The sequence below is a fragment of the Klebsiella sp. C360 genome (assembly GCF_048822415.1).
GTDB lineage: Bacteria > Pseudomonadota > Gammaproteobacteria > Enterobacterales > Enterobacteriaceae > Klebsiella > Klebsiella quasipneumoniae.
The window spans coordinates 57672-105557 of record NZ_JBMEZZ010000014.1 but is presented as its reverse complement, the minus strand read 5'-3'; the positions used below and the strand labels follow the sequence as shown (position 1 = coordinate 105557).

Sequence of the window (47886 nt, the reverse complement as noted above, 5' to 3'; positions counted from 1 at the left end):
GACAATAAATGTCGCAATCTGCGGAATATTATTTAAATCCAACAGCGGAAGTGAGGTCGCGATCGATACATCGCTGGCCACGGCGATCGTATGATCATCCATCGTTAACTCTTCCACACGATGGCCGCTGTTTTGCCGAAAAAGCAGGATCTTAGGCACTGCTTCATGCTTGAAACCCTCGACCAAAACAAGGTCCAGTCTGCTGGCATCCATTCGACTGACCAGCCATGTGAGATCTAATTCCGGCTTCTCGGGTGTTTCGGTCATCAGCGCCCACCGCTGTTCGCTGGCGACAATGGTTTGCGCAGCGCCCGCCTTGCGCAATTCATAGCTATCTTTGCCCGGCTTATCCACGTCCATATCATGATGGGTATGCTTGATCAGACCAGGGCGTAATCCTTGAGCGCACAGCTCAGGAATGAGGCGCTTTAATAATGTCGTTTTCCCTGTACCGCTCCAGGCGGCAATCGCTAATAGCGGGATCATGATGGCTCCTGCATACGTTGCAAATCCTCGAGCGTATTCACATTCATAAAAGCCGATTTTACCTCGCTGAAGCTAACCGGATGGCCGCCCATCTGGCGCATGAACACCATTACCCGGCGTTCGCCGCTGGCAAGATAGGCCTCCAGATGCGGAATAATTTGCCGATGCGCCAGCGCAACGGCGGGATGATCCCGTTCGCCGTCATGGGCCCAAACCACCGGCGCAGCGCTTTTTTGCTGGATAAAGCGCTCAACTAAAAATGACGGAATGAAGGGCGTGTCGCAGGGGCAAAAAACAAACCATGGACTCGCGACCTGCTGCATCACGGCAAGCATACCGGCTAAAGGACCCGGGTACCCCGCCTGCGTATCACGAAACACCGGATATCCACTGGCTTGCCACTGCGTAAGGTGACGGTTGGCGCTAATCACTAACTCATCTACCTGCGGAGCTAATGCCTCCGCGACGTGTCGCCAGAGAGGACGTCCATTGAGCAACTGTAATCCTTTATCAATGCCGCCCATTCGCGTGGCCCTGCCGCCCGCCAGCACGACGCCGGTTATCGCCTCGCTTTGCATATGAATATCGCCTCTTTCATTGTGGGATTGACCCTGTTAACTTGTCCCTATCAAGAGTAAGGAGCATGACCATGAAATGTAAACGTCTGAATGAAGTAATTGAACTCCTCCAGCCCGCCTGGCAGAAAGAGCCTGAACTGAACCTGATGCAATTTTTGCAGAAGCTGGCGAAAGAGGCCGGCTATGATGGCGAACTGAGCGATCTTTCCGACGATATTCTGATCTATCACCTGAAGATGCGTGACTCTTCAAAAGATGCTGTCATCCCGGGTATTCAGAAGGATTATGAAGAGGACTTTAAAACCGCGCTGTTGCGCGCCCGCGGCGTAATAAAAGAGTAAAAGGTTGTAAGCGCTGCCGCGTAAAGCGCAATGAGATGATATCCTGAACTATTCGTACGATTATCGGATGTCAGGATGCACGATAAGGCTTTTACTTTTCAGACGCTTCGCCCGGATACCATTATCGATGGATTATTCGATCTGGGTATGCGGGTGGACTCCGGTCTTACCCCGCTGAACAGCTATGAGAACCGCGTTTATCAGTTCCAGGACGAAGAGCGTCATCGCTATGTGGTGAAGTTCTATCGTCCTGAGCGCTGGTCGGCAGCGCAGATCCTTGAAGAACACCAGTTTGCGCTTCAGCTTGTAGAAGATGAAGTGCCCGTTGCTGCGCCGCTGTTATTTAACGACAGTACGCTTCATCAGCATCAGGGATTTTATTTTGCCGTTTTCCCAAGCCTTGGCGGCCGACAGTTCGAGGCGGATAACCTTGATCAGATGGAGTGGGTTGGCCGTTATCTTGGGCGCCTGCACCAGACCGGGCGCAAACAGCGCTTTTCTGCGCGTCCGGAGATTGGCGTGCAGGAGTATCTGCTGGAACCGCGCCAGGTATTTGAACAGTCGACGCTTATCCCGTCAGGCCTGAAGGCCGATTTCCTGAAGGCGACCGATAAACTTATCGCTGCCGTCATGACCCAATGGCACGGCGGCGGGACTACTTTGCGCCTGCATGGTGACTGCCATGCAGGCAATATCCTCTGGCGCGATGGGCCGCTGTTTGTTGACTTAGACGATGCGCGAACCGGCCCGGCGATTCAGGATCTGTGGATGCTGCTCAATGGCGATAAGGCTGAACAGCGTATGCAGCTGGAGACCATCGTCGAGGCCTATGAGGAATTCAGCCCCTTTAACAGCGATGAAATCGCGCTTATTGAACCTTTACGCGCCATGCGACTGGTTTATTATCTGGCGTGGTTGCTCAGACGCTGGGACGATCCGGCTTTCCCGGTTAATTTCCCCTGGTTAACCGGGGAGGATTACTGGCGAGGGCAGACGTCTACTTTTCTCGAGCAGGTGAAGGTTCTACAGGAACCCCCGCTTCAGTTAACGCCAATGTATTAATGTGATATATCCAGGAGAGAGTAAATCATGAAAAAAGTTTGGCTGGCGCTGGCTGGTATGATTCTGGCTTTTAGTGCATCCGCTGCCCAGATCACCGACGGCAAGCAGTACATCACCCTTGATAAGCCGGTTGCTGGCGAGCCACAGGTGCTTGAGTTCTTTTCATTCTACTGCCCGCACTGCTATCAGTTTGAAGAAGTGCTGCATGTCTCTGACAGCGTGCGCCAGAAACTGCCAGAAGGCACCAAAATGACCAAATACCACGTCGAGTTCCTGGGGCCGCTGGGCAAGGAGCTGACGCAGGCATGGGCTGTTGCCATCGCGCTGGGCGTTGAAGATAAAATTACGGCGCCGATGTTCGAAGCGGTGCAGAAAAACCAGACCGTGCAGAGCCTGGCTGACATTCGTAAAGTGTTCGTCGACGCTGGCGTGAAAGGGGAAGACTACGATGCCGCATGGAACAGCTTCGTGGTGAAATCTCTGGTCGCTCAGCAGGAGAAAGCGGCAGCCGATCTGCAGCTGCAGGGGGTACCGGCTATGTACGTCAATGGTAAGTACCAGCTGAACCCGCAGGGGATGGACACCAGCAATATGGATGTCTTCGTCGCTCAGTATGCGGATACCGTGAAGCAACTGGTTGAGAAGAAATAAAAAAAACGCCGGTCACTGACCGGCGTTACTCTATCTGCTTTACCGTGGCGCCCTTTCTTTGTCCCGCATGATGTCAGTTAACTGACGGTCTTTCTCTTCCCACAGCCCATTCAGCCAGCGCTGGAAGCCACGCTTAAAGTTCTTATCGTTGACGTAATCGCCGTGTAGCTCCTCGCCAATCGGTACCAGATTGATACGAACCACAATGCGCGTCAGTCGGCCGCTTAACATGTCGTAAAACGGCCTTGCATTATTTTCCGGGTAGCACAGCGTAACGTTCAGCAGTTTATCGAACTGCGAACCGAGAACATTGAGCGCCATGGCAATACCTGCCGCTTTTGGTGGTAAAAGATTGTGGTAAGGGGAGCGCGTCTCGCGCTTTTTTGCGTCGGTAAAACGCGAGCCTTCCACGAAATTGACGATAGTCGTCGGATGTGAGCGGAATTTCTCACATGAACGGCGGGTGGTTTCGACATCTTTACCACGGCGTTCCGGGTGACGAATAAGATAGCTACGCGAATAGCGGCGCATAAAAGGCATATCCAGCGCCCAGCAGGCGAGACCGATGAACGGTACCCACGCCAGCTGTTGTTTAAGGAAGTACTTATTCATCGGAATATGCTTGCGGAACAGTACGCACAGCACCACGATATCTGCCCAGCTGTGGTGGTTGCTGATCAGCAGATACCAGTTCTTTTTGTTCAGGCCTTCCAGACCCTGGACGTCCCATTTTAGCCAGGGATTGAGATGCAACAGCAGCGCCAGCCCTTCGCACCAGCAGTACATCATAAAATTGCAAAAAACGGATATAGAGCGCCATACCGCTGGAATGGGGACCAGCAGTTTAATCAGCCCGGCGACGATGATCGGTACAGAGCAGATAACGGTGACTAAGATGGTTAAGGCGATACTCAGCGGAAGTGTTATCGCAGCGAGTAATCTCGACATAGTTAGTTTATTCAGAAAGTTAGGCTGACAAAGAGCGCCTTTAAGCTGCGCAAGGGGCTGATTTTACCAGAAAACGCGGCAAATGACGGGTCTTACCAGAACAGAAAAAAACAAGGATCTTCTATCCACATGGAAGATTAGGTCATCAAATTAATGCCAGGATCGTTGATCTGTTTTTAAGTGATTGATAAATAGTAATTAATACTAATTATTCATTTATTTCCCGGGGCGGATAAGCTGACGTTGTAAAACTATGCACAAAGTTATCCACAAGCTAAGTTGTCGCGCGATCGCGACGATCGTTGAATCTTTTCCGCGAAATGCGGGAAAAATTCAGGATTTCATGCCCGTCTGTGGCATCCTTTATCCATAATCTGATAAACAGGCACGGAAATTATGGTTCAGATCCCAGAAAACCCTCTCATCCTCGTTGACGGCTCCTCCTATCTTTATCGGGCGTATCATGCGTTTCCGCCGCTGACTAACAGCGCAGGGGAGCCCACCGGGGCTATGTACGGCGTACTGAATATGCTGCGCAGTTTGATTCTGCAGTATCAACCGACTCATGCCGTCGTGGTCTTTGATGCGAAAGGGAAAACCTTCCGTGATGAATTGTTCGAACATTACAAATCTCATCGCCCGCCGATGCCGGACGATCTGCGCGCGCAGATTGAGCCGTTGCATAAGATGGTGAAAGCGATGGGGCTGCCGCTGATGGCGGTCCCGGGCGTCGAAGCTGACGATGTGATTGGCACCCTGGCGCGGGAAGCGGAAAGGGCCGGACGTCCGGTGCTGATCAGTACCGGCGATAAAGACATGGCCCAGCTGGTGACGCCGGGGATCACCCTGATCAATACCATGACCAACACTATCCTCGGGCCGGATGAGGTGGTTACCAAATACGGCGTCCCGCCGGAGCTGATTATTGATTTCCTGGCGCTGATGGGCGACTCCTCGGATAACATTCCTGGCGTGCCGGGCGTGGGCGAAAAGACAGCCCAGGCGCTGCTGCAAGGCCTTGGCGGCCTCGATACGCTGTATGCGGAACCGGAGAAAATCGCTGAACTGAGCTTTCGCGGCGCGAAAACGATGGCGGCGAAGCTGGAGCAGAACAAGGAGGTGGCTTATCTCTCTTATCAGCTGGCGACCATCAAAACCGACGTCGAGCTGGAGCTCACTTGTGAAGAGCTTGAGGTGCAGCCGCCGGCGGCAGACGATCTGCTGGCGCTGTTCAGACAGTATGAGTTTAAGCGCTGGACCACCGACGTTGAAGCCGGGAAATGGCTGCAGGCGAAGGGGGGCAAACCGGCTGCGAAACCTGCAGTGCATGCAGCAGCGGCAGAAGCCGAAGAAGAGGTTGAAGCCGCTACTGCACTTTCAGCAGAGCACTATGTCACTATCCTTGATGAGGCCACGCTGCTCACCTGGATCGATAAGCTGAAGCAGGCGCCGCTCTTTGCCTTTGATACGGAAACCGACAGCCTGGATAACATCTCCGCCAACATGGTCGGCCTTTCATTCGCTGTTGAGCCGGGCGTGGCCGCCTATGTCCCGGTAGCGCATGATTACCTTGATGCGCCGGACCAGATCCCGCGCGAGCGCGTGCTGGCGCTGCTTAAACCGCTGCTGGAGGATGAGAAGCTGCTCAAGGTTGGGCAAAATCTCAAATACGATCGCGGCATTTTGGCTAATTACGACATTGAGCTGCGCGGGATTGCGTTCGATACCATGCTGGAATCTTACATTCTCGACAGCGTGGCGGGCCGCCACGATATGGACAGTCTTTCCGACCGCTGGCTGAAGCATAAAACGATTACCTTCGAAGAGATCGCTGGCAAGGGTAAGAATCAGCTGACCTTTAACCAGATTGCGCTGGAAGAGGCTGGTCGCTACGCGGCGGAAGACGCCGACGTCACGCTTCAGTTGCATCTGAAAATGTGGCCGAAGCTGCAGCAGCATGAAGGTCCGCTGAATATCTTCCAGCACATTGAAATGCCGCTGGTGCCGGTGCTGTCTCGCGTTGAGCGCAATGGCGTTAAAATCGACCCCGCCGTGCTGCATGCGCACTCGCAGGAAATTGCCCAGCGCCTGGTTGAGCTGGAGCAGAGGGCGCATGAGATCGCCGGGGAAGCGTTTAATCTCTCCTCCACCAAACAGCTGCAAACGATCCTGTTTGAAAAACAGGGTATCAAACCGCTGAAGAAGACGCCGGGCGGCGCGCCGTCAACCTCTGAAGAGGTACTGGAAGAGCTGGCGCTCGATTACCCGTTGCCGAAGGTGATTCTGGAGTACCGTGGGCTGGCGAAGCTGAAGTCGACCTATACCGATAAGCTGCCGCTGATGATTAACCCCAAAACGGGCCGCGTGCATACCTCCTATCATCAGGCGGTTACCGCCACTGGCCGTTTGTCGTCTACCGATCCAAACCTGCAAAACATTCCGGTGCGTAACGAAGAAGGGCGCCGTATTCGCCAGGCGTTTATCGCGCCGGAAGATTACGTCATTGTCTCGGCGGACTACTCGCAAATCGAGCTGCGCATTATGGCGCACCTGTCGCGGGATAAAGGCCTGCTGACCGCCTTCGCGGAAGGGAAGGATATTCACCGGGCGACGGCGGCTGAAGTGTTTGGCTTACCGCTGGACAGCGTCAGCAGCGAACAGCGGCGCAGTGCGAAAGCTATCAACTTCGGTCTGATCTATGGCATGAGCGCCTTTGGCCTGGCCCGCCAGCTGAACATCCCGCGTAAAGAAGCGCAGAAGTACATGGATCTTTATTTCGAGCGTTATCCGGGCGTGCTGGAGTATATGGAGCGCACCCGCGCACAGGCGAAGGAGCAAGGTTATGTTGAAACGCTGGATGGCCGTCGACTCTATTTACCGGATATCAAGTCCAGCAATGGCGCTCGTCGCGCCGGTGCGGAACGTGCGGCGATTAACGCCCCGATGCAGGGGACGGCTGCGGATATCATCAAGCGGGCGATGATTGCCGTTGATGAATGGCTGCGCAGCGAGAAGCCTCGCGTGCGGATGATCATGCAGGTTCACGATGAACTGGTCTTTGAAGTGCATAAAGATGAGCTTGATGCCGTATCGAAAAAGATCCACGAACTGATGGAGAACAGCACTACGCTGGCGGTACCGTTGCTGGTGGAAGTGGGCAGCGGAGAAAACTGGGATCAAGCGCACTAAGTATACAAAGCGCAACGCGATTTTCTGTAAGTAAGCAACATAACTTATAGAGTTTTGTGAGGATCATTTGAATTTGCTATGTAAATAGTGAAAAAAAACTACAAAAAATGCTTTATCCGTGAGCGAAAGAAGAGTAGAGTTATTCGCGTAGGGTACAGAGGTAAGATGTTCTATCTTTCAGACCTTTTACTTCACGTAATCGGATTTGGCTGAATATTTTAGCCGCCCCGGTCATTTATGACCGGGGCGTTTTTTATTGCGCGAAAGAAAAGTGGCAAAGGAACAGGACACGCTTGTGCTTGATTCTGGAGAGGAACTCGGATAAGGCGCGGTACGCTCTTATCCGGCTGTTCGTGACGATTACTCGTCTGCGGCGCGCTCTTCTTCCTGCGGCGGGATTTCGTTAAACCAGCTATCCAGCTTCTGTCGCAGCTTATCCACGCCAGATTTTTTCAGCGAGGAGAAGGGTTCAACCTGGACATCGCCATTGAAGGCCAGTACCGCTTCACGCACCATATTCACTTGCGCTTTACGCGCGCCGCTGGCGAGCTTATCGGCTTTGGTCAGCAGCACCAGCACCTGAATATCGCTTTCTACCGCCCATTGGATCATCTGCTGATCGAGATCTTTAAGCGGGTGGCGAATGTCCATCAGAACCACCAGGCCCTTCAGGCACAGACGTTTTTCCAGGTATTCTCCCAGCGCGCGCTGCCACTTGATCTTCATCTCTTCCGGGACTTGCGCATAACCATAGCCGGGCAGGTCGACCAGGCGTTTGCCTTCGGCAACTTCGAACAGGTTAATCAGCTGTGTACGTCCGGGCGTTTTGGAGGTCCGCGCCAGGCTTTTCTGGTTGGTCAGCGTATTCAGTGCGCTGGATTTTCCCGCATTGGAGCGGCCGGCGAATGCCACTTCAATACCAGTATCGGCAGGAAGATGGCGGATATCTGGCGCGCTGGTGACAAAGTGCGTCAGTTGATAATTCCAGTTGGTCAAGACGGTCGTCTCCGTTAAAACAGGCTATGGCAGGGATTATACCTGAACAGCAGAAAAAGGCTGTTTTTACCGCACGCCGGTTCTGTAAGTAAAAACCCTGCACTTTGTGAGACATTGGCTATTCTTCGTATAGGACATGCCTGAGAAAAATAAGGCCAATAAATCATAACCATATGAAACTAAATAAATTATAAAAATAGAGAAATCTGAAAGTAGATTTTTAACGGCCAGACTGGTTGTCGATTTTTGTCAACACGGTAAAGTAATACACAACGGCGAGGATGCTGAAAAGGATGAGGACTCAGGACGAGGGGTCAGGAAGCGCCAGGAGGCGAAGACCACAGGATTGTCAGGATGACACGCGTTTTGGAAACGTTTCAAAGGGAAAAGGAAGAAACAGGGACCGTTGGACGCTAAGGGAAAGACAGGGTAAGTCGTTAGCGAACAGGGAAAGAAGAGCCCGTTAAGGGTGGTCAGTGAGGAAAAAGGCGACAGAGTAATCTGTCGCCTTTTTTCTTTGCTTGCTTTCTGCTAGATTCCGCCTCAATTCTATACTGAATAATACTGTCTGAAGATTACACACCATGAAAAAACCGACATCCGCCACCCGTGGCAAATCCGGCCGCAAGTCGCGTGAAGAGTTAAATCAGGAAGCTCGCGATCGCAAACGGCAGAAGAAACATCGTGGCCACGCGGCAGGAAGTCGCGCGAACGGCGGCGATGCGGCTTCAGCGGGTAAAAAACAGCGCCAGGCGCAAGATCCGCGCGTGGGCAGCAAAAAACCAATCCCGCTGGGCGTGAGCGAAAGCAGCGCTCCAGCTCCCAAGCAGCATAAACCAAAGAGCGAGAAACCTATGCTTTCACCGCAGGCTGAGCTGGAGTTGCTGGAGAATGATGAGCGCCTGGACGCGCTGCTGGAACGTCTGGAAGAGGGCGGTACCCTGAATGCTGAAGAGCAGAGCTGGGTGGATGCCAAACTGGATCGTATTGATGAGCTGATGCAGCAGCTCGGCCTCTCTTACGATGACGAAGATGAAGAAGAGGAAGAGCGTCAGGAAGATATGATGCGTCTGCTGAAGGGTGGAAACTAACATTTGCATCCCATCGGATCCCCGGTACTGCTTATAACCCTTCTGGTTATATGTTATCTGCTGTGGTTATTCGTTAAACTACGACGGTTGTCGCGGCGTCAGAAATGGCTGCGCAACCGGCTCATGACCCGCGGTGCGGTGGGGCCGGGACGGCGTACCCGTCGGCGGCACCATCGGAAGGAGTGAGCATGTCTGAGCAGATAATCGACTGGGATCTGGCCCTGATCCAGAAATATAACTATTCCGGGCCGCGTTATACCTCGTATCCCACCGCGCTGGAGTTTTCACCACAATTCGGCGCGGCGGAATTCGATGCCGCTGTGGCCCGTTACCCACAGCGCCCCCTGTCGCTGTATGTGCATATCCCGTTTTGCCATAAGCTGTGTTATTTCTGCGGATGCAATAAGATCGTCACCCGCCAGCAGCATAAGGCCGATCAGTATCTCGATCTCCTTGAACAGGAGATCATCCACCGCGCGCCGCTGTTTGCCAACCGTCAGGTTAAGCAACTGCACTGGGGAGGCGGCACGCCGACCTATCTCAATAAGGCGCAAATCAGTCGCCTGATGGATCTGTTGCGTACCCATTTTCATTTCAGCGCCGAAGCCGAGATCTCTATCGAGGTCGATCCGCGTGAAATCGAGCTGGATGTCCTCGATCATTTACGCGCTGAGGGTTTCAACCGCCTGAGTATGGGCGTGCAGGATTTCAATAAAGAGGTTCAGCGTCTGGTTAACCGCGAGCAGGACGAAGCGTTCATCTTTGACTTGCTTCGCCATGCGCGGGAGATTGGATTTACTTCGACCAATATCGACCTCATCTACGGCCTGCCGAAGCAAACGCCGGAGAGCTTTGCCTTCACCCTGCAAAAGGTCGCCGAGCTCAACCCTGACCGCCTGAGCGTGTTTAACTACGCGCATCTGCCCACGCTCTTTGCCGCACAGCGCAAAATTAAAGATGCCGATCTGCCCTCTGCTGAACAGAAGCTGGAGATCCTCCAGGAGACCATCGGCTCGCTGACGGCGGCGGGCTATCAGTTTATCGGCATGGACCACTTCGCGCGTCCTGATGATGAATTAGCGGTCGCGCAACGTCACGGCGTACTGCATCGCAATTTCCAGGGCTACACCACTCAGGGCGATACCGATTTGCTGGGGATGGGCGTGTCTGCGATCAGCATGATTGGCGACAGCTACGCTCAGAACCAAAAAGAGCTGAAGCAGTACTACCAGCAGGTGGCAGAGCAAGGCAACGCCCTGTGGCGCGGGATCGCGTTAACCCGTGACGACTGTTTGCGTCGCGACGTGATTAAGGCGTTGATCTGTAACTTCCGTCTGGATATTGATGCCGTCGAAGCGCAGTGGGCCGTGGATTTTCAGACTTATTTTGCCGAGGACCTGAAACTGCTGGCGCCGCTGGCGCATGACGGGCTGGTGGTGGTGGAGAGTAAGGCTATCCAGGTAACGGCGAAAGGCCGCCTGCTGATCCGCAACATCTGCATGTGCTTTGATGCCTATCTCCGGCAAAAGGCTCGGATGCAGCAGTTCTCACGGGTGATTTAATGTTTTCCCCCTCTCCCGCAGGAGAGGGGGAACAATTAGCTGAACAGCCCGACCAGCGCAGCGCACAGCACGGCAGCGACTGCCGTTTGCGGCGTGTGACTCGCAGCGGCGCCGCTCGATATCATACTCACCAGTGATTCAAACATGATGCTCTCCCCTAATGCCGGGCACGATCATACTCAACTCATCGGAACAGTAAAGTACAAAATAGCAGCACTTTGCGCTGATCGGCTATTTTTCATCACGTCGTTAAACCCTACTCCATACCCAACTCTTTTAGCTTACGCGTCAGGGTATTACGACCCCATCCCAGCAGGCGCGCAGCCTCCTGTTTATGTCCTTGAGTATGACGCAGGGCGGTTGTCAGCAGCGTGCGTTCCATTTCGGGTTGCGCTTCTGAGAGCAGGTTTTGATGACCGGAGCGCAGCGCCCGATCGGCCCACTGACCCAGCAGCGTCGCCCAGCTGTCTGGCTGCATCTGCGTCGGGCTATCAGGAATGGTGGTCTCAAACAGTTCGCTCGGCAGATCCTGCGTCAGCACCTCCTGGCCGGCGGCCATGACGGTGAGCCAGCGACAGGTGTTTTCCAGCTGGCGAACGTTGCCCGGCCACGCCAGGCGGGTCAGCGCTGTCTCCGTTTCCGGATGCAGCTGTTTGGCTTCAACACCTAGCTCGCGGGCGGCAATCTGCAGAAAATGGCGGGCCAGACGAGGAATATCTTCCCGACGCTCGCGCAGCGGCGGCAAATGCACCCGGATCACGTTCAGGCGGTGGAATAAATCTTCACGGAATTTCCCCTCCTGCACCCGCTGCTCCAGATTCTGGTGGGTGGCGGCGATGATCCGCACATCGACCTTCACCGGCGCGTAACCGCCCACGCGATAAAACTGGCCATCCGCCAGAACGCGCAGCAGGCGAGTCTGGACATCCAGCGGCATATCGCCAATTTCATCCAGGAACAGCGTGCCGCCGTCAGCCTGCTCAAAGCGACCCTGACGGACGGTATTGGCGCCGGTAAAGGCCCCTTTTTCATGCCCAAACAGTTCCGATTCGATCAGGTCCTTGGGGATCGCCGCCATATTCAGCGCGATAAATGGCGCTTTTGAGCGCGGGCTATGACGATGCAGGGCATGAGCGACAAGCTCTTTACCGGTACCGGATTCGCCATTGATCAGCACGCTGATGGATGAGCGCGACAGACGGCCAATAATGCGAAAGACATCCTGCATGGCCGGCGCCTCGCCAATGATATCGGCGGTGGGGCTGCTTATCGGCGCATTTCGCGGCTGCTGCTGCTCCTGATAGTGGCTAATCGCCCGGTCGACGAGGGCGACGGCTTCATCGATATCAAAAGGTTTGGGCAGATAATCAAACGCGCCTTGTTGATAAGCGCTGACCGCGGCGTCCAGATCGGAATGCGCGGTCATTATGATGACCGGAAGCATTGGATGACGCTGCTTAATCTGTTTGAGCAGCGCCAGACCATCCATTCCCGGCATACGGATATCTGACAGCAGTACATCCGGGGTTTTGGTGGTGAGGGCATCTAGCACCTCATTGCCGCTTTCGAACGTTGTGCAGCTCAAGCCGGCTCCGGTGAGCGCGCGTTCAAGCACCCAGCGGATGGAGCTATCGTCATCAACGATCCAGGCTATCCCTCGTTGCATAAACACCTCTACTTCCGAATAGGCAGGTATACCGAAAATTCGGTATGACCCGGCCAGCTGGTGAATTCAATTTTGCCGGAGTGCTGATCGATAAGGCTGCGGGCGATAGATAAGCCCAGGCCGGTACCGCCTTCGCGGCCGCTGACCATCGGATAAAACAACGTATCCTGGAGCTGGGGCGGAATACCCGGGCCATTATCTTCGACGTCAATACGGGCGGCGAGGCGATAACGCACCCCGTGCAGCGTCAGCTGGAAAGCGGTCCGGGTACGGAGAACAATTTCGCCCCCTTCCGGCCCCAGCGCCTGCAGCGCATTACGGACGATGTTCAGCAACACCTGTTCAATTTGATCCGGGTCGTGGGGGAGCTCCGGCAGGCTGGGGTCGTAATCACGGATCAACTTCACGTTGTCCGGCAACTCCATCGAGACCAGTTTCACTACCCGTTCGGCGACCTTGTGGATGCTTTCGGTAACGTGCATGCCCGGATGCTGTGGCCCGAGCAGGCGATCGACCAGATTTCTCAGCCGGTCGGCCTGCTCGATGATCACTTTGGTATATTCCGTTAGCGCCGGGTCGGGCAGGGCTTTGCTGAGCAGCTGTGCCGCGCCGCGCAGGCCGCCTAACGGGTTTTTAATCTCGTGCGCCAGGCCGCGGACCAGATCGCGGGCGGCGACCTGCTGCGCGTGCTGCAGCTGCTCCTGGCTCAGGCGGCGCTGGTTATCCATCGGCGCCATTTCCAGCAGAATAAAGCCTTCCGGCAGCCGCTGGGCGGTCAGCGACAGGATATGCGAGCGGCCATCGATAACCAGCGTCACTTCGTTATCGGTAAAACCCTGGCCCGCCTGCAGACTCTCCTGCATCAGCCCGATATTCAATGAGAAATAGCTCAACAGCTCAGGTAACGGGGTGCCAAACAGTTTGCGCGAACTCTGCGCCAGCAGCTGCTGGGCCGCAGGATTGGCAAAGTGCACCGCCAGGTCGTCATCGACCAGTAAGATACTGTTGATAAGAGAGTTAAGGATCTGCCCAGCATCGGGCAGTGTGCCTGTTGCCATTCGACAGTCTCCTGAAAAAGAGTGCACCAATTTAGTGCAGTATAGCTTTTTATCGGTAAAAAGCTCGCGAGATCAGCGTGTTGGTGGAGAAAAAAGCCCATCCTGAGATGGGCTGAAAGTTTCCACGGCAACAAAATATCCCGGGCATCCCGCGCCACAACACGACATACCCTGGATTTACAGCAAAATTAGACGCTGTAGTACAGTTCGAACTCAACCGGATGCGGAGTCATACGTACGCGGTCGTTCTCTTCCAGACGCAGGGCGATGTAAGCATCGATAGCGTCATTAGTGAATACGCCGCCAGCTGTCAGGAACTCGCGGTCAGCATCCAGGGCCTGCAGGGCTTCTTCCAGAGAACCGGCAACCTGCGGGATCTCTTTCGCTTCTTCCGGCGGCAGGTCGTACAGGTTTTTGTCCATTGCTTCGCCCGGATGGATTTTGTTCTTGATACCATCGAGGCCAGCCATCAGCAGCGCCGCAAAGCACAGGTACGGGTTGGCAGCCGGGTCCGGGAAGCGCACTTCGATACGACGCGCTTTCGGAGAGGTCACCACCGGAATACGGATGGAGGCAGAGCGGTTACGGGCAGAGTAAGCCAGCATAACCGGCGCTTCGTAACCCGGGACCAGACGCTTGTAGGAGTTGGTGGTCGGGTTCGCCAGGGCGTTGATGGCTTTAGCGTGTTTGATTACGCCGCCGATGTAGAACAGCGCCTGCTCAGACAGACCTGCGTATTTGTCGCCGGAGAACAGGTTGGTGCCGTTCTTCGCCAGAGACATATGGCAGTGCATGCCGGAACCGTTGTCGCCGAACATCGGTTTCGGCATAAAGGTCGCGGTTTTACCAAAGCGGTGAGCGACGTTGTGAACAACGTATTTGTAAATCTGAATTTCGTCCGCTTTTTTGGTCATGGTGTTGAAGCGGGTTGCCACTTCGTTCTGACCTGCGGTAGCCACTTCGTGGTGGTGAGCTTCAACAACCAGGCCCATCTCTTCCATGATCATACACATGGTGGAACGGATATCCTGAGAAGAGTCTACTGGCGGAACCGGGAAGTAACCCCCTTTCACGCCCGGACGGTGACCTTTGTTACCGCCTTCGTATTTGGTGGAGGAGTTCCACGCACCTTCGATGTCATCGATCGCGACATGGGAGCCGGAGATAGAGGCGCCGAAACGGATGTCGTCGAACAGGAAGAATTCTGGTTCTGGCCCAAACAGGACGGTGTCAGCGATGCCGGTGGCGCGCAGGTACTCTTCAGCGCGTTTCGCGATGGAGCGCGGGTCACGGTCATAGCCCTGCAGGGTGCCTGGCTCGAGGATATCGCAGCGGATGATCAGGGTCGGTTCTTCGTAGAACGGGTCAATGACCGCGGTGGAAGCGTCCGGCATCAGGACCATGTCAGATTCGTTGATACCTTTCCAGCCACCAATCGAGGAGCCATCAAACATTTTGCCTTCTTCGAAGAATTCGGCATTTACCTGATGAGACGGAATCGTGACGTGCTGTTCTTTACCTTTGGTATCGGTGAAGCGCAGATCGACAAACTTCACTTCGTGCTCGTTCAGCATCGTCAAAACGTGTTCAGCGGACATACTTAAACTCTCCCGGATTGGTCATTGTCGTCGTGGTAACGAAAACTTCATACTGCTTAAAAGTGGCGTTGTTGCCTTAAAAAATATAAAGCGAAATCTGTGCCAACTTTTAAATGCCCTATAAAACGCTGTATCATGCGCACCATAGTGCAAAAGGACTGCACCATGATGGAGATAATGCACCAAAATAGTGCCTCAGTGTGAACATTGAGCACCATTTTGGTGCAATTTTTGTTACGGTGCCCTTTTATCGCTCCGTGAAAGCGGTCACAAAGAAACTCTGCAATACTTGTTTGCGGAGGATGTTTGTGATCCTGTTCAGTCCTTCGCTTAATACGTGTACAATAACGCGCTATTTCTAATGCCTGAGGCAAAGTTGTGATCGAAAATCTGCGTAATATCGCCATCATCGCGCACGTTGACCATGGTAAAACTACCCTGGTTGACAAGCTGCTACAGCAATCCGGTACGTTCGACGCACGTACTGAAGCACAAGAACGTGTGATGGACTCCAACGATTTGGAGAAAGAGCGTGGGATTACCATCCTCGCGAAAAACACCGCAATCAAATGGAATGATTACCGTATCAACATCGTTGATACCCCAGGGCACGCCGACTTCGGAGGTGAAGTTGAGCGTGTTATGTCCATGGTTGACTCTGTGCTGCTGGTGGTAGATGCCTTTGATGGCCCGATGCCGCAAACGCGCTTCGTGACCAAAAAAGCTTTTGCCCACGGTCTGAAGCCGATCGTGGTCATCAACAAAGTTGACCGCCCGGGCGCGCGTCCGGACTGGGTTGTCGATCAGGTGTTCGACCTGTTCGTTAACCTCGACGCGACCGACGAACAGCTGGACTTCCCGATCGTTTACGCGTCCGCGCTGAACGGTATCGCGGGTCTGGACCACGAAGACATGGCTGAAGACATGACCCCGCTGTACCAGGCGATTGTCGATCGCGTGCCGGCGCCGGACGTTGACCTTGACGGTCCGCTGCAGATGCAGATCTCCCAGCTGGACTACAACAACTACGTTGGCGTCATCGGCATCGGCCGCATCAAACGCGGTAAAGTGAAGCCGAACCAGCAGGTCACTATCATCGATAGCGAAGGCAAAACCCGTAACGGTAAAGTCGGTAAAGTACTGACCCACCTGGGTCTTGAGCGTATCGAGAGCGACGTAGCTGAAGCTGGCGACATCATCGCGATCACCGGTCTGGGCGAGCTGAACATCTCCGACACCATCTGCGACCCGCAGAATGTCGAAGCGCTGCCGGCTCTGTCCGTCGATGAACCGACCGTTTCCATGTTCTTCAACGTCAACACCTCTCCGTTCTGCGGTAAAGAAGGTAAGTTCGTTACCTCTCGCCAGATTCTGGACCGCCTGAACAAAGAGCTGGTGCACAACGTGGCGCTGCGCGTTGAAGAAACCGAAGACGCTGATGCGTTCCGCGTTTCCGGCCGTGGTGAACTGCACCTGTCCGTTCTGATTGAAAACATGCGTCGTGAAGGTTTCGAGATGGCGGTTTCCCGTCCGAAAGTTATCTTCCGTGAAATCGACGGCCGTAAACAAGAGCCGTTCGAGAACGTGACGCTGGACGTCGAAGAGCAGCACCAGGGTTCTGTTATGCAGGCGCTGGGCGAGCGTAAAGGCGACCTGAAAAACATGAATCCGGACGGAAAAGGCCGCGTACGTCTCGACTACGTGATCCCAAGCCGCGGTCTGATCGGCTTCCGTTCAGAGTTCATGACCATGACCTCCGGTACCGGTCTGCTGTACTCCACCTTCAGCCACTACGACGACGTTCGTCCGGGCGAAGTGGGCCAGCGTAACAACGGCGTGCTGATCTCCAACGGTCAGGGTAAAGCGGTAGCGTTCGCCCTGTTCGGTCTGCAGGATCGCGGTAAGCTGTTCCTCGGTCACGGTGCGGAAGTTTACGAAGGCCAGATCATCGGTATTCACAGCCGTTCTAACGACCTGACGGTAAACTGCCTGACCGGTAAGAAACTGACCAACATGCGTGCGTCCGGTACTGACGAAGCCACGGTTCTGGTTCCGCCGGTTAAGATGACCCTGGAGCAGGCTCTGGAGTTCATCGATGACGACGAACTGGTAGAAGTCACTCCGACCTCTATCCGTATCCGTAAACGTCACCTGACCGAGAACGACCGTAAACGCGCAATGCGCGGTGCAAAAGAAGAGTAATTTATTCTTCTTGTTGTTCGTAAAACCCCGCCTCTCCGGCGGGGTTTTTTTATGGGTGAGAACAGACCATCGCTGCGCTATCCCGGGGCCTCGAGGAGACCCTGGTCACATTTATACCTAAAGTTTGTCTGAGGAATTGCTTTCTTTTTTTGCAGAAGAGTAAGATGAGTCATCTGGTTTAAACCAAATGGATTAAACAATGACTGAAAATCTATCCACTGTCGAAAATGCAAAAGAGAAACTGGATCTGTGGCTTAAGCAAGGGATAACGGTTGCGGGTGGAAAATTGCCTTCAGAGAGAGAGCTTGGCGAACTGCTGGGGATCAAACGCATGACGCTGCGTCAGGCGCTGCTCAGTCTGGAAGCGGAATCGAGGATCTTTCGTAAAGATCGGAAAGGATGGTTTGTCGCGCAGCCGCGTTTTAATTACAGTCCTGAGCTCCCTGCGAGCTTTCAGCGGGCCGCCATCGAGCAGGGAAGAGAACCCTCGTGGGGCTTTATTGAAAAACAGCAAACCCAAGACTATCCCGACGCCGCTAAACCCCTGCTGGATGTCATTCCGTCCGATGATTTATATCTGGTAACCGGGTGGGGAGCGCTGGAAGGTCATAAAGTTTTCTACCACGAGACCTTTATCAACCCTAACGTCGCGCCAGATTTTATTGACCGGTTGAAGAACCAGTCTTTTTCCTCAGTCTGGGAGTGTGAATATCATAAGCCTGTGGTGATAAAAAAACTGGCTTTTAGACCCGTCAGAATGTCGGGCGATGTGAGCAAATTCATCGGCGGCTCTGCAGGTTTGCCTGCTATTCTGATAGAAAAACACCGTGCCGATAGTGCAGGTAATATTGTGCAAATAGATCTCGAATACTGGCGATTTGAGGCTGTTGATCTCTTTATTAACTTGTAGGTATTTTATGGTCACTAAAGATAACGCCGGGAAGATCCTTTCCCGTATTGATAATATACCACTCTACCTTCATGCCTATGCCTATCATTTGAATATGCGGCTTGAACGTATTTTACCTAATGATTTACTGGCCATTGCAGATAGTCTGCATTTAAAGGGGGTGAAAATACACGTTCTTGACGGTGAGCGTTATTCTCTGAACAATATGAATGATGCCCAGTTAGCCGGGTTTGCTGACAAAGCGAAAGCGTTGCAGCTGGATATTCACATCGAAACCAGCGCCTCCGATAAACAGACCATCGATCAGGCCGCGACTATCGCCTTAAAAACAGGAGCGTCTTCCGTTCGTTTTTATCCGCGTTATGAAGGCCATTTACATGACGTAATGGCAAAAATTTCGGCAGATATTCAATATATTAAGGAGGCTTATAGCCATACCGGCCTGACGTTTACTCTTGAGCAACATGAAGATCTCAAAAGCGCTGAACTGGTGAATTTAATTAAACAAAGCGAGATGCCATCGCTATCGCTCCTTTTTGACTTTGCCAATATGATCAATGCTAATGAGCGACCGCTTGAGGCGTTAGCGTTGATGTCACCTTACATTACGCAGGTTCATATCAAAGACGCCTGCATTATTGCTGAGAACGGTGGGCTTGGGCATTGTGCCTGTAATTCAGGCAAGGGCGATATGCCGTTTAAGGCGCTGCTGACGGAATTACTTTGTCTTGGCGATGACCATCCGCAGGTCATGGCATACGGTCTGGAAGAAGAGGTGGATTACTATGCACCCCCGTTCCGTTTTGCCACGGAGGGGGACAACCCGTGGATCCCCTGGAGACAGATGAGTGAAACCCCACTGCCAGACGCCGATCAGCTTGAAGAACGTCTACTAAAAGAAAAAGAGGATGCGATAGCGCAGCTCCATTATGTCAAAGAGACGTTGCAGAGAATAAAAGACGAAGCGCTTACGGTGCTGGCACACTAAATTTACCAATAATTCGTTATGCCGGGACATCATTTTTAATAAATGATGATGGTCTGTTATTTTCCTTAAACCAAATGATGTTAAATCATTAGGGGAACTTATGCTCACAAAAAAGAAATGGGCTATATTCAGTTTATTAACCCTGTGCGGTGGCACCATTTATAAGCTGCCTTCTCTGAAAGATGCTTTTTATATTCCGATGCAGGACTATTTCCATCTGACTAATGGTCAGATAGGCAATGCCATGTCGGTGAACTCCGTGGTGACCACGATTGGTTTTTTCCTGTCAATTTACTTTGCCGATAAACTGCCTCGCCGCTACACCATGTCGCTATCGTTGATAGCGACAGGCTTGTTGGGGATCTATCTGACGACCATGCCAGGCTATTGGGGAATTCTCTTTGTTTGGGCTCTCTTTGGCGTTACCTGCGACATGATGAACTGGCCGGTGCTATTAAAATCGGTAAGTCGGTTGGGCAACAGCGAACAGCAGGGGCGTCTGTTTGGTTTCTTTGAGACCGGGCGGGGGGTTGTCGACACAATTATTGCTTTCTCTGCCTTAGCTATTTTCACCTGGTTTGGTAGTGGTTTGCTGGGGTTTAAAGCCGGGATCTGGTTCTACGCGCTGATCGTAATTGTTGTCGGGATCATGCTGTTTTTTATGCTGAAAGAGAAGGATGAGGACGCGCCAGAGAAAGCTACTTTCGAGAGTGCCACAGAGAAAAGTAGCATCTCTTCAGTCTTAAAAGATAAAACCATCTGGCTTATCGCGTTCAACGTCTTCTTTGTTTATGCAGTTTACTGTGGGCTCACTTTCTTTATTCCTTTCCTGAAAAATATCTACCTGTTGCCAGTGGCGCTGGTGGGCGCCTACGGCATCATTAACCAGTATTGTTTGAAAATGGTGGGTGGACCGATTGGCGGCCTGATAGCCGATAAAATCCTCAAGTCGCCAAGCAAATATCTCTTCTATACCTTCTGTGCCAGCACCGTGGCCCTGGTGGCGTTAATATTGCTGCCCCACGAAAGCATGCCAGTCTACCTCGGCATGATCTGCACCCTGGGATTTGGCGCAATTGTGTTTACCCAGCGAGCGGTATTCTTTGCCCCGATCGGTGAAGCCAACATCGCGGAGAACCGGACCGGCGCCGCTATGGCGCTGGGGAGTTTTATTGGCTACGCACCGGCCATGTTCTGCTACAGCCTGTATGGCTACATTCTCGATCTCAACCCCGGTCTGACAGGCTACAAGCTAGTCTTTGGCATCATGGCGTGCTTTGCGCTCTGTGGCGCGTTCGTTTCGGTCATGCTGGTTAAACGCATTAGCGGTGGCAGGAAAACGCTGCGCGTTGCGACAGAATAACCCGCCAGCCTGATTCTGCTTATTCAAAGCCGCATTATGCGGCTTTGTTCGCGAGTGGCTTGTTGTTTCAGGTTTATGCATAGTCAAACCTCATCTTTCCCGCTAAAGTTAATTTTCCACGGCGCGGAAGGAGACGAAAATGCTCTATATCTTTGATTTAGGTAATGTGATTGTCGACATTGACTTCAACCGGGTATTGGGGGCCTGGAGCGATTTAACCCGCATCCCGCTGGCGACGCTGAAGCAGCATTTCACCATGGGAGAGGCTTTCCATCAGCATGAGCGCGGCGAGCTCAGCGATGAAGATTTTGCCGCCGCCATGTGCCATGAAATGAATATGTCCCTCAGCTATGAGCAGTTTGCTCACGGCTGGCAGGCGGTGTTTGTCGCGCTGCGTCCGGAAGTGATTGCGATCATGCAAAAACTGCGTGCCCAGGGCCATCGCGTGGTGGTGCTCTCCAATACCAATCGTCTTCACACCACGTTCTGGCCGGATGAATACCCGGAAGTGCGCGCTGCCGCCGATCGCATCTATCTGTCTCAGGAGATGGGAATGCGTAAGCCTGAAGCGCAAATTTATCAGCGAGTACTGGAAGAAGAGGGTTTTTCCGCCGCAGATACGGTCTTTTTTGATGATAACGTCGATAATATAGCAGGGGCTAACCGGTTGGGGATCACCAGTATTCTGGTGACCGGGAAGAAGACCATCCCTGACTATTTCGCGAAACAGCTATGCTAAGAACCGTTCATCAAAAATTACTCCACCATACCCGGCCGCTGCTGGCGTGGCTTAAGCTGCTGTGGCGGCGTATTGATGAAGACCATATGACCACCCTGGCGGGGAACCTCGCCTATGTGTCATTACTGTCCCTGGTGCCGCTGATTGCCGTCGTGTTCGCGCTGTTTGCGGCCTTCCCCATGTTCTCCGAAGTCAGCGTGCAGATCCGCCATTTTATCTTCGCCAATTTTATTCCGGCGACCGGGGATGTGATCCAGGGATATATCGAGCAGTTCGTCGCCAATTCCAGCCGCATGACCGCCGTAGGCGCCTTTGGCCTGATCGTGACCTCGCTGCTGCTGATGTACTCGATCGACAGCGCGCTAAACACCATCTGGCGCAGCACGCGCAGCCGGCCCAAAGTTTACTCCTTTGCCGTCTACTGGATGATCCTGACCCTTGGTCCGCTGCTGGCGGGCGCCAGCCTGGCGATCAGTTCCTATCTGCTGTCGCTGCGCTGGGCAAGCGACCTGGACGGCGTAATTGATAATCTGCTCCGCCTTTTCCCGCTGATCCTCTCCTGGGCAGCATTCTGGCTGCTCTACAGTATTGTACCCACCACCCAGGTGCGTAACCGGGACGCGGTGATCGGGGCGCTGGTGGCGGCGCTGCTGTTCGAGGCAGGTAAAAAAGCGTTTGCCCTCTATATCACCACCTTTCCGTCCTATCAGCTCATTTATGGCGTGATTTCGGTGGTGCCGATTTTGTTCGTCTGGGTGTACTGGACCTGGTGTATCGTCTTGCTTGGCGCTGAAATTACTGTCACTCTCGGTGAATACCGCAAACTTAAAACAGAAGAAACAGAACAACCATGATTGCATTAATTCAACGCGTATCCCGTGCAAGCGTTACTGTGGCGGACGAAGTGACGGGCGAAATTGGCCCGGGGCTTCTGGTGCTGCTGGGGGTCGAAAAAGACGATGATGAACAAAAAGCGAATCGCCTCTGCGAGCGCGTGCTGGGCTACCGCATCTTCAGCGATGCGGAGGGGAAAATGAACCTGAATGTTCAGCAGGCGGGCGGCAGCGTGCTGGTGGTTTCGCAATTTACGCTGGCGGCCGATACCGAGCGGGGGATGCGGCCGAGCTTCTCGAAAGGCGCTGCTCCGGACCGCGCTGAGGCGCTGTATGAGTATTTCGTCGCCCGCTGTCGCCAGCAGGAAATGAACACCCAGACCGGAAGATTCGCTGCGGATATGCAGGTTTCTTTGGTCAATGATGGTCCCGTGACCTTTTGGTTGCAGGTATGACCCAGCTTCCGGGCAGGCTGCGGGTAACAAAAGAGAGTACAACTATGTATCACCTTCGTGTACCGCAAACAGCAGAAGAGTTAGAGAGCTACTATCAGTTCCGTTGGGAAATGCTGCGTAAGCCGCTGCATCAGCCTAAGGGTTCGGAACGTGACGCCTGGGATGCGATGGCGCATCATCAGATGGTGGTGGATGAAGAGGGCAACCTGGTGGCCGTCGGCCGGCTATATATCAATGCGGAGAATGAAGCTTCCATTCGCTTTATGGCCGTTCATCCCTCGGTGCAGGATAAAGGGCTGGGTACGCTGATGGCGATGACCCTCGAGTCCGTCGCGCGTCAGGAAGGGGTTAAGCGGGTCACCTGTAGCGCTCGCGAAGATGCGGTAGAGTTTTTCGCCAAGCTCGGCTTTGTCAATCAGGGGGAGATTACTACCCCGACCACCACGCCGATCCGTCATTTCCTGATGATTAAACCGGTCGCGTCGCTGGACGATATTCTCCACCGCGGCGACTGGTGCGCGCAGCTACAGCAGGCATGGTATCAGCATATCCCGCTGAGTGAAAAGATGGGCGTGCGCATTCAGCAGTACACCGGGCAGAAATTTATTACTACCATGCCGGAAGCGGGGAATCAGAATCCGCACCACACGCTGTTTGCCGGCAGCTTGTTCTCGCTCGCCACCTTAACCGGATGGGGGCTTATCTGGCTGATGCTGCGCGAGCGGCACCTGGGGGGCACCATCATTCTGGCGGATGCGCACATCCGCTACAGTCAGCCCATTAGCGGCCGCCCCAGCGCCATTGCCGACCTCGGTTCTCTGAGCGGCGATCTTGACCGTCTGGCGCGTGGGCGTAAAGCCCGCGTGCAAATGCAGGTGGAGCTTTTTGGCGACGATAAACAGGGCGCCGTATTCGAGGGGATCTACATCGTGCTGCCGGCGAAGCCCTTTGGTTCTTACGAAGAGGGCGGCAACGAGGAAGAGTAGCCCCGGGCGGTTATCGTCCTGGCGATGCTACGCGCCAGGCGATATCCCGCATGGCCTCTCGCGCGGCGCGGCTGATCCCCCCCAGCTGAAAGAAGCCGTGGATCACTCCCAGATAGCGCTGACAGGAACTCTCCACCCCTTGCGCCATCAGCCTTCGATGCAGCGCTTCGCCCTCGTCGCGTAAAGGATCGAACTCCGCCGTCAGAATATGCACCGGCGGCAAACCGTGAAAATCGTCTCGCCAGAGCGGACTGGCATCCGGATGGTTCGCCGGCGTCGAGGCGAGGTACATTTCATAGCCGCTCAGCAGCGTGTCCCGGGTAATCACATAGTCAGCGCCGTTGCTGACGTAGCTCGCCATGCTGGCGGTGGGGTCAAGCATGGGATAAATCAGAATCAGTTGCGCGGGTTGCCACGCCGTATTCGCTTTCAGGCGCAGGGCCGTTACCAGAGCGAGGTGCCCGCCGGCGCTGTCGCCAGCCAGGGTGATGCGTGATGCGTCAACGCCAAGCTGCTCCGCGTGTCGGTGGATAATCATGACACCTTGTTCTGCGTCATCGTGCGCCGCCGGAAAGGTATGCTCCGGCGCCAGGCGGTACTGCACGGCGATCACCCGGCAGCCGCTGAACCAGGCTAGCTGACGGAGCTGATTGTCGTGGGTGGCAAAGCCGCCGCTGACAAAACAGCCGCCGTGGTAGTAGATAAGTGTCGGCAACAAGCCGCTGGCGGTGGGCGGTGAAACGATGCGGAAGTTCATCCCCTCCAGCGTGATATCCTCCACCCGCACTCTGGTTTCCATCTCCCCGGCGAGCACCGCGCTGGCGATATAGCCGGCTCTCCGATCATCAATATGTTGATCGCGTGATGACGGACGCTCTGCCGCAATAAACGCCTCAACCAGCGAAGCAATCCCTTTTTCCAGCGCCATGTGAAGTTCCTTATACTGTTTTAATATCCAGTGTTATAGCCTGGATTATGGCGAAAAGACAGACTTGATGAGATCGCCTTTACGTTCTGGAAAGCGGCTCGCAAAAATGCGTGTACGCCGGCCGAGGTGCTGGATACTGCGGTTTGGCACTTGTAATGTGTGACTGGTAGCTGTACGAGCCTGATTCGATTACTGTAAGCCAATGGCGTAGCAAGATGAGCTTTATAGAAGCGCATTGAAAGACCGGGTCGCAAGTGCTTCCCGGTTTGATGAGAACTTACTCCCCTTCGCCGGGGAACATGAACGGGTTTATTGAGCTTCTGGCGAAGCCTTCCTGCTCCATGCGGGCGTCGAGCACCAGGGATGCCAAATCGTCGGCGACGGCTTCGACTTTCGGATCCTTCTCCTGATACATAATCTTCAGGTAGGTTCCGCAGTCGTCACAGCTTTCAGCTTTCACCGCAGCCTGCTCGTTGTCCAGCGACCAGTAGTGCAGATCGCGGCTCTGTTCGCAATTGCTACATTTGACGCGTACCACGTGCCACTCGGTTTCGCACAGATTGCAGTGCAGATAGCGCAGCCCCTGGGTGGTACCGATCTGCACGATGCTGGAGACCGGCATCGAGCCGCACACCGGGCAGAACTGGCGCTGTTCGCCGTATTCGGCGCGCGCTTTCCCGGGGATCAGACTGGCCATCTGCGCCCAGTAGAGCGACAGCGCGGCCCAGATGAACGGCGCTTTATCGCTGCTGACCGAGGCGAAGTCGGAAGCAAACAGCGCGCTGGCCATCTGCTCCAGCTCCTGCTCAGAGGCTTTTTCCAGATTTTCAATCACCGCCAGCGCCGGGCCGCTCATCTCCGGCTTCAGCTCGGCAATCAGCGAGTGCAGCAGCTTGTGCCAGTGTTTGTCGCGCGGCAGGACGTGGATATCCAGCGGCGGCTTGCCCTGTTCGCTGGCCGCTTTAATGCGGGCGGTGAGATCCATCTGCAGCGGATGGTCGTACAGCACCACTTCCTGGGCATGGGCGATCAGCGCGGCAAAGCGCAGATAATCGCCCAGCGGGTTGTTGGCGGCCAGCTCGCGCAGGCGTTCAGCGCGGCGGTTATACAAATTTTTCAGTCTGGGGAACAGTAGCGGCGGAATGGCTTCCGCCGTGCGTTTCTCGCTCGAACCCAGCTCGTCTTGCGGGATTATGCGAATACTCATTCAGATGACTTTTCCTGTTTCTGGCGGACCTCTCGGTACCAGCGCGGGTGATGTTTCTTCGCCCACGTACTGGTGACCCAGCCTTCCACCATCGCGGTAATGGTGCCTTTCACCCAGAGGGCGGCGTAGATATGCACCATGATAACCACAATTAACGCCACTGCGGCAAATGAATGCAGCATCAGCGCAAATCGGATCACCGGGATTGAGAAAGCCGGCGCAAAATACGGACGCCAGATGATCACACCGCTCACCAGCAGCAGTACCAGGAAGATAATCGCCGCCCAGAATACGCATTTCTGGCCGAAGTTATAGCGCCCGGTATCGCCCACCTCCTCGTTGACGACGATCTTACGAATATTCTTCGCCCAAAAGATATCATCCCGATTGATTAGGTTGTGTTGCCAGTAACGGAAAAACATGATGATGAACGACGCGAACATCACCACCCCGACGAATGGGTGGAGAATTCGCGCCAGCTGCGGCGTGCCGAGGATATGCATCAGCCAGTTAAAGGACGGGAAGAAAAAGCCTAACCCGCTTACCGCCGCCAGGATGAAGCAGAAGGCGGTGACCCAGTGGTTGATGCGTTCCGGCGCCGTGTAGCGCACGATGGTGTCACGTCGTTTCATTTGCGCACCTCGTCTTTCTCTTCATGCAGGTTGTCCTCTTCCTCTTCCGCGCGGTTCGGACCGACGCCGACGTAGTGGAAGATACTGGCTGCGAAGGTCGCGGCGAAGCCGACGGCCGCCAGCGGTTTCCAGATGCCTTTCCAGAACTTGACGGTCTGGCTGATCTCCGGGTTTTCCGGCAGGCCGTGGTACAGATTCGGCTTGTCGGCATGGTGCAGCACGTACATGACGTGGGTGCCGCCGACGCCGGCCGGATCGTACAGGCCCGCATTGTCGTAACCGCGGGTTTTCAGCTCAGCCACGCGCTCGCCGGCCAGCGTTTTCATATCCTCTTTGGAGCCAAAGTGGATGGCGCCGGTTGGACAGGTTTTCACGCAGGCCGGTTCCTGGCCGACGGTGACGCGGTCTACGCACAGGGTACATTTGTAGACGCGGTTGTCTTCCGGGTTCAGACGCGGCACATCGAAAGGACAGCCGGCGATACAGTAACCGCAGCCGATGCACTGCTCGGACTGGAAATCGACGATGCCGTTGGCGTACTGAATGATCGCGCCTTCTGACGGGCAGGCCTTCAGGCAGCCCGGATCGGCGCAGTGCATGCAGCCATCTTTGCGGATGAGCCATTCCAGCTTGTCGTTTTGCTCCACTTCCGAGAAGCGCATTACCGTCCATGACTTGGCGGTCAGGTCCGCCGGGTTGTCATACACCCCGACATTGTGACCGACTTCATCACGAATATCGTTCCACTCGGAACAGGCCACCTGGCAGGCTTTACAGCCGATACAGGTGGTGACGTCGATAAGCTTCGCCACCTCCTGCTGGTGGTCCCGCGCCTGAGGCGCGGGGGTGAAACCGTTAGTCGCGGAACGACGAATAATATCTTGCGATTGATAAGCCATAAGTCGTCTCCGTTACACCTTTTCCACGTTCACGAGGAAAGCTTTGAACTCCGGCGTCTGCGTGTTCGCATCACCGACGAACGGCGTCAGGGTATTGGCTATAAAGCCTTTTTTCGCCACGCCCTCATAGCCCCAGTGAATAGGAATGCCGATGGTATCGATATCCTTACCGTCCACTTTCAGCGTGCGAATACGTTTGGTCACCACTGCCTTGGCCTTGATGTAGCCGCGGTTGGAGGAGACCTTGACGGTATCGCCATGGCTGATGCCAAGCTTATTCGCCAGTTTTTCACCGATCTCCACAAACTGCTCCGGCTGCGCGATGGCGTTAAGCAGCGCGTGCTTGGTCCAGTAGTGGAAGTGTTCGGTCAGGCGGTAAGTGGTGCCGACGTACGGGAATTTCTCCGCTTTGCCCATCTGCTCGAGATCGCCTTTGAAGACGCGAGCTGCCGGGTTAGAGACCACGTTCGGGTGCAGCGGGTTAGTCCCGAGCGGCGTTTCAAACGGCTCGTAGTGTTCCGGGAACGGTCCTTCCGCCATCTTATCGATAGCGAACAGACGGCCCATCCCTTCCGGCTGCATGATAAACGGACCGACGTCGCTGCCAGGCGCGGCGGCGCTGTAGTCCGGAATATCCACGCCACCCCATTTCGCGCCGTCCCACTTCAGCAACTGACGTTTAGGATCCCACGGTTTACCCTGCGGGTCCGCGGAGGCGCGGTTATACAGGATGCGGCGGTTGAGCGGCCATGCCCAGGCCCAGCCCAGCGTATTGCCCAGACCGGACGGATCGGCGTTATCGCGGCGCGCCATCTGGTTGCCTTCCGGTGTCCAGCTTCCGGCGAAGATCCAGCAGCCGCTGGAGGTCGTGCCGTCGTCGCGTAGCTGTGCGAAGGAGCTTAGCTGCTGCCCTTTCTTGACGATCACCGCGCCGGTCGCCGGGTCGGTAATATCCGCCAGCGCTTTACCGTTGCTTTCCATCGCCACTTCTTCCGACGCCGGCTCATGCGGTGTGGAGTAATTCCACGTCATGTTGAGCACCGGATCCGGCGCCGGGCCACCCTCTTCCGCATACATCTTACGCAGGCGAGTGAAGATACCGGCGAGGATTTCGCCATCGGTGACAGCGATCCCCGGGGCGTCCGCGCCTTTCCAGTGCCACTGCAGCCAGCGGCCGGAGTTGACGATAGACCCGTTCTCTTCGGCGAAGCAGGTGGACGGCAGACGGAACACTTCGGTCTGGATTTTCGACGGGTCAACATCGTTCGACTCACCGTGGTTTTGCCAGAAGGTGGACGTTTCGGTATTGAGCGGGTCGATGGTCACGAGGAACTTCAGCTTCGACAGGGAAGCGACGACCTTGTTTTTGTTCGGGAACGAGGCGACCGGGTTAAAGCCCTGGCAAATATAGCCATTCACTTTGCCCTGATTCATCATCTCGAAGTACTGCAGAACGTCGTAGCTCTTATCCCACTTCGGCAGCCAGTCAAAGCCCCAGCTGTTTTCTGCTGTCGCTTTATCGCCGAAGAAGGCTTTCATCATGGAGACGAAAAACTTCGGATAGTTGCCCCAGTAGTTGACCTGGTCTTTCAGCAGCGGCTTCGGCGTGTTAGCCGTCAGGTAGGTCTGCAGGTCGGCCTGTTTTTCGTTAGGCAGCGACATGTAGCCCGGCAGGCTGGTAGAGAGCAGGCCGAGGTCGGTCAGACCCTGGATATTGGAGTGGCCGCGCAGGGCGTTGACGCCGCCGCCTGCCATCCCCATATTGCCGAGCAGCAGCTGGATCATCGCCATGGTGCGGATGTTCTGCGCGCCGATGGAGTGCTGGGTCCAGCCGAGAGCGTACAGGAACGACGCGGTTTTATCCGGCGCGCTGGTTTCGGCAATGTATTCACAGACTTTGAGGAAGTCGGCCTTCGGCGTACCGCAGATGTTTTCGACCACATCCGGGGTATAACGGGAAACGTGCTGCTTCAGCAGGTTCCAGACGCAGCGCGGATGTTGCAGCGTGGTATCGCGTTTGGCGAAGCCGTTTTCGTCCAGCTCATAGTTCCAGCTGGTTTTGTCATACTGGCGTTTTTCTGCGTTATAGCCGCTGAACAGCCCGTCGTCGAAGCTGTAGTCCTCACGCACGATCAGGCTGGCGTTGGTGTAGGCTTCGGTGTATTCGCGGTTGAATTTTTCGTTATTCAGCAGGTACAGGATCACGCCCGACAGGAAGGTAATGTCGGTACCGGAACGAATCGGGGTATAGAAATCAGCCACCGACGCTGTACGCGTGAAGCGCGGATCGATAACGATGAGTTTGGCACCGTTATGGATTTTGGCTTCCATCGCCCAGCGGAATCCCACCGGATGCGCTTCAGCGGCGTTACCGCCCATCACCACGACCAGGTTGGCGTTCTTAATATCCACCCAGTGGTTGGTCATCGCACCGCGACCAAATGTTGGAGCAAGACTTGCTACCGTTGGTCCGTGTCAGACACGCGCCTGGTTATCCACCGCCAGCATCCCGAGGGCGCGGGTGAATTTTTGCGTTAAATAGCCGGTTTCGTTACTGGAAGCGGAGGCGCACAGCATCCCGGTGGTCAACCAGCGGTTGACGGTGGTGCCGGCGTCGTTTTGCGCGATAAAGTTGGCGTCGCGGTCCTCTTTCATCAGCTTCGCGATGCGATCGAACGCTTCGTCCCAGCTGATTTGCTGCCATTTATCGGAGCCTGGCGCGCGATATTCCGGGAATTTCAGGCGGCTTTCAGAATGGATAAAGTCCACCAGACCGGCCCCTTTCGGGCAGAGCGCACCACGGTTAACCGGATGATCCGGATCGCCTTCGATATGGAAAATGGATGCTTTGGCGTTTTTTGCGCCGTCGCCGAGGCTATACATCAACAGCCCACAGCCGACAGAACAGTATGTGCAGGTGTTACGGGTTTCGCGTGTGCGCAGCAATTTGTACTGCCGTGTCTCCGCGAGCGCAGTTGCCGGGGCAAAGCCCAGCGCTGCTGCCGTAGTTCCCGCCATACCGCCAGCGCAGATCTTAAAGAACTGCCTTCTGCTGACCTGCATGGTTCGCTCCTTGTTTCGACATTGTCACATGTAGTTATTTGCTTTGCGGTGAAGGCCGCAAAGGTTCAGAATTAGGGCATATTTCCCTCATTCCTGAAGGGATAAAAACAGAATACCACATTGTGTGTATGCCTGTTCCAATACGGTTAAAGCAAAGTGAACAAGAAGCCTCTCGAACAAATCGAAAATGTGACGAATATCACAGGATATCGCCAGGTCTCCCTCTGGAAGCGCGAGGATCTGCAACACCCTCAGCCAGATGAGTTAGCGGAAGAGGTCCCCGTCGCGCTGGTCTACAACGGTATCTCCCACGTAGTGATGATGGCCACGCCGAAAGACCTCGAGCAATTCGCCGTCGGCTTCTCCTTATCCGAAGGGATTATTGAGCATCGGCGGGAGATTTTCGGCATGGACGTGGTGTCGATGTGCAACGGCCTTGAGGTGCAGATTGAACTCTCCAGCCGGCGTTTTATGGGGCTCAAAGCCCGGCGACGCGCGCTGGCCGGGCGCACCGGCTGCGGGGTATGCGGCGTCGAGCAGCTCAATGATATTGGTAAGCCGGTCCAGCCGCTGCCGTTCACCCAGACGTTCGATCTCGCCAACCTCGACCAGGCTCTGGCGCATCTTAACGACTTTCAACCGATCGGCCGACTCACCGGCTGCACCCACGCGGCCGCCTGGGTCCGGTCGACGGGCGAACTGGCGGGCGGTTTTGAAGACGTCGGCCGGCATGTGGCGCTGGATAAACTGCTCGGCCGGCGGGCGGAAATCGGCGAGGGCTGGCTGCCTGGCGCCGCGCTGGTATCCAGCCGCGCCAGCTATGAAATGGTGCAGAAAGCCGCGATGTGCGGCGTCGAGATCCTGTTCGCGGTATCAGCAGCTACCACCTTAGCGGTGGAAGTCGCCGAGCGCTGCAACCTGACGCTGGTGGGCTTTTGCAAGCCGGGCAGGGCGACGATCTACACCCACCCGCAGCGTTTGAATGCGGGTTAAAAGTTGATCAGTAAATTTGAACAATGACAGCAAATCCTTCCGCTTTTTGTTTGGTGATGGGCGGGCTACTATTTAACACATCAAGGCACAACGCCTTATCTAAACAACTAAATGAAAGGGTTTATCTCATGAAAAGCATCAAAACTTTTGTCGCAGTAATCGCTATGGCCGCCTCTTTTGCTTCCTTCGCTGCTGAAACCGTCACCGCTACCGCGACAACGATGGATGGCGCGGAAGCGAAAATCGCCGCTCAGGCCCAGGCTGCTGGCGCTTCGTCTTACAAAATTACCGAAGCGTTTACCGGCAACCGCGTGCATATGACTGCGGAACTGAACAAATAAGCGTAACGCTACTGTCGAAAGAGCGCCTCAGGGCGCTTTTTTTGTTTCCGCTTTGGCAAAAAACAGTCACTATTTCCCACCGCCGCGAAAAAAATGTGGCAGTACTCACGTTTCCGTTCTTTTCTTAAATCCCCATTATTACCGCAAATGAAACATCTTCAATGCTGAATATCTCGATGTTTTAACGCTATGAAATATAAAGATATTAAAACCAGAAAGCGATGAAGATCACTCTCTTTTAATGAGATGTTTATCACAAAAATAAGCGTGATATCACTCCTGTCAACTATTCACGGACTTAATTTAATACGCATTATGTGATCTCCATTGCAAATGGAAGTCTTGCAGTCAGGGAAAAATGTCGTCAGGCAAATGAGCGAGGAAGCGTCATGAAAATTGGCATCGTTATTAGCGGCGGGGATGTTTCGGGAATGAATAATTTTATATTCCAGATTGCCAGGCAGGCTGATGCCGAGATCACGCTGTTTAATGGCGGTATTCCTGGCCTGCTGGAGAAAAATCATCAGGATATCGCGTGGCGCGATCTGGTTGATTTCTCTATTACCGCTGTGCCGATCATTACCTCCGGACGCACCAGTCGCAAACTGCAGCGCAGCGAATATGAAATGATTGCTAAAAAAATTAAATCGTTGCGTATTGATGTGCTTATTATGGCCGGGGGGGATGGCAGCCTGCAGTTTCTCAATACCCTAAGTGAATTTGATATTAATTGCTTTGGCGTGGGAATGACTATCGATAATGATGTGTATGGCAGTGATTATACGATTGGTTTTTCCACGGCCTGCGAGCAGATTATTAAAGAAGTCTCCCGTTTAAGAAATACCGGAAGAGCGCTGCCGGGGCGGGTTTTTATGGTTGAGATATTAGGAGGTTATTGTGGAGAACTAACGTTACAGTCCGCCATTAAATGCAATGCGGATATTGCCCTGATCCCGGAGGCGCAGATGCCGCTGGCCATGCTTGCGGAACGGATTACCCGGAAGCTGAGCATGCAGAACAGCGTCGTTATCCTCTGCTCAGAAGGCTACACCAAAGAGTACTCTCCCGGCTTTCAGGGAGCGATTGATACCATGATCAAACAGCTGGAACCGCAAATTGGCGTCCGTATCCGTAAAACGATTGTCGGCTATGGCTTACGCAGCGGTGAACCGACCTGTGAAGAGATTTATCAGGGCACCATTATGGCCAGTGAGGTGGTTCGCTGTATTCAGTCAGGTATGAAAAATAAAGCCATAATAATTAATTCCAGTAATAAACCTATTCCGATTGATTTAGTCAGTATGAAAAAACGTCTGGTCGATACTGAAGGACATCATTATAAACTTGCCAAGCAACTCAATATTATTTGAGGAGACCCTCCATGCTGAAAATTTTATGCGTATGTGGCTGCGGCCTCGGTTCAAGCTTTGCCATTGAAATGACGGCGAAGGCAGTTTTAAAAAAGCTGGAAATTCCCGCTCATATTGAACACACCACCGTATCCGAAGCCGGAGCCTTTAAATCGGATATGATTTTGACGCAAAAAACCTTTGCCGACATCTTAACCGCTGATGCCACTGAAGAGGAAATTAAACGCGTCGTGGTGCTCAATAAACTTACGGATAAAGAGGAAATTGAAACCAAAATCGTCGCATTCTTAAAAGAACGTCATCTGAAGGTGGCTGATTATGAATAGCTTCGTTGCGTTTATCGTTAAGGATTTACTTGGTCAGGCATCTATTCTTATTGCTTTTATTGCCATGCTTGGCCTGATCCTGCAAAAGAAATCCCCGGGCAAAACCGCGGAAGGGACGTTTAAAACGCTGCTCGGCTTCTTAATTATGATGGCCGGGATCAACATCATTGTCGCCACGCTAACCTTCCTTAACGATATCTTCACCCAGGGGTTTGGCATGAAGGGCTACATTACCGATGTGGCCGCCATCGCCGGGTTAGCGAATCGGGAATTAGGTTCGGAAGTGGCGCTGACGCTGCTGGTGATCTTTGCCGTCAATATAATTATCGCCCGTCTGACGCCGCTAAAATATATTTTCCTGACCGGTCAGGCGCTGCTGTGGATGGCGACGATCGGCGCCGTGATTGGCTATAAATCCGGGCTCACCGGCGTACCGCTGATTTTAACCGGGGGCATCTTCGGCGGCGTGATGGCGGTGTTAATGCCGGCCCTGGCGCAGCCGGTGGTCAGGCGCATAACCGGGTCTGACGACGTAGCCCTGGGGCACTTCTGTACCATCGGTTATCTGGTGCAGGCCGCCGTCGCGAAAGTCGTTGGCAAAGGTTCCCGCTCCACGGAAGATCTCGAGCTGCCTGATAACTTTAAGTTTTTGCAGGATACCTATCTGGCCATGGCGGTGGTGATGGTGCCGATGTATCTCATCCCGGCTATCGCGGCGGGCCCGCAGTACATCGCGCAGTTCTCCGGCGGGATTAACTACCTGATGTATGCCTTTATGCAGTCCATTCAGTTTGTCGCCGGGGTTTTTGTCCTCTATAGCGGCGTGCGTTTATTGCTCAATGAGCTGGTGCCGGCCTTTCGCGGTATCGCGATGCGTATTGTTCCGGATGCGAAGCCGGCTCTCGATTGCCCGGTACTGTTTCCTTATGCGCCGAATGCGGTGATTGTCGGATTTCTGGCGACGACCGTCGGCTCGATTATCGGCATGCTGATCTTCCCAATGTTCGGTCTGGCGATGATCCTCCCCGGGCTGTTAACCAACTTTTTCGCCGGCGGCACGGCAGGGGTATTTGGCAACGCGCTGGGCGGACGCCGCGGGGCGATGATCGGCGGGGTTATTCACGGTCTGTTTATCACGTTTCTGCCGGCCATTCTGGTGCCCATGATGGAGAGTTACGGCTTTACGGGCGTCACCTTCAGCGACTCTGACGTCATCAGCTCGGGTCTGGTATTAGGCCACGCCTTCCAGAATAACTGGCTCTTTGTCGCCTTATTTATTGTGTTTGTCGCCGCACTGGCATGGTTTGTCAACGGGAAATCCGCTAAGCCGAAAGGGGAAAATGTTCATGAGTCTGTATAATTTCAATGAGATTTTAAAAATCGCCCAAGAGAGAAATTTTAAAGCGATTGGCTCGTTTAACTTGCACTGTATTGAGATGCTACCGGCATTTTTCAAAGCCGCGCAAAACAGCCACAGCCCGTTAATGATCCAAATTTCAACCGGGACCGCGGAGTACCTCGGCTATCGTTTGCTGGTCGACGCCGTGCGTTCATTAGCGGACAGTGAAAATATTCCAACCTGTCTGCATCTTGACCACTGCTCAGATATTAAGGCCATCGAGACGGCAATGAACGCGGGCTTTTCGTCGGTGATGTACGACGGCTCACATTTAAGCCTTGAGGAAAATATCGGTAATACGCGAATAGTGGTGGAGATGGCCCGCCCGCGCAATATTACGGTAGAAGGCGAACTGGGGGCGATCGGTGGGTCAGAGGATGGAAAAGCGGTGGCGGCGGAAGATATCTGTTTTACCACCGTCGAAGACGCGAAACGCTTTGTGGAGGAGACCCAGGTCGATATGCTGGCCGTCTCGGTGGGAACTGTGCATGGCCTCTACACCGGTAAAGCGCAGATACAGCACCAGCGGCTGAAACAGATTAGCGCGGCGACCGGCGTGCCGCTGGTGCTGCACGGCGGTACCGGCGTCAGCGATGAGGATATGCGGCTGGCCGTCACCGAAGGGATTAATAAAGTGAACGTCGGGACGGAAATGAACGTGCAGTGGGTTGACCGCTGTAAAACGACGTTTGAGAAAGGGAAAGTGAATGACAGCGTACGGAAATTCTTAATTCCCGCCAACCAGGCTGTCACTGATGTCTTAATGGAAAAAATGGCGTTATTTAAATAACGTTTTCTCCGTCACTTTCTATATCGTTGCCCTGTCTTCCGCCAGGGAGGGAACTTGCTATGTTTGAATCATTGAAAACGTTGTGGAAAAAAGAGCAATCCCCGCTGCAGGATTATGATCAACAGTCCCGTCAGTTGGCGGAGGAGATTGCCAGGCTGGAAGGCGAACTACAGCGCCAGCCTGGCAATAGCGAGGTGCAAAAAACATTGATGCTGACTTACAACCGGGCGCTATCCATATATGCCAAAAGCACCACCCACCGGCAGGATATTGATACGCTGTTTCTACAGATTGATAATTTACGCAATATTATTCGCCGCAATATTTAGGAATACAGAATGACCATAAAAGAACTGCTTATTGAGGCCGATGCCATTCAGGTTGGCGTTGTGGAGTCCGACTGGCAGCGGGTAATAAAGCTGGCTGCCCGCCCGCTGGAGGCAAAAGGCTTTATTTCGACCGAATATAGCCAGGCGGTGATCGACAATACCCTGAACCATGGCGCCTATTACGTTTTCGATGAAGGTATTGCTATCCCCCATGCCCGACCCGAGTGCGGCGTCAGACGCAACTGCTTTAGCCTGGTGCTGTTGGAAAAGCCGATTCCCTTTGCAGACAGTGAAAAGGCCGACATTGTCATTATGTTTGGCGCCCGGGATAGCAATGCGCATATCGAGGAGGGGATCCGCTCCATCGTCGCGCTGCTGGATAACAATGACACGATGGCCAAACTGCGGATGGCCCGCAGCCGGGAGGAGGTTGTCGCATTACTATGAACAGACATCTGACCCCAGTCTGCAAAACGGCTATTTTAATCAACGGCATTCCGGCTTCGGGGAAGAGTACCATCACCCGTTTGCTGGCGGAGACCTTCAGCCTGCCGGTATTGACGATCGACGGCATCAAAGAGCCGTTTATGGCGCGTCTGGCCCCGGTCGACCGGCCAATGAATCGCCAACTGGGCTGTGCGGCGTATGAGGTGATCTGGTCGATTGTCGGCGCATCGCCTGCCAGCATGGTCTGGTTGATCGACGCCTGGTTCGGCTTCCAGCCCCGGGAGACCTTGCAAAAATTGCTGCAGCAGGCGGGCGTGGAGCAGGTGATTGAGATCTGGAACCATATCTCCCCCGAGCTGGCGGTCGCGCGCTATGCCTCGCGGCTGGCGACGCGGTCGCCGGGCCACCCCGGCGAAGAGTATCTGCCGGAGCTGGCCCAGCTGGCCGGGTGTGCGCAGCCCATGTCTTTAGGGCCCCTTCTGACGATAGACCAGCGGCGCCCGCTGGAGATAACGCCGGTTATTCACTGGCTTGAAGGCACAATTAGCGGACAACGCACCGGCCTGGCGAATTTCGCATACCCGTCCTAGGGCATACCCGCCAGCCGCAGCAGCGCCGTCACCACCGCCGCGGCGATAATTACGCCGATCAGCGGCACCTTGCGCCAGGCGAGGAACACCGCGACGGCAACGCCCAGAACGCGCGCCATGCCGGCGAAATGCGCGCCTTCATAGAAAGTGGTGGCCAGGGCGACGGAAAAAAGCAGCACCGTCGCCGCATCGGAAAGCAGCGCCTGCGAGCGCTCGGAAAAGGCCAGCCGATTACCAAGCTTCGCGCCGCCAAGACGCATCAGATAGGTTCCCAGCGACAGGATGGCGATACCGGCGATAAACAGCGTCATATTGCCCATTATTTTTTCCTCGACAGTAAACCAAACAGCGAGAGCAGCACCGGCAGCCCGGTAGGCGCAAACGGCACGGCGGCAAGCGCCAGCGCGGCGCCGCTGGCGGCGCGGATCAGTGTGGTACGGTTTTTAAAGGCCGGGATCACCAGCGCCAGCAGGATTGCCGGGAAGACCGCATCGAGCCCGATGGTCTCCGGCGCCGGCAGCAGTTTGCCGACGGCGGCGCCGGTGAGCGTACCCAAAGGCCAGATCAGCGCCACGCCGGCGCCGCACAGCCAGTAGGCCGCTTTGCGCTGCGCGGGGGTGGGCTGCGACAAGCCAAAGACCACGCTCTCGTCGTTCATAATGTGGCACCCGATAAAGCTTAAGGCGCGCCGACCCACCAGTTCGCGCACGGTCACCCCGAAAGGGATATGACGCGCGTTGACTAACAGGCCAGCGGCGGCGGCGGCCAGTGGGCTACCGCCGCTGGCGACAATGCCGATAAACATAAATTCAGAGGCGCCCGCCAGCACGGACACCGAAAGCACGAGCGGCACCCATAAGGGGAAGCCGTAAGCCACCGCCAGCGACCCATAGGACATGCCCACCACCCCGACGGCGAGGCAAACTAAAGCAATTGCTTTTATCGTGTCTCCGCTGAGACTGGAGAGAGTTTGTTTCATATCACTTAGCCATATCGAACGAATTTCCATTATAATGAACACATAATAATCGTTTTTCAAGGCGAACGAATCGTTCGATATAAAAAACAAAGGGGCGGGTATGACACAGCCAATCAGCGTTATCGCCAAAAGTCTGGTGCGGGAGCGGGCGCGGACCGGGCTTTCGCTGGCGGAAGTCGCGCGTCGGGCGGGTATCGCCAAATCCACGCTATCGCAACTGGAGTCCGGCAACGGTAATCCTAGTCTGGAAACGCTGTGGTCGCTCTGCGTGGCGCTGGATATTCCATTTGCCCGGCTGCTTGAGCCGCAGGTGAACAAAACGCAGGTGATCCGCCGCGGCGAGGGGACAAAAGTGGTGGCGGAGCAGGCGAACTATCAGGCTATTTTGCTGGCCGCCTGCCCGCCCGGCGCGCGTCGGGACATCTATTTGCTACTCACCCAGCCCGGCGCCGACCGCATTTCGCATCCGCATCCGCCAGGGTCAGTGGAACATATTATCGTCACTCAGGGGCGCGCGCGGGTAGGATTGACGTCGGCGCCGGAAGAGCTCGGCGAGGGCGACTATATCTGCTACCCGGCGGATCAGGAGCATGTGTTTCAGGCCCTGGAGCCGGATACGCAGGCGCTGCTGATCGCTGAGCAAAACTGACATCGCACCGGCGGGCGTCGCGCTCTTGCTGGACGCCATAGCCGTATTGCGGGACACTAGCCGCATTCTTCCGCGAAGACAGGCATACCTATGTCGCTGAAAGCCATTGCTAAAGAACTTGGGATCTCGGTTACGACCGTCAGCCGCGCGTTAAACGGCTATGATGATGTGTCGCAGGAGACCCGTGCTCGCGTCGAGGCTGAAGCGCAGCGTCGCGGATATCGGCCAAACACGTTCGCGCGTCGCCTGAAAATGGGCAAAATCGACGCCGTTGGCCTCGTGTTCCCCGTGCGCCCCGCGCCGCTGAATAACAACGTCTTTCTCGAAATGGTGGGAGAAATCAGCCACGAACTGGCGCGCTATGAGATTGATTTACTGCTGATCGCCGATGATGAACAGGCCGATAAGCACGGGTATATGCGCATGGTGCAGAGCCGTCGCGTCGATGCGCTGATCGTCGCGCATACCCTGGACGACGACCCGCGCCTGATTCAGCTGCTCTCTTCCGGCTTTCCTTTCCTCGCGCTGGGCCGTAGCCGCCTGCCGCAGCCCTACGCCTGGTTTGATTTCGATAACCAGGCGGGCACCTACCGCGCCACCCGCCATCTGATTAGCCAGGGGCATCGGCGCATCGCGCTGCTGAGTGAAAATAATAATCAGGCGTTTATTACCCAACGGCGCAACGGTTACCTGGAAGCGCTGCGCGAAGCGGGCCTGGCGGAAACCTGGCTGCGCAGCGTGCCGCCCACCCGCCGCGGCGGGTTTCAGGCAACGATGGAACTGCTGCGCTTGCCTGAACCGCCAACGGCAATTGTCACCGATTGCAACACCCATGGCGACGGCGCGGCGATGGCCCTGGCTCAGCTTGGGCGTCTTACCGGCGCCGATCGCGTCTCACTGGTGGTCTACGACGGTTTGCCGCAGGACAGCATCATCGACACCCCGGTAGGCGCAGTGGTTCAGTCCACCCGACAGGGGGTGGGACGCCAGATAGCCACGATGGTCCGCCGCTTAATCGCCGGCGAGGATCTGGCCTCGCTCCAGGTGCTCTGGCAGCCCGAATTCATCCCCGGCGAAACCGCCTAATACCGCTCTCCACAGATTAATTTCCTGAACTCGATCACGGATCCGAAACGTTTTGGTTGGTGTCCGAAACGTTTCGGATCAACAGTAAGGCATTCCTTGAAGTGGAGATGTCTAATGTCTGATTCGATTATACGCCTGCAAAGCGCAACGGCTGACGTGGTGATCAAATCCCACCCTTTCGCCGAAATTATCTACTGGGGGCCGCATTTAAGCCACTTTTCGCCGCAGGATGCCGACAGCCTGACGCGGCCGGTCGCCAATGGCCGCCTCGACGTCGATTCCCCGGTCACCTTAATGGCGGAGCTGGGCCATGGTCTGTTTGGCGCTCCGGGCATTGAAGGCCATCGCCAGGGGCTGGATGCCTCGCCGATTTTCGCCACCAGCGAAGTGCGGCACGAGGGCCAGACGCTGACCCTGGTCAGCAAAGACCCGCAGGCCGGCCTGCGGTTGTGCAGTGAAATCCAGCTTGATAGCAGCGGCGTGCTGAGCGTGCGCCATGGCGTGACCAATCTGCGCGCCAGCCCATGGCAGGTGGAGCGCCTGGCGGTCACGCTGCCGGTCGCCGAACGCGCTCGCGAGGTAATGGCTTTCCACGGCCGCTGGATCCGCGAGTTTCAGCCTCATCGCCTGACCCTGGAGCACGACAGCTTTGTGCTGGAGAACCGCCGCGGGCGTACCTCTCACGAACATTTCCCGGCCTTGATCACCGGCAGCCACGCCTTTAGCGAGATGCAGGGTGAAGTCTGGGGTGTGCATCTGGGCTGGAGCGGCAACCATCGCCTGCGGGCGGAGGTGAAAACCGATGGCCGCCGCTATCTGCAGGCCGAGGCGCTCTATCTGCCTGGCGAAATGGCGCTGGCGGAAGGGGAAACCTTATGGACGCCGTACCTGTATGCCAGCTACTCGGCGAACGGGCTGAACGGTATGAGCCAGCAGTTCCATCGTTATCTGCGCGAACGGATTATTCGCTTCCCGGGCAACAAGCCGCGCCCGGTGCATCTCAATACCTGGGAGGGGATCTATTTCGACCACGATCCGGACTACATCATGCGCATGGCGGATGAAGCAGCGGCGCTGGGCGTGGAGCGTTTTATCATTGACGACGGCTGGTTTAAAGGACGCAACGACGACTGGGCGGCGCTCGGCGACTGGTATCTCGATGAGGACAAATATCCCCACGGTCTGACGCCGGTTATCGACCACGTGAAATCGCTGGGGATGGAGTTCGGCATCTGGGTGGAGCCTGAGATGATTAACCCGAACTCCGATCTCTACCGCGCCCATCCCGACTGGCTGCTGGCGCTGCCGGGCTATACGCCGCTTCCCGGGCGTCATCAGTTTGTCCTGAACCTGAATATTCCGGAAGCTTTTGATTATCTGCTGGAGCGGATGAGCTGGCTGCTGGGCGAGCACGCGGTGGATTATGTGAAGTGGGATATGAACCGCGAGCTGGTGCAGCCCGGGCATAACGGTAAAGCTGCCGCCGATGCGCAAACCCGCCAGTTCTATCGCCTGCTCGATACGCTGGTGGCCCGCTTCCCGCATATTGAATTTGAATCCTGCTCCTCCGGCGGCGGTCGTATCGATTATGAAGTCCTCAAGCGCAGCCATCGCTTCTGGGCTTCTGACAACAATGACGCCCTTGAACGCAATACCATCCAGCGCGGCATGAGCTACTTCTTCCCGCCGGAGGTGATGGGCGCGCACATCGGTAATCGCCACTGTCATGCCACCTTCCGCCAGCACAGTATCGCCTTCCGCGGCCTGACGGCGCTGTTCGGTCATATGGGGCTTGAGCTGGATCCGGTGAGCGCCGATGAAGAAGAACGCGCCGGGTACCGGAAATACGCGGCCCTGCATAAGCAATGGCGCGACGTGATCCATCACGGCGTGCAGTGGCGGATGGATATGCCGGACGCCACCACCCTTGCCCATGGCGTCGTCAGCCCGGATAAAGCGCAGGCGATTTTCCTCGTCAGCCAGCTGGCGATGCCGGACTACACCCTGATGGCGCCGCTGCGCCTGGCGGGGCTGGAGGCGAGCGCCCGCTATCAGGTGACGCTCCTCGATCATCCGAACATACAGATTACCGGCGAGGGCGGCCACACCATGCGGAAGCTGCCGGCATGGATGACGACGCCGCAGACCGTAAGCGGTGAGTGGCTACAGCAGGCGGGGCTGGCGCTGCCCATCCTCGACCCGGAAAGCGCCATTCTGATTGGCCTGCAACGCGTGTGATGGTACCGGGCCGCGCCGCGGCCCTTCTTGAGGAAAATATAATGAACCCGACCGTCTGTACCCACAAAAACAACCCCAACTTCTGGATTTTCGGGCTGTTCTTCTTTCTCTACTTCTTCATCATGGCCACCTGCTTTCCGTTTCTGCCGATCTGGCTGTCGGACGTCATCGGCCTGAATAAAACCGAAACCGGCCTCGTTTTCTCCAGCCTGTCGCTGTTCGCCATCTGTTTCCAGCCGATCCTCGGGGTGATCTCTGACAAGCTGGGGCTGAAAAAACACCTGATGTGGATCGTGACCGTTCTGCTGGTGCTGATTGCTCCCTTCTTCCTTTATGTTTTCGCTCCGCTGCTGAAAACCAATATCTGGCTCGGGGCGTTGAGCGGCGGCGCTTACATTGGCTTTGTGTTCTCCGCCGGCGCCGGCGCGATGGAGGCCTATATCGAACGGGTAAGCCGCAACAGCGGGTTTGAATACGGCAAGGCGCGCACCTTTGGTTGCCTGGGCTGGGCGCTGTGCGCCACCACGGCGGGGATGCTGTTCAGCGTTAACCCGGAGTGGGTGTTCTGGATGGGCTCGGCCGCCGCGCTGCTGCTGGTGGTGCTGGTGGCTATCGCCAAACCGCAGGCTAGTCAGTCCGCGCAGGTAATGGACTCGCTCGGCGCCAATCGCCCGGCGATCGATTTAAAAACGGCGGTGCGCATGTTCCGCCAGCGGAAGATGTGGATGTTTATTCTGTACGTCATCGGCGTGGCCTGCGTGTATGACGTTTTCGATCAGCAGTTCGCCACTTTCTTCAAATCGTTCTTCGCGACCCCGGAAGCAGGCACCCGTGCCTTTGGTTTCGCCACCACCGCGGGAGAAATTTGTAACGCCATCATTATGTTCAGCTCGCCGTGGATTATTAACCGCATCGGGGCGAAGAATACCTTGCTGATTGCCGGGATGGTGATGGCGGCAAGAATGATTGGCTCTTCCTTCGCCACCACCGCCGCGGAAGTGGTGGCGCTGAAAATGCTCCATGCGCTGGAGGTGCCGTTCCTGCTGGTGGGCGCCTTTAAATATATTACCGGCGTGTTTGACGTCCGGCTGTCGGCGACCATTTACCTGGTGGGCTTCCAGTTCGCCAAGCAGGTGGCGGCGATCTTCCTCTCCGCCTTCGCCGGGAATATGTATGATCGGATTGGTTTCCAGGAGACCTATTTGATCCTCGGCGGTATTGCCCTCACCGTCACTTTAATATCGGCGTTTACGTTAGCGGGTAAGACGAAAACTGAGCCGCTGCGCGATAATGCGATGACGGTTTAATCATTGGAAGGTAAGATCACATGGATGTGACTGAAAGATAAGAATATTTTTATGGTGAAAATGAAAGGGCGCATAAGCAGCGGTAGGCATTAAAATATAAGGAATGAACAATAACCGCCAGAATTGTACCCGGCTTTACCCTATATAAGGGCTATAACTTATTCTTCTTTTTGTAAAAAAGAGATAATCCTTTCGGTCAATAAAAGTTAACTCCCTCATACTCGTGATGAGCTGTAATGATATCATCACACCTCTGTATTTCCTGTCTGGAAAGCTTGATATCTTTTTATTATTTTATTTTTCTCAATTAACGTATCTTAATAAAGATGACCAGTAAAATAAAAATGCGAGGCCAGAGTATGGATCTATGTAACGCAGCAACATGTGAACTGGATTACATTCCTGGCAGAGTTCACAATTTATAGTGAACACCATTGTTAGAGGGTATGATCAATCACCATGGCATCGATTAAAGACGTAGCGAAAAGAGCTGGGGTCTCGACGGCGACCGTATCACGAGTCCTGAATAATCACCCCAGCGTAGTCGCGGAAACGCGTAAGGCGGTGCGGGAGGCGATGGATTATCTTTGCTATGTTCCCAGCAAAAGTTCGTTTCAGCTTAGCGGGAAATGTTCAGGGCTGATTGGTGTGGTTTTGCCTAATCTGGTGAATCCTCACTTCTGTGAACTGCTGGCGACGGTGGAAGAAGAGGCCCGGTATATCGGCAAATCGGTGATCGTTAAAACGCATCAGAATCAGCCGCAGCAGGATAAACATATTATTCAGACCTTAGTGGGGATGGGCATTGACAGTTTGCTATGGGTGCCGACAGAAGCAGAAGCCGAACTTTCAGAATGGTTAAGCATTACCCGGATCCCGGTCGCCGTCGTCACCCAGGTATCCCGGTTCTTTAATTCCGTATCGATTAATCAGGACCGGGGCGCAGAAAGTATTGCGGAACATTTTATTCATACAGGCCATCTTTCATTTGGCTTTGTGGCCCAGGAAGGGGTGGATAGCCGTAAGGTTTCGTCGTACAGCAAAAAAATAGCGAGTCACGGTTTAAAGCTTGCTAAAGATAATTCGTTCTGGATAGCCAAAGGCGAGGGTGAAAAGATATCAGGCCATATTAGTATTCTTGATGATGTTATCGAGAAACTCAGCGAGCCGACGCGAACCTGTACATGCCTCTTAGTGTATAATGATATTGCGGCAAACTATATTATCGATGGACTAAAAGGAAAAGGCATCTCCGCTCCTGAAGATATTGCGATTGCCAGCTTTGATAATACCCTATTGGCGCAAACAAAAAAAATCACCAGCGTTGCACAGCCGGTAAATGAAATTGCTCACCTCGCGTTTCAGATGGTGAAACATCAACAGCAGCCGGACAGTATTGAAATGCACGAAATTGTCTCTCGGTTAATTATTCGTGAGAGCAGCGTAAAAATTAATATTACTTCCCTGTAAGGGATTTATGTTTAGAAATGGCGCGAAATTTGGCGCCATGGGCTCCTTTTAACAAAAAATAGGTGTATTTATGTCTGCTACCGCAATGGAAAAGCCAAGCGCTTATGAAAAGCTGGGGCTGAGGGAGAAGATCGGCTACGGCATGGGTGACGCCGGTTCAGGAATGATATGGAGCGTACTGGCGCTCTATCTGACGTGGTTCTATACCGATGTCTATGGCCTCAATGCCGGAGTGGTGGGCACATTATTCCTGGTGATTCGCATCTTCGACGCGTTTAGCGATCCGCTGATGGGGGCAATCTGCGACCGCACCGTGTCGCGCTGGGGAAAATTCCGTCCATGGCTATTATGGATGGCATTTCCGTTTGGTCTGGGGGCGGTACTGATGTTCACGACCCCAGAGCTCAGCATGAACGGCAAGATTATTTATGCCTGGGTTACCTATCTGGTTATGTCGCTGATTTATACCGCGATTAATATTCCCTATTGCTCGGTCGGCGGCGTCATTACCCTCAATCAGAAAGAGCGTATGGGCTGTTTGTCATGGCGCTTTTTCCTGAATGGCCTGGCAACATTAATTATCTCCTCCTCTATTCTGCCGTTAACGGACTGGCTGGGTAATGGCGACCGCGCCTCCGGTTTCCAGCTGACCATGGTCATTATGGGTGGTGCGGCAACGCTGATGTTCCTGTTCTGCTTTTCCAGCATTAAAGAGCGGGTGGTATCGGTTAAGCAAAACGAGTCGTTGAAAAAAGACCTGCGGGACATTATCAAAAACGATCAGTGGCTCTTAATGATCTCTATTACTTTCCTGAACGTTTTTCCGGCATTTATCCGCGGTGGCGTCACTATTTATTATGCGACTTATGTCATGAAGGCGCCTGTCGGATTTATTACCTTCTTTATGGCGCTGGGCGTGGCCTGTAATATGCTGGGCAGCGTGCTTGCTAAACCGCTTACCGATCGCTTTGATAAGCTGGCGCTATTCCGCATTATTAACATTATTCTCGGTATTCTGTCATTTGCGCTGTGGTTTATCGATCCGCAATCACTGACCCCGCTGATGGCGCTATTTATCGTCATTAACATTCTGCATTTAATTCAGTCTGGCCCCATCCTGTGGGCGATGATGTCCGACGTCGATGACTACGGTGACTGGAAATTTGGTAAACGCCTGACCGGCATCTCCTTTGCGGGAAACCTGTTTATGCTCAAAATGGGGCTGGCGGTCGCTGGCGCAATCGTCGCCTGGATTCTGGCGTTTACCGGCTATGTCGCGAATGAGCCGCAGCAGAATTCTCAGACTATTCAAGGAATTATCATGATGTTCTCACTGTTGCCGATGGTGAGTTATTTCATCAGCGCGTATCTGGTGCGCTACTTCAAGCTGAATAACGCGTTCCTTGAGAAAATCAAAACGGATCTTGCAAAACGTGAGCTGGAAAAAGGTCGCGGTCAACCACAGGAGGTTCAGGATGTCCCTGTCATTTAATATAAAACAAGGTCAGCGCATTGATTTGTGGCTGAAAGCGTCCAAACCGGCGGCGCAACCCCTGTTTTCTATTCGCGTGAACGGTCAGGTTATATTTAAGATTCAGGAGGCGTCGGGCTATTTCCAGTATTTTACCTGGACCTCGTTTCAGGACGGCGTTGCCACCCTGGAGTGGCAGTCGGAATATAGCGAGATATCGCTTTGTTACACCTGGCATCCGGATTCACTGCGCGCGAGCGGCGTCACCTTTATCGCGACAGCCGGGCAGGATTTGCGCCTGATGAGCGGTCAGGATATTGCTGACGAGTATCTGCAGGAGCCGCTGCGTCCGGCATTGCATTTCTCGCCGCGTACCGGCTGGATGAACGACCCTAACGGGCTGCACTACAAGAACGGCGAGTGGCATCTGTTTTATCAGTATCATCCGCACTCCAGCCAATGGGGCCCAATGCACTGGAATCATGCGGTGAGCCGCGATCTGTATCACTGGCGGCATTATCCGGTTTTCCTGCAGCCAGAGCAGAATCTTTCCGCGTTAGGCGCGACGGGCGGTGCGTTTTCCGGCAGCGCGTATATTGATAAACAAGGAAAAACCCGCTTCTGGTATACCGAACGACTCCCGGCTTACGATCTGTATCGCGGATACCGGGAAGTGCAGAAAATGGCCGTTGCGCACGACGACTACGATAAGCCGGAATGGGTAAAAACCGTCTTAACCGACCTGCCTGCGGGCGTGGACTGCGATTTCCGCGATCCAAAAGTCTGGTACGAAGAGGCCGATGCCACCTTTTATATGATCCTCGGCGCGTCGGTAAATGGCGATCCGGCGATGCTGCTATTTCACTCGGCGGATAGTGAACGCTGGACGTTCCATCATGTGCTGTATGTCGCTCCCGGCTATTTTCGCGAAAACGGCGGTCGCTGCGTCGAATGCCCGGATTTCTTCTGCCTGGATGGCGTATGGGTATTAATTATCGGCGTCGTTGGCTACACGGAGCCGACAACCGGGCGACATAATTTGCTTTTTGCCCAGACCGGTACTTTCCGGAACGGCTATTTCACGCCGTCCGAGCAGCCGCTGCAGACTTTAGATTTCGGTACGGATTTCTACGCCCTGCAAACCTGGGGTGAGGACGACCGAAGAATCGGCTTTGCCTGGTTATATAACTGGGCGACGCAGAAACCGGTGGACTCCGCTTACTCGGGGGAAATGTCGCTCCCGCGTCGCTTTCATCTCAATGCGCAGCAGCGGCTATGCATGATGCCGGAGCTGCCGCCGGAATCATTGGTCGTCAGCCGCCATGCGCTGGATGACGGTGATATCTGGGTTAATGAGAAAGGCTGTAAAGCCGGCATTGTAACCTTTATGCCTGCCGATGGTTTCCGTTTGACGTTAACGGGCGATAGCGGCCAGCAAATCATCCTCGAACAGGACGGTAAAAATCTGACGCTATATGAAAAAGGCCGGGACGATGGGCGTTACCGCGCGCCGGTGGCCGGCGTCAGCGACGTCACGCTGTGTTTTGATGCCGGGATTGTTGAGGTCTTCGCAAATCAGGGCAGCGTATGCGGTACGCGACGCTATTACTCATGCAGTCAGCTCACCCGGATCCAGCTCTCCGGCGCGCCGGCACAGCTTACGCAATATC

General features: G+C 54.6%; 45 protein-coding genes (1 of these 45 cut by a window edge). 30 read left to right on the top strand and 15 right to left on the bottom strand.

Annotation, left to right across the window (positions count from 1 at the left end):
* Together mobB and mobA are read right to left on the bottom strand one after the other, a co-directional pair.
* Positions 1-486: molybdopterin-guanine dinucleotide biosynthesis protein MobB (gene mobB / locus ACOI7D_RS24445; RefSeq protein WP_218801787.1), on the bottom strand; the 486-nt coding region annotated here is incomplete at its 3' end.
* Positions 483-1064: a molybdenum cofactor guanylyltransferase MobA gene (mobA, locus tag ACOI7D_RS24440; protein WP_023291489.1), complete on the bottom strand. Its 582-nt coding sequence runs from the start codon at positions 1062-1064 to the stop codon at positions 483-485. The genes mobA and mobB, both read right to left, overlap by 4 nt.
* A gap of 71 nt (positions 1065-1135) precedes the next feature.
* On the opposite strand from mobA, the gene ACOI7D_RS24435 reads away from it, so the two are divergent.
* From ACOI7D_RS24435 to dsbA, 3 genes are all read left to right on the top strand, one after another.
* The gene (locus ACOI7D_RS24435; protein ID WP_002882612.1) at positions 1136-1405 is read left to right on the top strand and encodes a YihD family protein; all 270 of its coding nucleotides are present in this window, start codon (positions 1136-1138) and stop codon (positions 1403-1405) included.
* Positions 1406-1480: 75 nt separating this feature from the next.
* Positions 1481-2467: a serine/threonine protein kinase gene (locus ACOI7D_RS24430; RefSeq protein WP_004203612.1), complete on the top strand. Its 987-nt coding sequence runs from the start codon at positions 1481-1483 to the stop codon at positions 2465-2467.
* Positions 2468-2494: 27 nt separating this feature from the next.
* Complete coding sequence (gene dsbA / locus ACOI7D_RS24425) at positions 2495-3118, top strand: thiol:disulfide interchange protein DsbA (RefSeq protein WP_004203613.1); 624 nt, start codon at positions 2495-2497, stop codon at positions 3116-3118.
* Positions 3119-3157: 39 nt separating this feature from the next.
* Here dsbA and ACOI7D_RS24420 read toward each other — a convergent pair whose 3' ends face one another.
* Positions 3158-4066, bottom strand: a complete 909-nt coding sequence (locus ACOI7D_RS24420; RefSeq protein ID WP_060591356.1) for an acyltransferase — start codon at positions 4064-4066, stop codon at positions 3158-3160.
* 396 nt (positions 4067-4462) lie between these two features.
* Between ACOI7D_RS24420 and polA the strand changes: the two genes are divergently transcribed.
* Positions 4463-7255, top strand: coding sequence for a DNA polymerase I (gene polA, locus ACOI7D_RS24415; RefSeq protein ID WP_109546783.1), 2793 nt, complete (start codon positions 4463-4465; stop codon positions 7253-7255).
* Between the two features lie 360 nt (positions 7256-7615).
* On the opposite strand, the gene yihA is transcribed toward polA, so the two are convergent.
* Complete coding sequence (gene yihA, locus ACOI7D_RS24410) at positions 7616-8251, bottom strand: ribosome biogenesis GTP-binding protein YihA/YsxC (RefSeq protein WP_023291493.1); 636 nt, start codon at positions 8249-8251, stop codon at positions 7616-7618.
* Positions 8252-8835: 584 nt separating this feature from the next.
* Here yihA and yihI point away from each other — a divergent pair.
* Both yihI and hemN read left to right on the top strand, forming a co-directional pair.
* On the top strand, positions 8836-9342 hold the full coding sequence (yihI, locus tag ACOI7D_RS24405) for a Der GTPase-activating protein YihI (protein ID WP_002882743.1): 507 nt from the start codon (positions 8836-8838) through the stop codon (positions 9340-9342).
* A 188-nt stretch (positions 9343-9530) separates the two neighbouring features.
* The gene (hemN, locus tag ACOI7D_RS24400; RefSeq protein WP_050534191.1) at positions 9531-10904 is read left to right on the top strand and encodes an oxygen-independent coproporphyrinogen III oxidase; all 1374 of its coding nucleotides are present in this window, start codon (positions 9531-9533) and stop codon (positions 10902-10904) included.
* A 35-nt stretch (positions 10905-10939) separates the two neighbouring features.
* On the opposite strand, the gene ACOI7D_RS24395 is transcribed toward hemN, so the two are convergent.
* The 4 genes from ACOI7D_RS24395 to glnA all read right to left on the bottom strand — a co-directional run bounded on the left by ACOI7D_RS24395 (position 10940) and on the right by glnA (position 15226).
* On the bottom strand, positions 10940-11050 hold the full coding sequence (locus ACOI7D_RS24395) for a YshB family small membrane protein (RefSeq protein ID WP_004152951.1): 111 nt from the start codon (positions 11048-11050) through the stop codon (positions 10940-10942).
* Between the two features lie 110 nt (positions 11051-11160).
* Entirely contained in the window at positions 11161-12570 is a 1410-nt protein-coding gene (gene glnG, locus ACOI7D_RS24390) for a nitrogen regulation protein NR(I) (RefSeq protein WP_002882749.1), read from the bottom strand.
* Between the two features lie 8 nt (positions 12571-12578).
* Entirely contained in the window at positions 12579-13628 is a 1050-nt protein-coding gene (gene glnL / locus ACOI7D_RS24385) for a nitrogen regulation protein NR(II) (RefSeq protein ID WP_004203621.1), read from the bottom strand.
* Between the two features lie 188 nt (positions 13629-13816).
* Positions 13817-15226, bottom strand: a complete 1410-nt coding sequence (gene glnA, locus ACOI7D_RS24380; RefSeq protein ID WP_004203622.1) for a glutamate--ammonia ligase — start codon at positions 15224-15226, stop codon at positions 13817-13819.
* Positions 15227-15604: 378 nt separating this feature from the next.
* Here glnA and typA point away from each other — a divergent pair, with 378 nt between their 5' ends.
* The 8 genes from typA (at position 15605) to fabY (ending at position 23702) form a co-directional block, all read left to right on the top strand.
* The gene (gene typA / locus ACOI7D_RS24375; protein WP_023291496.1) at positions 15605-17428 is read left to right on the top strand and encodes a ribosome-dependent GTPase TypA; all 1824 of its coding nucleotides are present in this window, start codon (positions 15605-15607) and stop codon (positions 17426-17428) included.
* A gap of 199 nt (positions 17429-17627) precedes the next feature.
* Positions 17628-18338 (top strand): GntR family transcriptional regulator, encoded by a 711-nt coding sequence (locus ACOI7D_RS24370; protein WP_060591353.1) that lies wholly within the window; start codon positions 17628-17630, stop codon positions 18336-18338.
* 7 nt (positions 18339-18345) lie between these two features.
* Positions 18346-19326, top strand: coding sequence for a sugar phosphate isomerase/epimerase family protein (locus ACOI7D_RS24365; RefSeq protein ID WP_109546782.1), 981 nt, complete (start codon positions 18346-18348; stop codon positions 19324-19326).
* 100 nt (positions 19327-19426) lie between these two features.
* On the top strand, positions 19427-20689 hold the full coding sequence (locus ACOI7D_RS24360) for an MFS transporter (protein WP_109546781.1): 1263 nt from the start codon (positions 19427-19429) through the stop codon (positions 20687-20689).
* A gap of 139 nt (positions 20690-20828) precedes the next feature.
* On the top strand, positions 20829-21428 hold the full coding sequence (gene yihX, locus ACOI7D_RS24355) for a glucose-1-phosphatase (RefSeq protein ID WP_017899838.1): 600 nt from the start codon (positions 20829-20831) through the stop codon (positions 21426-21428).
* Positions 21422-22282, top strand: coding sequence for a virulence factor BrkB family protein (locus ACOI7D_RS24350; protein WP_004203625.1), 861 nt, complete (start codon positions 21422-21424; stop codon positions 22280-22282). The genes yihX and ACOI7D_RS24350 overlap by 7 nt, the downstream gene beginning before the upstream one ends.
* Entirely contained in the window at positions 22279-22716 is a 438-nt protein-coding gene (dtd, locus tag ACOI7D_RS24345) for a D-aminoacyl-tRNA deacylase (RefSeq protein ID WP_004203627.1), read from the top strand. The genes ACOI7D_RS24350 and dtd overlap by 4 nt, the downstream gene beginning before the upstream one ends.
* Before the next feature lie 44 nt (positions 22717-22760).
* Positions 22761-23702 carry a fatty acid biosynthesis protein FabY gene (gene fabY, locus ACOI7D_RS24340; protein ID WP_004178031.1) on the top strand — a complete coding sequence of 314 codons (942 nt, stop codon included), beginning with the start codon at positions 22761-22763 and terminating at the stop codon, positions 23700-23702.
* Positions 23703-23712: 10 nt separating this feature from the next.
* Here fabY and ACOI7D_RS24335 read toward each other — a convergent pair whose 3' ends face one another.
* The 5 genes from ACOI7D_RS24335 to fdnG all read right to left on the bottom strand — a co-directional run bounded on the left by ACOI7D_RS24335 (position 23713) and on the right by fdnG (position 30431).
* Positions 23713-24630 carry an alpha/beta hydrolase gene (locus tag ACOI7D_RS24335; protein ID WP_044520862.1) on the bottom strand — a complete coding sequence of 306 codons (918 nt, stop codon included), beginning with the start codon at positions 24628-24630 and terminating at the stop codon, positions 23713-23715.
* A 277-nt stretch (positions 24631-24907) separates the two neighbouring features.
* A complete protein-coding gene (gene fdhE / locus ACOI7D_RS24330; RefSeq protein ID WP_109546780.1) occupies positions 24908-25837 on the bottom strand; it encodes a formate dehydrogenase accessory protein FdhE in 930 nt (309 codons plus the stop codon).
* On the bottom strand, positions 25834-26469 hold the full coding sequence (gene fdoI, locus ACOI7D_RS24325; protein WP_109546779.1) for a formate dehydrogenase cytochrome b556 subunit: 636 nt from the start codon (positions 26467-26469) through the stop codon (positions 25834-25836). The genes fdhE and fdoI overlap by 4 nt, the downstream gene beginning before the upstream one ends.
* Positions 26466-27368 (bottom strand): formate dehydrogenase subunit beta, encoded by a 903-nt coding sequence (fdxH, locus tag ACOI7D_RS24320; RefSeq protein WP_002882822.1) that lies wholly within the window; start codon positions 27366-27368, stop codon positions 26466-26468. The genes fdoI and fdxH overlap by 4 nt, the downstream gene beginning before the upstream one ends.
* A 12-nt stretch (positions 27369-27380) precedes the next feature.
* A complete protein-coding gene (gene fdnG, locus ACOI7D_RS24315) occupies positions 27381-30431 on the bottom strand; it encodes a formate dehydrogenase-N subunit alpha (RefSeq protein ID WP_109548395.1) in 3051 nt (1016 codons plus the stop codon).
* Between the two features lie 156 nt (positions 30432-30587).
* Between fdnG and fdhD the strand changes: the two genes are divergently transcribed.
* From fdhD to ACOI7D_RS24270, 9 genes are all read left to right on the top strand, one after another.
* Positions 30588-31424, top strand: coding sequence for a formate dehydrogenase accessory sulfurtransferase FdhD (fdhD, locus tag ACOI7D_RS24310; RefSeq protein ID WP_023291500.1), 837 nt, complete (start codon positions 30588-30590; stop codon positions 31422-31424).
* A 128-nt stretch (positions 31425-31552) separates the two neighbouring features.
* On the top strand, positions 31553-31765 hold the full coding sequence (locus tag ACOI7D_RS24305) for a YdgH/BhsA/McbA-like domain containing protein (RefSeq protein ID WP_023291501.1): 213 nt from the start codon (positions 31553-31555) through the stop codon (positions 31763-31765).
* A 389-nt stretch (positions 31766-32154) separates the two neighbouring features.
* Complete coding sequence (locus ACOI7D_RS24300; protein WP_109546777.1) at positions 32155-33135, top strand: 6-phosphofructokinase; 981 nt, start codon at positions 32155-32157, stop codon at positions 33133-33135.
* Positions 33136-33146: 11 nt separating this feature from the next.
* Entirely contained in the window at positions 33147-33461 is a 315-nt protein-coding gene (locus ACOI7D_RS24295) for a PTS sugar transporter subunit IIB (RefSeq protein ID WP_004203640.1), read from the top strand.
* Positions 33454-34821, top strand: coding sequence for a PTS sugar transporter subunit IIC (locus ACOI7D_RS24290; protein WP_109546776.1), 1368 nt, complete (start codon positions 33454-33456; stop codon positions 34819-34821). The genes ACOI7D_RS24295 and ACOI7D_RS24290 overlap by 8 nt, the downstream gene beginning before the upstream one ends.
* Positions 34808-35650 (top strand): class II fructose-bisphosphate aldolase, encoded by an 843-nt coding sequence (locus ACOI7D_RS24285; RefSeq protein ID WP_032429032.1) that lies wholly within the window; start codon positions 34808-34810, stop codon positions 35648-35650. The genes ACOI7D_RS24290 and ACOI7D_RS24285 overlap by 14 nt, the downstream gene beginning before the upstream one ends.
* 59 nt (positions 35651-35709) lie before the next feature.
* Complete coding sequence (locus ACOI7D_RS24280; protein WP_109546775.1) at positions 35710-35979, top strand: hypothetical protein; 270 nt, start codon at positions 35710-35712, stop codon at positions 35977-35979.
* Between the two features lie 9 nt (positions 35980-35988).
* Positions 35989-36426: a PTS sugar transporter subunit IIA gene (locus tag ACOI7D_RS24275; RefSeq protein WP_004203645.1), complete on the top strand. Its 438-nt coding sequence runs from the start codon at positions 35989-35991 to the stop codon at positions 36424-36426.
* Entirely contained in the window at positions 36423-37016 is a 594-nt protein-coding gene (locus ACOI7D_RS24270; RefSeq protein ID WP_109546774.1) for an AAA family ATPase, read from the top strand. The genes ACOI7D_RS24275 and ACOI7D_RS24270 overlap by 4 nt, the downstream gene beginning before the upstream one ends.
* Here the strand turns inward: ACOI7D_RS24270 and ACOI7D_RS24265 are convergent.
* A complete protein-coding gene (locus ACOI7D_RS24265) occupies positions 37013-37336 on the bottom strand; it encodes an AzlD domain-containing protein (RefSeq protein WP_008807893.1) in 324 nt (107 codons plus the stop codon). The two genes, ACOI7D_RS24270 and ACOI7D_RS24265, sit on opposite strands and share 4 nt — an antisense overlap.
* On the bottom strand, positions 37336-37995 hold the full coding sequence (locus ACOI7D_RS24260; RefSeq protein WP_065806158.1) for an AzlC family ABC transporter permease: 660 nt from the start codon (positions 37993-37995) through the stop codon (positions 37336-37338). The genes ACOI7D_RS24265 and ACOI7D_RS24260 overlap by 1 nt, the downstream gene beginning before the upstream one ends.
* 100 nt (positions 37996-38095) lie before the next feature.
* Here ACOI7D_RS24260 and ACOI7D_RS24255 point away from each other — a divergent pair, with 100 nt between their 5' ends.
* The 7 genes from ACOI7D_RS24255 to ACOI7D_RS24225 all read left to right on the top strand — a co-directional run.
* Positions 38096-38644 carry a helix-turn-helix domain-containing protein gene (locus ACOI7D_RS24255; protein ID WP_002882865.1) on the top strand — a complete coding sequence of 183 codons (549 nt, stop codon included), beginning with the start codon at positions 38096-38098 and terminating at the stop codon, positions 38642-38644.
* Positions 38645-38734: 90 nt separating this feature from the next.
* On the top strand, positions 38735-39730 hold the full coding sequence (locus ACOI7D_RS24250; protein WP_032454463.1) for a substrate-binding domain-containing protein: 996 nt from the start codon (positions 38735-38737) through the stop codon (positions 39728-39730).
* Positions 39731-39844: 114 nt separating this feature from the next.
* Complete coding sequence (locus ACOI7D_RS24245) at positions 39845-41968, top strand: alpha-galactosidase (RefSeq protein WP_023291508.1); 2124 nt, start codon at positions 39845-39847, stop codon at positions 41966-41968.
* Positions 41969-42009: 41 nt separating this feature from the next.
* The gene (locus ACOI7D_RS24240) at positions 42010-43275 is read left to right on the top strand and encodes an MFS transporter (protein ID WP_048298616.1); all 1266 of its coding nucleotides are present in this window, start codon (positions 42010-42012) and stop codon (positions 43273-43275) included.
* A 459-nt stretch (positions 43276-43734) separates the two neighbouring features.
* A complete protein-coding gene (locus ACOI7D_RS24235) occupies positions 43735-44745 on the top strand; it encodes a LacI family DNA-binding transcriptional regulator (RefSeq protein ID WP_048296387.1) in 1011 nt (336 codons plus the stop codon).
* Between the two features lie 70 nt (positions 44746-44815).
* Positions 44816-46237: a glycoside-pentoside-hexuronide (GPH):cation symporter gene (locus ACOI7D_RS24230; RefSeq protein WP_048296388.1), complete on the top strand. Its 1422-nt coding sequence runs from the start codon at positions 44816-44818 to the stop codon at positions 46235-46237.
* Positions 46221-47886: the 5' portion of a glycoside hydrolase family 32 protein gene (locus tag ACOI7D_RS24225; protein ID WP_048296389.1), read on the top strand. The gene runs 23 nt beyond the window's last position; only the first 1666 of its 1689 coding nucleotides appear in the window; the start codon lies at positions 46221-46223; the stop codon falls past the right edge of the window. Before ACOI7D_RS24230 ends, ACOI7D_RS24225 begins: the two co-directional genes overlap by 17 nt.

Excerpts from the sequence above, each read along its gene's own strand:
- ACOI7D_RS24270 (WP_109546774.1), top strand. The coding sequence starts at position 36,423 with ATGAACAGACATCTGACCCCAGTCTGCAAAACGGCTATTTTAATCAAC.
- ACOI7D_RS24290 (WP_109546776.1), top strand. The coding sequence starts at position 33,454 with ATGAATAGCTTCGTTGCGTTTATCGTTAAGGATTTACTTGGTCAGGCA.
- ACOI7D_RS24395 (WP_004152951.1), bottom strand. The coding sequence starts at position 11,050 with ATGTTTGAATCACTGGTGAGTATGATATCGAGCGGCGCCGCTGCGAGT.
- mobA (WP_023291489.1), bottom strand. The coding sequence starts at position 1,064 with ATGCAAAGCGAGGCGATAACCGGCGTCGTGCTGGCGGGCGGCAGGGCC.
- ACOI7D_RS24300 (WP_109546777.1), top strand. The coding sequence starts at position 32,155 with ATGAAAATTGGCATCGTTATTAGCGGCGGGGATGTTTCGGGAATGAAT.
- ACOI7D_RS24250 (WP_032454463.1), top strand. The coding sequence starts at position 38,735 with ATGTCGCTGAAAGCCATTGCTAAAGAACTTGGGATCTCGGTTACGACC.
- ACOI7D_RS24230 (WP_048296388.1), top strand. The coding sequence starts at position 44,816 with ATGTCTGCTACCGCAATGGAAAAGCCAAGCGCTTATGAAAAGCTGGGG.
- yihX (WP_017899838.1), top strand. The coding sequence starts at position 20,829 with ATGCTCTATATCTTTGATTTAGGTAATGTGATTGTCGACATTGACTTC.
- ACOI7D_RS24335 (WP_044520862.1), bottom strand. The coding sequence starts at position 24,630 with ATGGCGCTGGAAAAAGGGATTGCTTCGCTGGTTGAGGCGTTTATTGCG.
- ACOI7D_RS24430 (WP_004203612.1), top strand. The coding sequence starts at position 1,481 with ATGCACGATAAGGCTTTTACTTTTCAGACGCTTCGCCCGGATACCATT.
- ACOI7D_RS24265 (WP_008807893.1), bottom strand. The coding sequence starts at position 37,336 with ATGGGCAATATGACGCTGTTTATCGCCGGTATCGCCATCCTGTCGCTG.
- polA (WP_109546783.1), top strand. The coding sequence starts at position 4,463 with ATGGTTCAGATCCCAGAAAACCCTCTCATCCTCGTTGACGGCTCCTCC.
- ACOI7D_RS24255 (WP_002882865.1), top strand. The coding sequence starts at position 38,096 with ATGACACAGCCAATCAGCGTTATCGCCAAAAGTCTGGTGCGGGAGCGG.
- ACOI7D_RS24285 (WP_032429032.1), top strand. The coding sequence starts at position 34,808 with ATGAGTCTGTATAATTTCAATGAGATTTTAAAAATCGCCCAAGAGAGA.
- ACOI7D_RS24420 (WP_060591356.1), bottom strand. The coding sequence starts at position 4,066 with ATGTCGAGATTACTCGCTGCGATAACACTTCCGCTGAGTATCGCCTTA.
- ACOI7D_RS24235 (WP_048296387.1), top strand. The coding sequence starts at position 43,735 with ATGGCATCGATTAAAGACGTAGCGAAAAGAGCTGGGGTCTCGACGGCG.
- fabY (WP_004178031.1), top strand. The coding sequence starts at position 22,761 with ATGTATCACCTTCGTGTACCGCAAACAGCAGAAGAGTTAGAGAGCTAC.
- ACOI7D_RS24360 (WP_109546781.1), top strand. The coding sequence starts at position 19,427 with ATGCTCACAAAAAAGAAATGGGCTATATTCAGTTTATTAACCCTGTGC.
- yihI (WP_002882743.1), top strand. The coding sequence starts at position 8,836 with ATGAAAAAACCGACATCCGCCACCCGTGGCAAATCCGGCCGCAAGTCG.
- ACOI7D_RS24260 (WP_065806158.1), bottom strand. The coding sequence starts at position 37,995 with ATGAAACAAACTCTCTCCAGTCTCAGCGGAGACACGATAAAAGCAATT.
- fdxH (WP_002882822.1), bottom strand. The coding sequence starts at position 27,368 with ATGGCTTATCAATCGCAAGATATTATTCGTCGTTCCGCGACTAACGGT.
- ACOI7D_RS24305 (WP_023291501.1), top strand. The coding sequence starts at position 31,553 with ATGAAAAGCATCAAAACTTTTGTCGCAGTAATCGCTATGGCCGCCTCT.
- hemN (WP_050534191.1), top strand. The coding sequence starts at position 9,531 with ATGTCTGAGCAGATAATCGACTGGGATCTGGCCCTGATCCAGAAATAT.
- ACOI7D_RS24245 (WP_023291508.1), top strand. The coding sequence starts at position 39,845 with ATGTCTGATTCGATTATACGCCTGCAAAGCGCAACGGCTGACGTGGTG.
- glnA (WP_004203622.1), bottom strand. The coding sequence starts at position 15,226 with ATGTCCGCTGAACACGTTTTGACGATGCTGAACGAGCACGAAGTGAAG.
- fdoI (WP_109546779.1), bottom strand. The coding sequence starts at position 26,469 with ATGAAACGACGTGACACCATCGTGCGCTACACGGCGCCGGAACGCATC.
- ACOI7D_RS24370 (WP_060591353.1), top strand. The coding sequence starts at position 17,628 with ATGACTGAAAATCTATCCACTGTCGAAAATGCAAAAGAGAAACTGGAT.
- ACOI7D_RS24240 (WP_048298616.1), top strand. The coding sequence starts at position 42,010 with ATGAACCCGACCGTCTGTACCCACAAAAACAACCCCAACTTCTGGATT.
- ACOI7D_RS24295 (WP_004203640.1), top strand. The coding sequence starts at position 33,147 with ATGCTGAAAATTTTATGCGTATGTGGCTGCGGCCTCGGTTCAAGCTTT.
- dtd (WP_004203627.1), top strand. The coding sequence starts at position 22,279 with ATGATTGCATTAATTCAACGCGTATCCCGTGCAAGCGTTACTGTGGCG.
- fdhE (WP_109546780.1), bottom strand. The coding sequence starts at position 25,837 with ATGAGTATTCGCATAATCCCGCAAGACGAGCTGGGTTCGAGCGAGAAA.
- dsbA (WP_004203613.1), top strand. The coding sequence starts at position 2,495 with ATGAAAAAAGTTTGGCTGGCGCTGGCTGGTATGATTCTGGCTTTTAGT.
- ACOI7D_RS24435 (WP_002882612.1), top strand. The coding sequence starts at position 1,136 with ATGAAATGTAAACGTCTGAATGAAGTAATTGAACTCCTCCAGCCCGCC.
- glnG (WP_002882749.1), bottom strand. The coding sequence starts at position 12,570 with ATGCAACGAGGGATAGCCTGGATCGTTGATGACGATAGCTCCATCCGC.
- ACOI7D_RS24280 (WP_109546775.1), top strand. The coding sequence starts at position 35,710 with ATGTTTGAATCATTGAAAACGTTGTGGAAAAAAGAGCAATCCCCGCTG.
- ACOI7D_RS24365 (WP_109546782.1), top strand. The coding sequence starts at position 18,346 with ATGGTCACTAAAGATAACGCCGGGAAGATCCTTTCCCGTATTGATAAT.
- ACOI7D_RS24275 (WP_004203645.1), top strand. The coding sequence starts at position 35,989 with ATGACCATAAAAGAACTGCTTATTGAGGCCGATGCCATTCAGGTTGGC.
- ACOI7D_RS24350 (WP_004203625.1), top strand. The coding sequence starts at position 21,422 with ATGCTAAGAACCGTTCATCAAAAATTACTCCACCATACCCGGCCGCTG.
- glnL (WP_004203621.1), bottom strand. The coding sequence starts at position 13,628 with ATGGCAACAGGCACACTGCCCGATGCTGGGCAGATCCTTAACTCTCTT.